Genomic DNA, 54876 nt, shown 5'->3' with positions numbered 1-54876 from the left:
GATGCGCCGGTCCTCGATGACCATACCGTCATTCGGAAGAGAACCGGGCGCAACCAGCTCGATCCGGCCGCGAAGTTTCAGGGTGTCCAGCACCGTTCCTTCATATCTTGCCGCATCTTCGCTGTCGGTTTCCAGTTGCACTGTCATCAAATCCATTTCGCCCGAACGATCGGCGACGATTCTTGCGCGCGAAATCTCGGGATGACGGGCCACCAATGCCGCGACCTGCTCGGGCCGGACGAACATTCCCTTGATTTTCGTGGTCTGGTCCGCGCGCCCCATCCAACCCTTGATACGCATGTTGGTGCGGCCGCAGGGGCTGATACCGGGCAGGACCGCCGACAAATCCCCGGTCGCGAATCGGATCAGCGGATAGTCGGGGTTGAACGTCGTCACGACAACTTCGCCCACCTCTCCCTCGGGCACGGGATCTCCGGTGCCCGGTCGCACGATCTCGACGATGACGCGCTCGTCCACGATCATGCCTTCCATCGCCTGGGATTCGTATGCGATCAGCCCCAGATCAGCGGTGGCATAGCATTGCGTCGTGGCAATTCCGCGATCCGCATAGGATTGCCGCAAGCTTGGAAACAGCGCGCCACCCGATACCGTGGCACGCGACAGCGCGAGCCGCTCGCCCATTTCATCGGCCTTGTCCAGGATCACCTTCAGGTAATCGGGTGTCCCGGCAAAGACGGTCGAGCCGATATCGGCCGCAGCGCGGACCTGCAATTCGGTCTGCCCTGTTCCCGCCGGAAGCACCGCCGCGCGCACGGCGCGTGCCGCGCTTTCGAACATCATCCCCGCAGGTGTCAGGTGATAGCCGAAACAATTCTGGACGATGTCCCCCGACCCCACCCCGGCCGCGAACAGGAAGCGCCCGAGCCGCCACCAGTCATTGCCTCGGCGCCCAGGTTCATAGATCGGGCCCGGGCTCTGGAACACGTTCTCGAATTCATGCGGGGGCCGCGTCGTGAACCCGCCGAAGGGCGGAAACTTTCGCTGAGCCGTCGAAAGTTCGGATTTTCGGATCACGGGCAGCGCGGCCAGAAGATCCAGCGTCATGCCGTCTTGCCCGAATTCCTGAAGGATCGAGGCCATGGCGGGCGTGGTTCGCGCAAGCTTGATCGCCGCCGTCAATTCGCGCGCCTGCCAGGCTGCGCGTTCATCCGCGCTGCGCTGCTCGAACTCATCGTAAAATGTCATGGGATTGCCTTTCTGCCACGCGCCTGCGGACGGATCACGCCAGCCACCGCTTGCGGCGACGATAGGAACGCACGTCGCGAAAGCTCTTGCGGCCTTGCTCGGACATCCCGAGATAGAATTCCTTGACGTCTGGATTTTCGCGAAGCGCCTCGGCGGGGCCATCCATCACGACCCTGCCGCTTTCAAGAATATAGCCGTAATGGGCATAGCGCAGGGCGATGTTGGTATTCTGTTCGGCGAGCAGGAAGGTCACGCCTTCCCCCTCGTTGACGGCCTTCACGATCTCGAAGATCTGCTCGACCAGTTGCGGCGCGAGACCCATCGAGGGCTCGTCCAGCAGAATGGTTTCGGGGCGCGACATCAGGGCACGGCCCATGGCACACATCTGCTGTTCACCACCCGAAGTGTATCCGGCCTGACTTTTGCGCCTTTCCTTGAGCCGCGGGAAATAGGTGTAGACCATCTCGAGATCCCTTGCGATTTCGGCCCGCCCGTCGCTCCGGGTGTAAGCCCCGGTCAAGAGGTTCTCCTCGATCGTGAGGTGCTCGAAGCAATGCCGTCCTTCCATCACCTGGATCACGCCCTTCTTCACGAGGCTTGCCGGGTCCATGTCCTGAACCCGCTCGCCGCGATAGGAGATGGCGCCCTTGGTGACCTCGCCCCGTTCGGAATGCAGAAGGTTCGAGATTGCCTTGAGCGTCGTGGTCTTGCCGGCACCATTCCCGCCAAGCAGGGCCGTGATCCCGCCCTTGGGAACAGAAAGGCTCACGCCCTTCAGCACCAGGATGACGTGGTTGTAGATCACCTCGATATTGTTGACCTCGAGCAGCGTCTCGCGGGTCTCGGTGGCGTCGAGCATGGCTCCCCCCTTCATGGAATGCCCCGGCGGTTTCTTCCGCCGGGGCGCGCGCGCGGGATCAACAGCGGGGCGTGATGCCCGCTTCCTTGGCATAGGCTTCGCTGTCCTCGGCGATCAGCGGGTTCAGGATGTCCTGATCCGGCTCGGTGAACTCGGTGATCAGGCTCCACTTCTTCGCTGCGGCGTCCCATTGCTGAAGTCGCGCCATACCGCTGCCGCCGTGGTTCTCGCAGCTCATCTTGAGCTCGGGCCCGAAGTCGGGAAGGCCGATCTCGGTCAGTCGCTCGGGCGTGATGTCGAGCGCCTCGAAGCCATCACGAAGCTGCTCGGCTGAGATCGCGGATGTGCCTGCAAGTTCCTGGGCCTTCCTGATCGCCTCGGCAATGACGACCGCCGCATACATGCCGCGAGAATAAAGCGCAGAGCCCACGAATTGGCCACCTTGTGACGCCTTGCCGGGCTCGATGACGAATTTCTTCATGTCGTCGTAAAGCGGATAGTCCATCCCCACGCCGTTGAAGGTCAGCGACTTGTAGCCATTGGCCGCTTCGCCCACCGGCAGCACGTCGATCTCGGAGCCGGCCCACCAGATCCCGATGAAGTTTTCCATCGGGAAGCGGATATTCGCAGCCTCCTGGATCGCGGTCTGGTTCATGACGCCCCAGCCCCACATCACGACGTAATCGGGCTTGTCGCGACGGATCTGAAGCCATTGGCTTTTCTGTTCCTGGCCCGGAGGGTCGATCGGCAATTCGCTCAATGTGAAGCCGTGCTTTTTCGACAGTTCCTGCAAGGTGCGGATCGGTTCCTTCCCATAGGCCGAGTTATGATAGACGAGCGCGATCTTCTTGCCGTTCAGATCACCGCCATTCTGATCCAGCAGGTATTTGACGACGACCGACGCGCCATCCCAGTAGTTCGCGGGCGCGTTGAAGACCCATTCGAAGACCTTGCCGTTCTTGGCCGATGTGCGGCCATAACCGGGCGTGTAAAGCGGGATCTTGTCGGCCGACACCTTGGGGATGAGCTGATAGGTAATGCCGGTCGAAAGCGGATTGTAGACGAGCGCGCCAGAACCCTTGGTCGCCTCGTAGCATTCGACGCCCTTTTCGGTGTTGTAGGCCGTCTCGCATTCTGGCGTCTGGACCATTTCGCCGCCGATGCCGCCGTCGCGTTCGTTCAGGAGCGTGAAATAGTCGTTGAACCCGTCCGCATATTGCGTCCCGCTCGCGCCATAGGGTCCGGTGCGGTAGCTCAGGTTCGGCACGACCAGATCGGCCATCGCCGGAGCCGCCGCCATGATCGCGCCAAGCGCGACGCTCGCAAGTCTCAGTCTCATCTTGGTCTCCTCCCCAAGGTTTGCCTTCGCCGGATTGCCGGTCGTTAATGCGGGAACGGCCAGAGCCGCAGCTTCTCCTTCGTCAGCGCCCAAAGCCGGGCAAGCCCATGCGGTTCGACGATCAGGAAGAAGATGATGAGGCCGCCGACGATCATCAGTTCGATATGGGCGGCAAGATCGGTGGGCCAGCCAAGGCGAGCTACCAGCACGTTCTTGAGAAACACCGGCAGCAGGACCAGGAAGGCCGCGCCAGCGAAACTGCCGAAGATGCTGCCGAGGCCGCCGATGATGATCATGAACAGCACAAGGAAGCTCTTGTTGATGCCGAAGGCCTCGCTCGCCTCGGCCGCGCCGAGATAGACCGAGAAAAGCAGCGCCCCCGAGACCCCGACAAAGAAGCTGGACACGGCAAAGGCCGACAGCTTGGCGGTCAGCGGGTTCACCCCGATGATCTCTGCCGCGATGTCCATGTCGCGGATCGCCATCCATTTGCGACCGATCGTGCCACGCGTCAGGTTCCGGGCGACCCATGCCAGACCGACCGCAAAGACCAGACAGGTCAGGTATTTCGCAGAAGCAGAGGTGGCAGGCCCGGTGATCGCCCAGCCGAAAAAGGTGCGTTCGGGCGCGTTGATCTGACCCGAGGCGGAATAGTTGTAAAACCACGGCACCTTGTTGAAGAGCCAGACAAGGAAGAACTGTGCCGCAAGCGTCGCCACGGCAAGGTAGAAACCCTTGATGCGCAGGCTTGGCAAACCGAAGAGCATTCCCACGATCGCGGTCACCCCACCTGCGAGCAGGATATGGATGAAGATCGGCACGCCCGGAAAGGCGGTCATCAGCTTGTAGACCGCATAGGCTCCGACGGCCATGAACCCCCCCGTGCCCAAGCTGACCTGCCCGGCATATCCGGTCAGGATGTTCAGTCCGATCGCCGCGATCGCATAGATCAGGAAGGGCACGAGAACCGCGTTGGCCCAGTAGCTGTCGATGACGAAAGGCACGACCAGGAAGGCGACGGCCAGCAGGGCATAATAGCCCCAGCGGTCGAGCCGGATCGGAAAGGTCTGGCCATCGTCGCGATAGCTTGTCTTGAAATCACCCGCCTCGCGATAGAACATTTTCCGCCTCCCATTCCCCTTCGGTCAGACCCGCTCGATGATCCGCTCGCCAAACAGCCCCTGGGGCCGGAAGACGAGGAAGATCAGCGCCAGCACATAGGCGAACCAGTTTTCGGTCGCGCCGCCGACCAGCGGTCCGACGAAATATTCGAAAAGTTTCTCGCCCATACCGATGATGAGCCCCCCGACAATGGCACCGGGGATTGAAGTAAAACCGCCCAGCATCAGGACCGGCAGCGCCTTCAGCGCGATCAGCGACAGGCTGAACTGCACCCCCGCCTTGGTTCCCCACATGATGCCCGCGACCAGCGCCACGAAACCGGCGATGGACCAGACCATGATCCAGATGAATTGCAGGCTGATCCCCACCGACAGCGCCGCCTGATGGTCATCCGCCACGGCGCGCATTGCGCGGCCTTGCTTGGTGTATTGCGAAAACCCGACCAGTGCCGCCACCAGCAGCGCGGCGATAACCGAGGCCCAGATGTCCAGCCGGTCGATGAAGAAACCATAGCCCAGAAGGTCATTCGTCACCGTTTCGACCGTATCCGAGATGCCCTGCGGCAGGCCCACATCCAGCACCTTGACATCGGCCCCCCACATCACGTCGCCGAGCCCCTCGAGGAACCAGGCAAGACCGATGGTGGCCATGAAAAGGATGATCGGTTCCTGCCCGACGAGGTGCTTCAGGACCAGCTTCTCGATCGCGATGGCCAGGCCCACCATGACAAGCGCCGTCAGAAGGATCGCGAAAGCCGCCGGTACGGTCCAGCCCAATGTGCTGACATGCATTCCGAACACCGCGTTCAGCAGATGCGCGAAGGGCACGCGGCCCTCCATGATGCCGACAAGCGTCATCGCCGCAAACAGGGCCATCACGCCCTGAGCATAGTTGAAGACGCCCGAGGCCTTGTAGATGAGCACGAAGCCCAAGGCGACCAGCGCATACATCACACCGGCCATCAGGCCGTTGATCAGAACCTCGCTTGCGTAGAGGAATTCCATTCCCGCCCCCTTACTCGTGCGCCACGCCCAGATAGGCGCTGATAACTTCAGGATTTCCGCGCACCTCGTCGGGCGTGCCGTCACCGATCTTGCGGCCGTAATCCATCACCACGACACGATCGCTCAGATCCATCACCACGCCCATGTCGTGTTCGATCAGCGCGATCGTTGTGCCGAACTCGTCATTCACATCGAGAATGAAGCGGCACATGTCCTCTTTCTCTTCGACGTTCATTCCGGCCATTGGCTCATCGAGAAGCAGGATGCGTGGCTCGGCCGCGAGCGCTCGGGCCAGCTCAACCCGCTTCTTCAGGCCGTAAGGCAGCCGGCCGACAGGGGTCTTGCGAATGTTCTGGATTTCCAGGAAGTCGATGATCTTTTCGACCTGCTCGCGGTTCTCGTCCTCTTCGCGTTCAGCCCGGCCCCACCACAGGGCCTGGCTCCAGATCGGGGCCTTCATCCGGTTGAGCCGCCCGGTCATGATATTGTCGAGCACGCTCATGCCGTCGAACAGGGCGATGTTCTGGAATGTCCGTGCAAGGCCAAGCCGCGCGACCTCGTAAGGTTTCATCGGGCCGCGCTTCTTGCCCTCGAACCAGATCTCGCCTTCCTGCGGGACATAGAAGCCCGAGATCACGTTCAGCATCGAGGATTTGCCCGCGCCGTTCGGACCGATGATCGCACGGATTTCGCCTTCGCGTATGTCGAAGCTGATATCCTTGATCGCGACCACCCCGCCGAAGCGCAGGGTGATGTTCTTGAGGTCCATCATGACCGGACCGATCCGGCGGTCTTCGGTCGTGAGTTCGGCTGCGGGCGCTGCGTTCATGATGCCAGCCAGACCTTTTCCAGAAGCGAAAGACCGATGTTGTAGGCGATCAATGCGGCCCCCCACATATGCGCCTTGCCAAAAGGCAAGGCCGGCCACAGACGCGAGATCATCAGGACCCCGAAGATGGCGCCGACCGCGCCAGAAAAGACGTGATAGACATTCGGCGGCAGGATCGCCGACAGGATCCATGCCAGGACAAGTCCGGCGATCCCGAATGCGATGGCGGTGACATAGGCAGGTTTTTCGATGGTCATGCTGCGATTCCCTTTGGTTTCACGCTTTCTCGGGCGGGGGGAAGGACCTCGACATCTTCGATCTTCAAGGTCGCCCTGATCCGGCCCTTGCGGCCATCTTCGTAGGTGACTTCCGTTTCGGTAAAGACGTTTTCCGACCCATCGTAGAGAGCCTCGATGAGATCGGCATATTTGTCGGCAATGATGCCCCTGCGCACCTTGCGGGTACGGGTCATTTCACCGTCATCCGGGTCTAGCTCCTTGTGCAGAACAAGGAAGCGGTGGATCTGGCAGCCCGAAAGCATCGGGTCCTGAGCGATGGAGGCGTTCACCTCTGCGACATGCTGCCGGATCATGGCGTAGACTTGGGGATGTCCGGCCAGCTCCTGGTAGCTCGCATAGGCGATGTTGTTGCGTTCAGCCCAGTTGCCCACGGCGGACAGATCGATGTTGATGAACGCGGTGCACATGTCGCGGTCCGCGCCGAACACGACGGCTTCAAGGATGTTGGGATAGAACTTCAGCTTGTTCTCGACATATTTGGGCGCGAACATCCGGCCATCGGCCATCTTGGCCACATCCTTGGCCCGGTCGATGATCCGAAGATGCCCCGAATCTTCGTCGAAGAAGCCCGCGTCGCCCGTCGCCACCCAGCCCTCTGCATCCTTGGTCGAGGCCGTGCTTTCGGGATTGTTGAAATATTCCACGAAGGTGCCGGGTGAGCGGTAATAGACCTCTCCGTTCTCGGCGATCTTCAGTTCGACGCCGGGCGAGGGAACGCCAACCGTATCCGCCCGCACCTCGCCATCCGGCTGCTGGGTGATGAAGACCGATGCCTCGGTCTGGCCATAGAGCTGCTTCAGGTTGATCCCGAGGCTGCGATAGAAATCGAAGATCTCGGGCCCGATCGCCTCACCGGCGGTATATCCGACCCGAATCCGGGAATAACCCAGCGTGTTCTTGAGCGGGCCATAGATCAGCACGTTTCCAAGCGCATAGCGCAGCCGGTCGATCGGGCCGACGGTCTTGCCCTCAAGGATGGCCGGACCGACCCGGCGTGCCAGATCCATGTAATGCCGAAACAGCCAGCGCTTGACGCGACCTGCATCCTCCATGCGGATCATGACGCTGGTCAGTTGCCCCTCGAAGACGCGCGGCGGGGCAAAGAAATAGCTGGGACCGATTTCGCGCAGGTCGGTCATCATCGTATGGGCGCCCTCGGGGCAGTTGACGGTGAAACCCGCCGAATAGGCCTGCCCGACAGAAAAGATGAAATCCCCGACCCATGCCATGGGCAGATAGGCCAGCACCTCTTCTCGCTCGGTCAGGTGATCGAATGCGGCACTGTTCTTGGCCGTCTCGATGATGTTGCGGTTCGACAGGACCACCCCTTTGGGCTTTCCGGTCGTTCCCGAGGTGTAAAGCATGACGCAGGTGTCATCGTATCCCAGAGAGGCGATGCGTGCGTCCAGATCAGGGCCAAGCCGCTGCTCGGCCGCCCTGCCCTCGGCCTGGACGTCGGACAGCGCGTTCATCTGCGAATGGTCGTATTTCCGCATCCCGCGCTTGTCGGTATAGACGATATGGCCGACCGAAGGCGCGCGTTCACCGACCTCAAGCACCTTGTCGACCTGTTCCTGATCGCCACAGACCACGAATTTTGCGCCGCAATTTCCCAGGACATAGGCCATCTCGTCCGCGACGGCGTCCTGATACAGGGGCACGGGCACCGCCCCGCACATCTGCGCCGCAACCATCGCCCAGTAATGCATGGGACGGTTTCGCCCGATGATCGCGACATGGTCGCCGCGTTCGAGCCCAAGCACCCGAAAGCCAAGCGCCAGATCGCGAATCTCGCGCGCGGCTTCGGCCCAGGTCCAGCATTGCCAGATCCCGAATTCCTTTTCCCGATAAGCGGTCCGCTTCGCGTACTGCCGGGCATTTCGCGCCAGCAATGCGGGAATGGACTGCAAACCGGCCTCGGCCGCCTGCGTCTTCTGCATGGTTCCTCCCTTGTCCTCCGGGCTCCCCTCCCATCGGACGTGATCAGATTACGATGGCAATCCTTGCGCCAATTTTTCGGGAATCCTACGAATTGTTACAGGAGCGAGGCAATTCCCGAGGGAGGATCATGTTACCGCAGGATCGGCACGCCGAACTGACCCGGTCGGGATTGAACCTGATTCAACAGGCGATCTCGATATTTGACGCGGATCTGAGGCTGGCTGTATCGAACCGACCCTATCAGGCCATGTTCGGTCTGCCAGACGAGTTGACGCGGATCGGTACAAGCTTCGAGGACACGATCCGCTACCTTGTCGGTCGCGGCGAATACGGCCCGCAGGTCGACACCGAGGCGGCAATTCGCGAACGGGTCGATCAGGCACGAACCTTTCAGCCGCATTACATGGAGAGAAAGCGCGCCGACGGTCGATGGATCTCGGTCGAAGGCGCGCCCTTGTCGCAGGGCGGCTGGGTCGCGGTCTATACCGACATCACCCAGATCAAGCAGCAAGAGGAACTGCTGCGTGCCCGCTCGGAAGAACTATCCGAGCTGGTTCTGGAGAATGCCGAGCGTCTTTCGGCGGCAAACCGCGCCCTTGCCGCGACGAATGCCGCGCTGGAAGAGGCCAAGCGGATCCTGACCGAATCCGAGGCCCGCACCCGGCAAGTCACGGCCATGGTGCCAGCCCATATCGCGCATATGGATCGCGACTACCGCTACACCTTCTCGAACAATCAGATCGCCGCTGTCTTTCCCGGTTCCGAGATCGGGATCATCGGGCGTGACGGGGACGAGGTGCTTGGGCCCGACACCTTCGATCGCATCCGCCCGCATATGGACCGGGCCATTTCGGGCCAGCCCCAGGTCTTCGAAATCACCCACCCACCCTCGGGGCGGCGCATCCGCATCGCGCTTACGCCGGATCAGACGGGGCGCGGCGCCTATATCCTGTCAACCGACGTCACGGCCGAAGTCCAGTCGCGCGAGGCGCTGGCCCATGCTGCAAAGCGCGCGATCGCGGCCCAGGTCACCTCGGGCATGGCGCATGATTTCGGCAATCTGCTGACCATCATCCTGGGGCTGCAGTCGCGATTGGCGCGCTCGGATCTCATGTCCAGCCAGGCCGAGGATGTGCAGGCGACCTTGGCTGCGGCACGGCGCGGCGTGACGCTTCTCGAGGGGATTGCGACCCTGACCGGGCAGCGTGATTACCACCCGAAACCGGTCGATCTGCCGGCCCTACTCGACGACCTCGCCGCGATGACCCGCCCCACGCTGGGCAGCGGCGTCGGGCTTGAGGTCACGGCCGACTTGCCCGACAGGCGACTGATGCTCGACCCCGGCGCCTTGCAGGATGCGCTTCTCAATCTCATCCTGAATGCGCGGGACGCGATGAAAGGCCAGGGTCGGATCTGCATCACCGCCAGGTCAGCGGGACGCTGGCTTGAACTCATGGTCTCGGATACCGGGCCCGGGTTTTCTCCGCAGGCCCTGGAACGTGCGACCGAGCCTTTCTTCACGACGAAAGGCCGTCAGGGCTCCGGGCTCGGACTTTCGATGGTCTATGACCAGATCAAGCTTGCGGGTGGCACCCTGCGCCTTGGCAATGCAGGCGGTGCGCAGATCACGATCCGCCTGCCCTGGCGCTCGGAACGCCCCCAGATGGTGCTTCTGGTCGAAGACGACCCCGATATTCGCGCCACGACCCGCGAGATGCTGACGGCACAGGGCCATTCGGTGATCGAGGCGGAAAGCTTGTCCGAAGCGCGCAACCTGACCGACCTGCCCGGTCTTTCCCTGATCCTGTCCGACCTGCAGCTGGGCGACGGAATGGGAACCGAACTGGCAGGGCCCGGACTGCCCCTTGTCCTGATGACGGCGCTACCGCCCGGAGACCCACGACGACCCAAGATCGGAGTTCCGGTCTTGACCAAGCCCTTCGATGATGCCGAACTGGCCGCCGCAATGATGCAGGTAACGGATGACTGACGCTCCATTGATCGCGATTCTGGACGATGAGGCGGAAATCCGACGTCTGCTGGCCTCCGCGCTTGAAGAAGCGGGCTTTCGCACGCAATGCTTTGCCCGCGCCACCGAGTTCGAGGCGGCGCTGCGGCGGATCCAACCCGATGCCTGCCTCATCGACCTTGGCCTGCCGGATCGCGACGGGCTCGCGCTGGTCCACCGGCTGGCAAGGGAATCGGGCGCCGCGATCATCATCATTTCGGGCCGCGCGCAGGTGCAGGACAGGATCACCGGGCTGGAGCTTGGCGCGGACGACTATATCATCAAGCCGTTCGAGCCGGCCGAGGTCGTGGCCCGCATTCGTGCCCGCTTGCGAAAGCCGCAGCGTGATCCGGGAAATGGCCGCCAGTTGATCAGCTTCGCCGGCTGGTCCGCCGATTTCGACCGCTACATGCTGACCTCGCCCCAGGGCTCGGAAACCCCCCTCAGCCATGCCGAGGCCGAGGTTCTTCGTCTTTTTCTGGACAATCCCAGACGCCTCATCTCGCGCGCGCAAATGCTCGAGACACTTGGCGGCGCGGCAGGGGAAAGCTTCGACCGGGCAATGGATGTGCGGATCTCGCGCCTGCGCACGAAGCTGGGCGAAGACCCCAAGAACCCCCAACTGATCAAGACGATCTACGGCGCAGGCTATATCTTCCTGGCCGAGCCCGCCTGAACGCGCTTGCGGTATGGCGGGTGCGGACTATCCTGCGGCGCAAACCGGCGGGCCCTGCCCCGCCCGCGATACGAGGAAGCCATGCCCACCGTCTATGTCCTGAACGGCCCGAACCTGAACCTGCTGGGCCAGCGCCAACCAGAAATCTATGGCAGCACGACGCTGGCCGATGTCGAACAGGCCTGCATCGAGCTTGGCCGCGACCTGGGCGTCGAGATCAGGTTCTTCCAGTCGAATCACGAAGGCGTCGTCGTCGACACGATCCACGAAGCCCGTCACGAGGCGAATGCGATCATCATCAATCCCGGCGCCCTGACCCATACCTCGGTCGCGATTCTCGATGCGCTGAACACGTTCGACGCGCCCGTGATCGAGGTTCACATCTCGAACATCCACAAGCGCGAAAGCTTCCGGCATCATTCCTATGTCAGCCTCAGGGCCGAGGGCGTCATCGCGGGACTTGGCGTCAACGGCTATCTGATGGCGCTGCGCCATCTCGCTCCGCTGATCGGTGCACGCTGAAACGCAGGCCCCAAGCTGAAAAGCCGCGCGCCCGCCAGGGAGATGGCGGGCGCGCTTCCAGTGCAGCGAAGGGTCATTGAAACATCATACTCGAAAACAGCCGTTAAATCAGCATCGCCGCTCTGCCGCCGGCGAAAATCAAATGTTTTGGTTCTTCAATTGCCCGGTTGCCTTGTCTGCCGCTGGTGCATCTCTGCCTCTCCGGACAAGCTCATATTGCCCCATGAGATGTGATGAGCCCGTGATTGCCGCGTGAAAAAACCTGCCATGGCGGGTAAAAAACCAGCTTTCAGGCAAAAATTCCGCGTCTGGACAGTTCTTCGGCAAGGGAATCGGCATCCGTGAAGCGAATCGCGTCGATCCCAAGCGCCCTTGCCCCAGCCACATTGGCGGCGCTGTCGTCGATAAAGATGCAGTCCTCGGCCACCAGGTTGTTGCGTTCCATCAGCAGCCGGTAGATTTCCGGCTCAGGCTTCAGGCGCGCTACCTCTCCGGACACGACAATGTCGCGAAACACGGTCGAAAGCCTTGGATAAAGCTCGAGCGCCGCAGGCCAGGTCTCTGCGGACCAGTTGGTGATCGCAAAAAGCGGCATGCCGGTCGAGGCCAGCTTCTCGAGAATGTCCCAACTGCCATCTATTGGCTTTTCGATGGTGACCGGGAAGGCGGCCAGATACCCCTCAAGCGGATCGGCGCGGTTGCCGTGCTGGGCGCGCGCCGCAGCAATCCCATCGGCAAAGCTGCGTCCCCCATCCTGGAGCCGGTTCCATGTCGCGAAATCGATCTCACGCAGCCAAGCCTCGGCGGCGTCCCTTGTCGTAAACACATCGGCAAAAGCAAGCGCAGGGTCCCATTCGATCAGCACCGCGCCCAGATCGAAAATAATGTTCTTCTTCGCGTCCATTCCCGTTCTCCGCCAGGGTCTCGACCAAATCGGCCGCGATCGTGGGGCAGGCCCTGATGGGGGTCAAGTCCCCGGGATACGAGGCAGAGGAAAGCCGCGACCCTGCTGGGTCGCGGCTCTTGTTTCAGGGTCGCCGCATCATGCCGCGACCAGTCACGGTCCGATCTCAGCGCAGGTCTTCCGGCAGCAGTTCTTCCGGGAAGTTCTGGTAGCTGACGGGGCGCAGGAAGCGGCGGATGGAGAGGGTTCCGACCGAGGTTGCGCCGAAATTGGTCGAGGCCGGGTAAGGTCCGCCATGGACCATGGAATCGACCACCTCGACGCCGGTCGGGAAGCCGTTGACCAGCACGCGGCCGGCCTTGCGTTCAAGGATCGGGCGCAGCTTCTGGGCATCGGCCAGGTCGCCTTCGTCCATGTGCAGCGTCGCGGTCAGCTGGCCCTCGAAGCCCTTGGCCAGCGTCACCATCTCGTCGACGGATTTCACGCGGACGATCAGGCCGAGCGGGCCGAAGACCTCTTCACCCAGCGCGTGGTCCTGCAGATAGGCCTCGGCGGTGGTCTCGTAGAGGTTCGGGTTGGCCTGGCGGTCGGCCGAGTCGGTCGCATAGACCGGGGTGACCGAGTTGCGGGTCTCAAAACGCTCCTTGCCATCGCGATAGGCTTTCGCGATGCCGTCGGTCAGCATGGTCTGCGGGCCGACTTTTTCCAGCCCGGCCCTGGCGGCGGCGGTGTAGCGGTCGGCATCCGGCCCGTCGATCACCACGGAAATGCCCGGATTGGTGCAGAACTGGCCCGCGCCCATGGTCAGCGACCCGGCCCAGCCTGCGCCCAGCTCATCGGCCCGGGCGGACATGGCCTCGGGCAGCAGGAACATCGGGTTGACCGAGCCCAGCTCGCCGAAGAAGGGGATCGGCTCGGGGCGCTGCGCGCAAAGGTCGAACAGCGCGCGGCCACCGGCAAGGCTGCCGGTGAAGCCCACGGCCTTGATGCGCGGATGCTGGACGAGCGCGGTGCCGACATCGCGGCGGCCGCCCTGGATCAGGCTGAAGACGCCGGGATGGACGCCGCATTTCGCGATCGCGGCGGCGACGGACTCGGCGACGATCTCGCCGGTGCCGGGATGGGCCGAGTGGCCCTTCACGACGACCGGGCAGCCTGCGGCCAGCGCGGCGGCGGTGTCGCCGCCAGCGGTCGAGAAGGCCAGCGGGAAGTTCGAGGCGCCGAACACCGCGACCGGGCCGATCGGACGCTCGACCAGGCGAATCTCGGGACGCGGTGCCGGCTTGCGATCCGGCAGGGCGGCGTCGAAGCGGCGGTCAAGATATTCGCCCTTGCGGATATGCTCGGCAAAGAGACGCAGCTGGCCGGTGGTGCGGCCGCGCTCGCCTTGCAGGCGGGCTTCCGGCAGGCCGGTTTCCTGGCTGCCGATCTGGGTGATGGCCTCGGCGCGGGCCTCGATCTCGTCGGCGATGGCGTCAAGGAAGGCCGCACGCTCTTCGCGCGAGGAATAGCCATAGCTCCAGAACGCATCCTCGGCCGCTTCGCAGGCCCGGTTCACCAGCTCGACCGTGCCGACGCTGAACGAATGCGCCGGGCCGGTCGCCGGTTCGGACTGGAAGCTCTGCTCGGTCGCGACCCATTCGCCAGCGATCAGATGTTTGCCATGAGGGGTGAAGGTCATTGGGGAGGTCCTCTCTCCTTAAGGTCGGCTTCTATTTGGCATCTTGGTATACCAGCTGCAAGGTCATGGCGCGCAAACTGCCTTCTTCAGCCTCCGAGCCTGCTGTGTTAGGTCTGGCCGAAACAATTGTGCGGAAGCCGCGAATGAAAATCACCGTAGCGGGTCTGGGTTACGTCGGCATGTCGATCGCCGTGCTTCTGTCCCAGCACAACAGCGTCATGGCGCTGGATATCAACCGGGGTCGTGTCGACCAGGTCAACGCCCGGCGATCCCCCATCGAAGACGCGGAAATCTCCGACTGGCTGGCGACGAAGCCGCTCGACCTCAGGGCGACCACGGACGCGGCCGAGGCGCTGGAAGGTGCGCGATTTGTCATCATCGCGACGCCCACGAATTACGATACGCGCACCCATCATTTCGACACGTCGAGCGTCGAGCAGGTCATTGCGCTTGCGCGCGAACACGCCCCCGAAGCCACCATCGTCGTGAAATCCACCGTCCCGGTCGGTTTCGCGACCGAGATGCGCGAACGCACGGGTTTCGACGGGATCATCTTTTCACCCGAATTCCTGCGCGAAGGCCGCGCGCTATACGACAACCTGCACCCGTCGCGCATCGTTGTGGGCGCCCATAGCCCCGAGGCGCATGAACTGGCCGAGTTGCTGGTCCAGGGCGCGATCCGCAAGGACATGCCCGTGCAGTTCACCGGCGCGGTCGAGGCCGAGGCGATCAAGCTTTTCTCGAACACCTATCTTGCCCTGCGGGTGGCCTATTTCAACGAACTCGACAGCTATTCGATTTCGCGCGGCCTGAACACGCGCGAGATCATCGAAGGCGTCGGGTTGGATCCGCGCATCGGCAACCATTACAACAATCCCAGCTTCGGTTATGGCGGCTATTGCCTTCCAAAGGACACCAAGCAGCTTCTGGCGAACTATGACCAGGTGCCGCAGCAATTGATCGCGGCGGTGGTGGAATCAAACCGCACCCGCAAGGACTTCATTGCCGACCAGATCATTGCCCGCAAACCGAAACTGGTGGGCGTCTATCGGCTGGTGATGAAGGCCGGATCGGACAATTTCCGCGACAGCTCGATCCAGGGCATCATGAAGCGGATCAAGGCAAAGGGCATCCCTTGCATCGTCTATGAGCCCGTTCTGGATGAGCCGCATTTCTTCCACAGCCCCGTCATCAACGATCTTGCCCAATTCAAGCAGCAATCCGACCTGATCATCGCAAATCGCCTGACGCCGGAACTCTCGGATGTCGGTGACAAGCTTTACACCCGAGACCTCTACGGGGTGGATTGATGCGGGCTCTGGTCACCGGCTCCGCCGGTTTCATCGGATATCATCTGTGCGAGCGGCTGTTGGCCGAGGGCGTTGAGGTCATCGGGCTTGACGCCCATGACGCCTATTACGATCCAGCCCTGAAGCAGGCGCGCGAAAATCTGCTTCTCCGCTCGCCGCGCTTTGTGACGATCAGGGCTCGCGTCGAAGAGCCCGGCTTGCTCGCGTCGCTGTTCGAACAGCACAAGCCGGACATGATCGTGCATCTTGCCGCCCAGGCGGGCGTGCGCAACTCGATCGACAATCCGCGCGCCTATCTGCAATCGAACATCATCGGGACGTTCGAACTGCTGGAGGCGGCCCGGGCCCACCCCCCAAGACATCTGCTGCTGGCCTCGACCAGTTCGGTCTATGGCGCGAATACGCAGATGCCCTACCGCGAGGGTGACAAGGTCGACAGCCAGATGTCCTTCTACGCCGCCAGCAAGAAGTCGACCGAGGCAATGGCGCATAGCTACGCCCATCTGTTCGGCCTGCCGGTGACGATGTTCCGGTTTTTCACCGTCTATGGCCCATGGGGGCGACCCGACATGGCGCCGTGGCTGTTCACCAGTGCGATTCTGGAAGGAAGGCCGATCAAGGTCTTCAACCACGGCGACATGCGGCGCGATTTTACCTATGTGACCGACCTTGTCCGGGCGATCCGGCTGCTCATGGACGCCATCCCCGGTGCCACCCCGGTCGGCGCCGAAGACAGCCTGTCGCCCGTCGCCCCATTCCGCGTGGTCAATATCGGCAATGGCGCACCGGTCGAACTTCTGGACTTCATTGCCGCAATCGAGGCCGCCACCGGCAAGACGGCGATCCGACATTTCATGCCCATGCAGCCGGGCGACGTTCCGGCAACCTGGGCCGACACCACCTTGCTGCGCCAGCTGACCGGTTACGCCCCGCAGACGGCGATCGGGGACGGCGTCGAAGCCTATGTCGAGTGGTTCCGCAGCTACTATCCGTAAGGCCCTTGCGGGCCGACCCCTTCGGCCCTAGTCTGTCATATCGAAATTCTACACTTGGGGAGTCCCGCAACGGGGCTGAGAGGTGCCAGGCATCGACCCATCGAACCTGATCCGGGTCATGCCGGCGTAGGGAAGGGTAGAGCGCCATTGCCGGGCATCCCGGCCATGCGCGCGCATATCCCCCGAACCCCATGACCCGGCCGAAACGAAAGGCGGGCCATGTCATATCCCATCGCCCTGACGATCGCCGGCTCGGATAGCGGCGGCGGCGCGGGCATTCAGGCGGATCTGAAAAGCTTTTCCGCATTGCGGGTCTATGGCGCGTCGGTGATCACCGCGATCACGGCACAGAACACCCGCACCGTCGCGGCGGTCGAGTCGGTCAGCCCCAAGATGATCGCGGCGCAGATTGATGCCGTCTTCGGAGATCTGGACATTCGGGCCGTCAAGATCGGCATGGTCGGCGGCCCCGACGTGATCGCAGCCGTGGCGGACCGTTTGCGCGCCTTTCTCGACACCGATCCGATTCCGGTCGTGCTGGACCCCGTCATGATCGCCAAGTCGGGCGATACCCTGCTTCCCGATGCTGCGGTATCGGCAATGCGCGAGCGGCTTCTGCCGCTGGCCACGGTGCTGACGCCGAACCTGCCCGAAGCCGCGCGGCTGCTGGACAGGACCCCCGCGCAATCCGTCGAGGAAATGGCGGATCAAGGCGGGGCCCTGCGCGCCATGGGCGCGGCCCATGTGCTGATGAAGGGCGGCCATGCCGAAGGGGAAACCTGTACCGATCTGCTGATCGGGCCGGCTCCGCTGATGCTATCGGCGCCGCGCCAGGACACGCGGAATACCCACGGCACCGGCTGTTCGCTTTCCTCGGCCATCGCTGCGGGGCTTGCCCAGGGCATGAGCGTGCCCGATGCGGTGACTCGCGCGCATGGCTGGCTTCAGGGGGCGATCGCTGCGGCGGACGATCTTTCGATCGGACTGGGACATGGGCCGGTCCACCACTTCCATGAACAATGGGGGCGGAAATGAGCCAGATCACCATTCTCGGCGCCGGGGTGATGGGTCTCTCGATCGCGACCGAGCTTGCCTCACGCGGGATACGGCCCCGCATCATCGATCCGGCGGGCGGACCGGGCGCGCATGGATGCAGTTGGCGGGCCGGCGGCATGCTCGCGCCCTGGTGCGAGGCGGAAAGCGCCGAGCCGGTCGTGGTCCGTCACGGGCTGGATGCCGCCGATTGGTGGCAGGCACAGGGCGTCGAGGTCACGCATCGTGGAACGCTGGTTCTTGCACCGTCGCGCGACCGCGCCGAGCTGGACCGCTTTGCCCGGATGACCGAAAGCCATCGCAGCGTCAGTGCCGAAGATATCGTGACACTTGAGCCGGAATTGCAGGGCCGTTTCGCGCGCGGCCTGTTCTTCGACACCGAATCCCATTTGAACCCGCGCGAAGCCCTTGGCCAGCTTCGCGACCGTCTGGCCCAGCAGGGCATCGACATCGAGACCGACGGAACCCCGAACGGCCTGACCGTTGACGCACGGGGCCTTTCTGCCCGGGACCAGCTTTCCGACCTGCGCGGCGTGCGAGGTGAAATGCTGGTGCTGCGCTGCCCGGAGGTCACGCTGACCCGAACGGTCAGGATGCTGCATCCGCGCATTCCGCTTTACATCGTCCCGCGCGGTGAGGGGGTCTACATGGTCGGCGCGACCATGCTGGAAACCGGGGGAAAGCATAATGTCACCGCCCGCTCGGCGGTCGAGATGCTGAGCGCCGCCTATGCCCTGCACCCGGCTTTCGCCGAGGCGGAGGTGCTTGAGCTGGGCGCCGATGCGCGCCCCGCCTTTCCCGACAACCTGCCCCGGCTGCGGCGGCGCGGGAATACGCTTTATGCAAACGGCCTTTATCGCCACGGCTATCTTCTGGCCCCCGCCGTAGCGCGCATGGCCGCCGATTACATCACGACAGGCCAAAGACCGGAGTTCATGGATGAAGATCACCCTTAACGGAGAGCCGCGAGACCTGGACGGACCGACCGTGCAGGACCTGCTTGCCGAAATCGGGCTGGGCGCCGCCAAGGTGGCTACCGCCTTGAACGGCACCTTCCTGCCTGCGGGCCGCCGAGGCTCGACCACGTTGAAAGACGGCGATGCGCTGGAAGTCGTCGCGCCAATGCAAGGGGGCTGAGATGCCACAATTCTATGGGACGCATGTCGATAGCCCGCTGATGCTGGGCACGGCGCAATATCCCTCGCCGACGATCATGGCCGATGCCTTCCGCGCCTCGGGCGCCGGCATCGCTACCGTCTCGTTGCGGCGGGAGGGCGGAGCGGGACAGGCATTCCACGACCTGATCAAGGAACTTGGCGTGCCCGTCCTGCCCAATACCGCCGGCTGCCATTCGGTCCGCGAGGCCGTCACGACCGCCCAGATGGCGCGTGAGCTCTTCGAGACGCCCTGGATCAAGCTTGAGGTGATCCGCGACGACGACACGCTTTGCCCGGACGTCATCGCGCTGGTCGAGGCGGCGCGCATTCTCACAGATGATGGGTTCCAGGTCTTTCCCTATTGCACCGAGGACCTTTCCGTCTGCGGCCGGCTTCTGGATGAAGGCTGCGAGGTGCTGATGCCCTGGGGCGCGCCGATCGGATCGGGCCGGGGGCTGAACAACCCCTATGGCCTGCGCAGCCTGCGCGCCCATTTCCCCGATGTTCCGCTGGTCGTCGATGCCGGGATCGGCCTGCCCAGCCATGCCGCTCAGGCCATGGAACTGGGTTACGATGCCGTGCTCTTGAACACCGCCGTCGCCAAGGCGGGTGATCCGGTCGCCATGGCCCGTGCGATGGCCCTTGCAATCGATGCAGGCAAACTGGCGCATGCGGCGAACCCGATCGAGGCCCGTGACATGGCTGCGCCCTCGACCCCGGTCTTCGGAATGGCGGTGCTGGGATGAGCCTTCCCCGTTTCTATCCGATCTTCGACAGCGCAGAATGGCTTCGCCGCGCCCTGCCTCTTGGCGTGAAGCTGGTGCAGGCGCGTATCAAGGACCTGCCCAAGGACGCGCTGTTGGGGGAACTGGCCCTGTGTCAGGAGCTTTGTCGTGAGCACGGTGCGACGCTGGTCGTGAACGATCACTGGCAAGCCGCGATCGATCTTGGCTGCAGCTTCATTCACCTGGGCCAGGAGGATCTGGACACCGCCGACATCGCGGCAATCCGCAAGGCCGGTCTGCGAATGGGCATCTCGACGCACGACCGTGCCGAACTCGACCGCGCCCTGGCGCTGGCGCCGGATTACATCGCGTTGGGACCGGTCTGGCCCACCATCCTGAAGAAGATGAAGTGGGAACAGCAGGGACTCGAACGCGTCAGCGAATGGCGCAGGCTGATCGGGGATACGCCTCTGGTCGCCATCGGGGGTGTGACGCCCGAACGCGCCGTGCAGGCCTTCGAGGCGGGTGCCGACATCGCCTCGGCCGTTACCGACATCACGCTGAATGCCGACCCCGAAGGCCGCATTCGCGAATGGCTCAGGGTAACCGCATGAACCGCTATGCCCGCCAGATGGTGCTGCCCGAGGTCGCGGCTGAAGGTCAGGCGCGGATTGCCGCGGCCCATGTGCTGATCGTCGGCGCCGGCGGTCTGGGTGTCCCGGCCCTGCAATATCTTGCCGGCGCGGGGATCGAAGCGATCACGCTGATCGACCCGGACAAGGTCGAGGAAACCAATCTTCATCGCCAGCCGATCTATCGCATGAAGGATATCGGCCAGCCCAAGGTCAGGGCGGCGGCTCAGGCCGTGGCGCGTTTGAACCCCTCGGTCGAAGTTCAGGCACTTGTCGATGTCCTGACCCCGGCGAATGCGCCGGGGCTGGTCGCGGGTGCGGATATCGTTCTGGATTGCGCGGACAGCTACGCCGCCAGCTACACCTTGTCCGATGCCTGCCTGGCTGCGGGCAAGCCCCTGATCTCGGCCTCGGCGCTTGGGCTTTCGGGCTATGTCGGCGGCTTCTGCGGGACGGCGCCCAGCCTTCGGGCACTTTTCCCCGAACCGCCCGACAGCGGCCAGACCTGTGCGACCGCTGGCGTGCTGGGGCCGGTGGTCGGCATGCTGGGCTCTCTGCAAGCGCAGATGACGCTTGGCGTCATCCTTGGCCTTGCGCCCTCGCCACTGGGCCAGTTCACGCGGCTCGACAATGGGCGCTTCACCCAGTTCCGTTTCGATGGCGCGGCTGAAGGCGACGGGCCCCGTTTCATCGCGAGAGACGACATCCGCGAAAGCGATCTGGTCATCGACCTGCGCCCCGAAGACGAAGCCCCCCGCAAGGCGACCCCGGATGCGCTGCGCCATCCCGGCTACGGCGCGACCGGCCCCCTGCCCGATCCCGGACAGCGGGTCGTTCTGGCCTGCCGATCCGGATTGCGATCCTGGCGCGCGGCCGACGAACTTTCCCGTCGCTGGAGCGGCGAGATCACCCTGCTTGCCCTTGGAGAAGACATATGAAGCATTTTGCCCTGACCGCCACGCTGGCTTTTCTGGCCCAGCCTGCCCTTGCTGCCGACAAGGTGACGCTGATGCTCGACTGGTTCGTGAACCCCGACCATGCCCCGATCATCGTCGCGCAAGAAAAGGGCTTCTTCGCCGAGGAAGATCTTGATGTCGAAATCGTGGCTCCGGCGGACCCGGCGGACCCGCCGAAACTGGTGGCCGCGGGCAAGGCGGATTACGCGATCAGCTACCAGCCCCAATTGCATCTTCAGGTCCATGAGGGCCTGCCGCTTACGCGGATCGGCACGCTGATCGCGACCCCGCTGAACTGCCTCATGGTGAAGGCCGACGGACCCGTCCAGTCCATCGGTGACCTGAAGGGCAAGAAGATCGGCTATTCGGTTTCCGGCGTCGAGGACGCGCTGGTCGGCCAGATCCTGAAGACCGCGGGCCTTTCCATGAATGACGTCGAGATGGTCAACGTGAACTGGTCGCTGTCACCCGCGCTGATCGCAGGCCAGGTCGATGCCACGATCGGGGCCTATCGCAATTTCGAACTGACCCAGATGCGTCTGGAAGGCGCCGAGGGGCGCTGCTTCTTCGTCGAGGAACAGGGGGTGCCGACCTATGACGAACTGATCTTCGTCGCCAATCCCGAAACGCTCGACGCCGATCGTTCGCGCCGCTTCCTGCACGCGGTCGAACGCGGCGCGCAATACCTGGTGAACCATCCCGATGAGGCATGGGAACTGTTTTCGGGAACCGCGCCGGATCTCAAGGACGAATTGAACAGCGAAGCCTGGAAGGACACGCTGCCCCGCTTCTCGCAAAGCCCGGCGGCGCTTGATCAGGGCCGCTATGCCCGGTTCGAGGTGTTCCTGCACGAGGCCGGGCTGGTTGACAGCGTTCTTCCGGTCTCGGAACTGGCCGTCGATCTGGGTGCGCAATGACCTACGGCAATGCATTCGGACAGTGGCGGCAAGCATCTCGACCCGATTGGGATGCCTATACCCGACATTCCTTCGTCGAGGGGATGAGCGACGGCTCGCTGCCCCGCGCGGATTTCCTGACCTATCTGGTGCAGGATTACCTGTTTCTCATCCACTTCTCGCGCGCATGGGCGCTGGCTGTGGTGAAGGCGGGCGACCTTGAGGAAATGCGCGCCTGCTCGGCCACGGTGCATGCGCTTCTCGACCACGAGATGAGCCTGCATGTCCAGACCTGCGCCGCTGCCGGTATCGACGTCGAGAAGATGACCAGCACCCCCGAGGCGATGACAAATATCGCCTATACGCGCTACGTCATGGATGCGGGGCTTTCGGGGGATTTCCTGGACCTGCTCGCCGCACTCATGCCCTGCGTGCTGGGCTATGGCGAGATCGGTTTGCGGCTTGCGCGTGAATGCGCGCCCGACACGCCCTATCAAGATTGGATCGCGACTTATTCTGGCGAAGACTATCAGCAAGCCTGCCGACAGGCTGGCCAGCTTCTGGACAGCGCGATCCGCAAGAGGTTGGGCGACAGGCCCGAGGAAAGCCCCCGCTGGGCCGAACTTGCGCATCGCTTTGCGACTGCGACGCGCCTTGAGGTCGCCTTCTGGGATCTGGGCCGGGCATGAGCGTGGCACGGGTCCATGGCCGGGCATGGGTCGGCGAGGCAGCGCTTTTTGCCCCGGTCGACCTGCGTCTGGATCAGGGCGGCTGGACCTGCCTTCTGGGTCCGTCGGGGGTGGGCAAGTCAACCATCCTGCGACTTATCGCGGGGCTGGAAACCGGCGCCCGCTTCGAGGGCGAAGTTGCGACCGATCGGCCCGTCGCTCTGATGTCACAGGATCCGGGGCTGATAACCTGGCTTGATGTGACGGGCAATGTGACCCTTGGTGCGCGGCTTCGCGGCGAACATCCGGACCTGTCGCGCGCAGCGGAACTCATCGCCGCGGTGGGGCTGACGGATCGGGCACACCACTTGCCGGAAAATCTCTCGGGCGGCCAGCGCCAGCGCGTTGCGCTGGCCCGAACCCTGTTTGAGGACAGGCCGATCGTCCTGCTGGATGAACCGTTTTCGGCGCTGGATGCCCGGACCCGCGCGCAGATGCAGGATCTGGCGGCCCGACTGCTGGCCGGTCGGACGGTTCTACTGGTCACGCATGACCCGGCGGAGGCTGCGCGACTGGGCGATCGCATTCTGCTTTTGCGCGAAGAGGGGCTCAGCGAATGGCCCGTGCCGACAGCAAGACCGATTGGTGCGGCGCGCCCCTATGACGCGCCCGAAGTGCTGTCGTTTCAAGCCCGGCTCATGCGGGGAATGATGGCATGAGAACCGTCACCGCGTTGATCATCACGGTTCTGGCGATTTGGCAGGGCATAATCTGGCTTGCCGGGATGCCGCATTTCCTGCTCCCCTCACCCGCAGCAGTGGCCGAGGCGCTTTGGCTCAATCGGGTCCAGATTGTCCAGTATGCCGGCTTCACCCTGACCGAAGTGATCCTTGGATTCGTGATCGGATCGGCATTGGGTGCGGCATTGGCGGTCGCGATGGGCTTTTCCCAAAGGCTCACCTCGATCCTTCGGCCGATCCTGACGTTTTCGCAGACAATCCCGGTCTTTGCTCTTGCCCCCATCCTGACGCTTTGGCTGGGATTCGGCATGGCTCCGAAGATTGCGGTGACCGTGCTGATCGTGTTCTTCCCGGTCGCATCGGCATTTCTCGACGGGCTTGCGCGCACCCCGCAGGCCGCGCTGGATCTCGCACAAGTCATGGGCGCGTCCCGCGGTCGGATCATGCGCCACCTGCGCATTCCCGCAGCGCTGCCGCAACTGGCAACCGGCATCAGGCTGGCTGCGGTATATGCGCCCATAGGGGCGGTGATCGGCGAATGGGTCGGGGGCGCGCGCGGTCTGGGGGCGCTGATGATCCACGCGAACGGAAGGATGAAGACCGATCTGGTCTTCGCCGCCCTGCTGGTCCTGTCGGTGATGACGGTCGTCTTTGCGCGGCTGGTCGCCATTGCGCTTGCAAGGCTGTGGCGCCGTTACGGCGTGTAAGTCTGCGCCCCCGGCGGAGGGGGCGCAGGAAGCAGTATCAGAAGAACGCCGACACGCGCGTGTAAAGTTCGTTCGCGGCAAGGGAAACGAACGCGGCGGCACAAAGCAGCAGCATGAGGTTGGTCAGCGGGCGGTTGCGCCATTCGGCAGGCACGCGGTCGGTGTTGAGTATCCACAGCAGCGTGATGGCCAGGAACGGCATGAAGAGCGAACCCAGAACGCCATAGGCGAGGATCAGGTAGACCGGCTTGCCCAGGAACATCATGATCATCGGCGGGAAGGTCAGCCAGAAGATGTAGAACTTGTAGTAACGCCCGCCCGACAGCCGATCCGGGTGATCATGCGCCTTGCCCTGCACATGGCCCAGGAAGTCCGCAAACATCAGGCTGACCCCGTTCCAGACCCCGACCAGCGAGCTCATCGAGGCCGCGAAGAAGCCCAACAGGAACAACTTGCTCATCCACACGCCATAGCGTTCGCCCAGGACACCCGCCAGATCGACCATGCCCTGATCTCCACCGCCGATGGCGATTTTGGCCGAATGCAGAAGCTCGGCCCCGACGATCAGGGTGGCGATCACGAAAATCCCGGTGACGAGATAGGCAATCCCGTTGTCCATCCGCATCACTCGCATGAACCGTGGGGTGGTCCACCCCTTCTCGCGCAGCCAGTAACCATAGGCTGCAAGGGTGATCGTGCCGCCGACACCGCCAGCCACGCTGAGCACGTTGATCAGCGCCCCTTGGGGAATGGCCGGAGCAAGGCCCTTGACGATTTCCCCGAGGTTCGGAACGGTGAAGGCAGCCGCGATGATCATCGTGACGAACATCAGGCCGACCATCACGGTCAGGACCTTCTCGAAGACGTCGTAGCGACCCGACCAGACCAGCGCGAGACCGGCAAGTCCGCACAGGATGCCCCAGACGGCAACGCTGAAGAACGGGAAAAGGGAATAGAGCGCAAGGCCCGTCCCCGCCATCGCCGCTGCACCGTAGACGAAGCCCCAGATCACGATATAGGGGCCGAAATACCAATGGGTCCAGCGGCCGAGGCTGCTCCAGCCTTCAAAGATCGTGTTGCCGGTCGCAAGGCTGTAGCGGCCAGCGCCCTCGACCAGGATCACCTTCATGATGCAACCCGCGATGACAGCCCATAGCAGGGCATAGCCATATTTGCTGCCGGCGACTGTGGTCGCGATCAGGTCTGCGGCGCCGACACCGGTCGCCGCAACAACCAGACCCGGGCCGACGATGCTCCACTTGGCCTCAACGCCCGACGGATGATCGTTTCGGTTCGTCATCCCTGCCTCCTCTCATAACTGTTCCGGTTTGCACCCCTGACAGTTGAACGAAGGTATACCGAGGAATACCGAAAGGGGCGTGGGCACCAGTTACAGCCCCACGCGGGAAGGTTGAAGCCGCAACCCGCTCTTTTGTGCAGCCGTCAGATGTAGCGAGAGGCCAGGGCCAGGTCTTCTGGCGTATTGAGGTTCATGAAGGGATCCACGGGATGGCTGTCAAAGACGGCCCGTCCGGGATCATAGGCAGCGGCGAACTGGCCGATCCGATGCAGCCCCGATTCAAGTGCCGCCCGAAGTTCGTCTGCCAGCGTGACAGGCCATATCGCGCAAGTGGGATGATCGCGAAGCAGGCCGTCATCGCCAGGGCTGGCAGCCAGCGCCAACCCGGACCGCCCCCTCGCCTCGACCAGGCGATGCACGAGGTCCCATGGCAGGAAGGGCGTATCCACGCTGACGCTCACGACCTCGTCCAGATTCTGCGCTGCCGCCCATTCCATCCCCGCCAGAACGCCCGCCAGAGGTCCGGCAAAGCCGGAAAAGCTGTCGGCAATCACGGGCAGGCCATAATCCTCGAACTGTTCGGGCTCGCCATTCGCGTTGATTGCAAGCAGGCCGCATTGCGGGGTCAGGCGTGTGATCACGCGGGCAAGCAGGGTTTCACCGGCCAGCAGGCGCAGCCCCTTGTTTCCCCCACCCATGCGGCTTGAAAGCCCGCCCGCGAGGATCACCGCCGGCGGACCGTTCATTTCAGCCCCGCCTGAATTGCCCGCGCCAAGGCGAACACCCTTTGCTCAAGTATGACGGGGGTTTCGCAGACATAGGTCAATGCCTGCTGTCGGTCCTGAAAAATTCGCATATCCCAATCAAGCTGTTTTTCTTCTGCATCAATGGCATCGAAGTCAGGCGTCTCGACCTTTTCCATCTGGGCCATCTTCGCGCGATGGTCTTCGATCCTTTGGGCAAGGTCCACCTGTTTGTGACCATAGCGCGAAATCCCCGCGATCACCGCCGTCCTGTGAGGCTCAACCCGGTTGAAAATGGCCACCAGAAGGGCGGTAAGCTGGTCGTTGTCGGCTGTCCTGGCGAATTCCGCGATTTCAGCTTCCGCCGCTTCGAGAGGGAGCCTGCGCTGCTCAAGCCGGTCAGCCAGATCCGAAATCGGCTTCGACACGGCCAGCTCCCTGATCGTGTCATTGGGCTCGGGCCCGGACCACATTTGACCCAGCGACAAATGCGGCTGTTTTCGCTGAATGCAGGGCCAATCCGGATCGGTGCTGGATTCTGCCTGGGCAGCCGACGTGACGCCAAATAACGCCAGCGCAAGAGCCAGCCGTTTCATGTTCCCCCCTTTCGCCGGGCCCAAAGCCCCTTTGACGGATCATACATGATCACGGCCCCTGCGAAAAACAGGACGAGACAACCCAGCACCACCGAGAAGGACATCAGATCGAACTTCGCGTAAAGGGCAAAGCGAACCAACTCAACCGCATGGGTGAAGGGATTGACGGCACAGATGTCGTGCAAGAGCGTGGAACTTTCGCGCATCCGCCACAACGGGTAGAGCGCGGTCGAGGCGAAAAACATCGGGAAGATCACGAAGTTCATCACGCCCGCGAAGTTTTCAAGCTGCCGTATCGCCGATGACAGCAGCAGCCCCATCGCGCCCAGCATGAGCCCGGACAGGATCAATGCGGGCAGCACCGTCAGATATCCCAGCCGAGGCGGCTGAACATCCCAGAACCAGGCGATCGCGAGAAAGGTGTAGACCTGGATGATCGACACGATCACCCCTGCGACCAGCTTCGACAACAGCAGGAACCAGCGGGGAAACGGGCTGACAAGCAGCGTGCGCATCGCACCCGTCTCGCGGTCATAGACCATCGAGAGCGAGCTTTGCATGCCGTTGAAAAGCTGGATCATCGCGCAAAGGCCTGGGGTGACGTATACCTCATAAAGGACATAGGTCTGGTAGGGCGGCGTGATCGAAAGCCCCAGCACCGCTCGAAATCCGGCGGCAAAGATGAACAGCCAGACCAGCGGCCTGACCAGCGCCGCCAGGAAGCGTCCGCGCTGGTTGACAAAGCGAAGGGTCTCGCGCCGGGCTATCCCCAGAAACGCGACCAGCCACATGCGCGAGGTCAGACGTTGGCTCATTCCCCTTCTCCGGTCAGATGCAGGAAAGCTTCGGTCAGACTGTCTTTGCCAGCGATCTCTCTGGCCACGCCACTTGCGAGCACCCGACCCCGGTGCAGAATGACAAGCCCGTCCTCGGGGCGGATCTCATCCATCAGATGGGTCGCCCAAAGCGCCGAGACGCCGTGGCGCGTCAATTCGCGGGTCAGGGCCAACACCTCGGCGCGCGACTTCACATCGAGGCCCACGGTCGCTTCGTCGAGCAAGAGTATTTCGGGGTGATGGATAAGCGCGCGGGCGATCTCGGCCCGTCGTTGCTGTCCCCCCGAAAGCGCGGCCACCTTCACGCCCATGCGGTCCGAAAGCCCGACCTGCGTCAGGACTTCATGGGCACGGACCCGCGCCTCGGATCTTCCGATGCCATGCAATGCGGCGTGGTAGTGGAGGTTTTGCGCAACCGTCAGATCCGGGTCCAGCGAGCGGGACTGGAAAACGACCCCAAGCCGCGCAAGCGCAGCACCTGGTTCCCGGCGCAGATCATGCCCCGCGACCTCGATCCGCCCCGATGAATTGTCGTAAAGCCTTGTGATCAGGGAAAAAAGCGTCGTCTTGCCTGCTCCGTTCACCCCAAGAAGGGCGGTGAAGCCTCCTTGGGGCACGGTAAGCGACACATCCTTCAATGCCTCGAAGCGCCCGAAGCTGTGGCTGACATTCTGGATGGAAAGCGCGTCCTGTGTCATCTGCCTCGAAGCCGGGAAATCGTCGCTTGGGGGTTACTGGATGTTGAAGACGGCCTGCTGGGTTTCGCCCTGCGAGCCGGGTATCGACAAGGTATAGCGTCCCGGCATGATCGCGATGAAGCTCAGCGTCGCCGTTCCGGCATCGTCGAATTCAAGCGAATGTACGCCCAAGGGTCGGATCTCGATATCGTTCACCACGATCTCGTTGACCCAGATGGCGCGGAAGAAATCGCCACCGGAAAGTGCCAGTTCCTGGCTGCCGTCGGCGTTGATGTCGATACGGTAATAGCCCCCCGATTTCAGCTTGTATTCTGCTGCGGCAACGGGCTTGCCCGAAGCAAGCGTCAGCGGCGCAAGCTGCATACGATTGTCGCGCGCCAGCATCCCCGAAAAGCCATAATCAAACTTGGCGCCGGCCTCATGCACGCCCTCGGCGGCCGCGCCAGTTTCTTCTTCCCCATCGTCGTCTTCGCCTTCCTCCATTTGCGCAGCCTCGGCCTTGGCCGCCGCATCTGCGGGTTTTTCAGGCGGGGCATCCTGCGCGGCTGCCGGGACAGCTAGGCCCGTCATCAGAATCAGGACGGTCAGCAATCGTGTCATGTGTTTCCTCCTCCGTTATTTTGGGTTCAGTTCGGTGCGACGACCACGCCCCAAGGCTGCTGTCCGACCTGGATCGACTTGATGACCTTGCCTGCAGCCACGTCGATCACCGAGACGTCGTTCGAATTCCCGTTGGTCGTGAAGAGGTATTTCTGGTCGGGCGTGAAGGCCATTTGCCAGACGCGCTGGCCGACAAGCAGATATTCCTCGACCTCATCCGTTTCACCGTTGATGACGGCGACCCGGTTTGCGGGCCCCAGCGCGACGAACACCTTCTTGCCGTCTTTGGTAACGCGCACCCCCACGGGCTGAATCGCTTCAGGAAGCACGCCGGGAATGTCAAAGGTGATCTTCTTCTCGATCGATTGCGTCTCGGGATTGATCACGCTGACAGTGCCGCCGATTTCGGCGCTCACATATAGCTTGGTGCCGGCATCGTTATACTGGGCAAAGCGGGGGCGCGAGTCGACCAGCACGTTGGCAAAGATCTCATAGGATTCGGAATCGATGAAATGCGCCATGTTGGTGGTTTCCGAGGTGTTGATGACAACCTTGCCATCCGGACTGATCCCCATTCCCTCGGGTTCGACTCCAACCGGAATTTCCGCCAGCATCTTGTGTGTCTGCGTGTCCACAACGGTCACGAGGTTGTCGTCCTCATTCGCGATGTAAAGCGGGTTTCCAGATGGGTGCAGCACGAAAAGCTCGGGATCGGGACCCGATGGGAGGGTATGGGTTTCCTCCATCGTCTCGGGATTGAAGACGCGCACAAGATCGTCATCCGATGCGCAGACATAAAGCTCCTTGCCATCGGGGCTGATCGTGATGCCGCGCGGTCGGGCACCGACCGGGAAATGTCCGATGACCTCCAGCGTCTCGCTGTCGAGCACGGTCACGTCATTCCCCTTTTCGTTGCTCACGAAGACGCGGTTCGCCAAAGCGGCGGTTCCCAGCCCCAGGCAGATCGCCGAGGTCAGGATGGCAGTCACGAGTTGGTTCATCTTGAGCCTCAGAATTTGCATTGGGTTTCAGGCCTGTCGATGCCCAGCGTATCCAGCGCCGAGCTTTGATGCAGATACTGATCCTGTGGGCTGACAGATGCCGTCACATCGCCCGTGGTCAGCAGGATCGGCTGGCGCAACTGGTGGTCCCAGTCGCGGATGGTCAGCTTTTGTCCCTTGAAGCCCGCGACCTCGAACCGATCCGATAGCATGAACTCCTTGAGGGTGGCCGCATCGATGCTTTGAGTTCGCGTCGCCGCTTCGCCAATCATCCTCAATGCAAGCCAGGTCTGATAATCTTCGTCCCACATGCGCCGCATCGACAGTTTCTCGAAGCGGTTCTGAAACTGCGTCGCCCCCCAGGCCTCAAGCGCGGGATGCCAGCTTCGCGGCACCAGCCCGGCGGAACCTGCGACCGGGCGTGGGTCCCAGGTCTGATAAGGCAGCCATGGCGCAAAGATCCCGGCCTCATCTGCCGCCAGAACGACATCATGTTCTTTGGCGCGTTGCGTGAAGACCGGCATCTGCTGCTGGACTTGCACATGTCCGCTATCGGTCCTTCGCCCGCCGCCCGTATCTTCATAGATGCGTTCCTCGACGATCTTCGCACCGAATTTGGTGGCCGCGCGGCGATAGGCGTCGGCAAGGGCCGTATCCTCGGCATGGCTGCCTGAAATCAGGAACCAGCGCGTCCATTTCTTCCACATCAGGAACTGGGCAATACCGTCCGCCAGCATGGCGTGACTGGGCGCTGTATGGATGATGTTGAAGCGGCAATCCGCGCCACGCAGATTGTCACCCCTTGCTCGGGCATTGAGCAGCAGCGCCTTGTCGCCAGCCTGATCCGAGAGCTTGAGCGTCTGCTCTTCATCCGCGAGCGTCACGATGAAACCGACATCCTCTGCCAGCAATTTTTCCAATGCGGCCGCGGCAGTTTCGGGCGTGGCGGTGACTTCGAGCGCCTCGAAATCCTGACCCATGAACTGGCCAGTGGTATCGTTGTCCTCGATCGCGAGCCGCGCCCCGGCAAAACCAAGATCAAGCGGAGGCGTGTCCAGACGCGAGATCGGCGGCAAGTCCGGCGTGTCCACGCGAAGCACGGCCGCACGTATGGTCTGCTCCGGCTGCCTGGCGTCGGAAGACTGGCCAAGGGCCGGGCTTGAGCTGCACAACCCCGCCAAAAGTATGATGATTCTGCAATTCATCCCCATCCTCCCCTGCCCATCATGGCGGGCAAGTTCCCATGCGCCAAGCCGGGAAAGCCGCCCGGTTCGATCCGGGGAAAACCACCCGATACATTAGTCGTATGGACGTTTGGCAATTGCAGCGGGCATGGTCGTCGCATCGGGCATTCCCTCCGGCCTGTCCCTGGGCTGTCGGACCGTGCCCCACGGAGGAGAGACTGGATGAAGCGACTTCTGGCCCTGACCTTGGGCGCCACGATTGTGCTTGCGACTGGGGCGCAGGCCCATGGGCCGGTTCGGCTCAAACTGAGCCTGGATCAGAAACTGAATGCGACACCGGACGAGGTATGGTCCGTGATCGGAAAATTCGAAGACATGAGCTGGCATCCCGCGATCGCATCGGTCGAGGTGAGCGGGGATGGCTCGGTCGATCAACCCGAGAAATCCGAACGGATCCTGCATCTCAAATCCGATGGTGGTGATCCGACGATCACCGAGATCCTGTCGAAGTGGCAGCCCGAAAAACGCTGCTATGCCTATCGTATCGAAGCGGTCGAGGTCACGGTTCTGCCGGTGACCAACTACGCCTCCACGATCTGCGTGAAGGATGATGGCGGCAAGGCGTTGGTTGAGTGGAAGGCAGGGTTCTATCGCGGCTATCCCAATAATGAGCCCCCGCCGGAACTGAACGACGAGGCGGCGATGGCAGCCGTGAACGGGGTCTATCAGGCCGGGCTGGACGCGCTGGCCGAAAGGTTTGGCAAGGCCGAATGAAAGGCGGGCTCGCAGCCATCGCGTTTGGGCATCTGATGGCTGGCCCGGCGTCGGCAGCAGATCTGGCATTCGTGACTTCGCAAAACGCGCAGATGCTGAGCGTCGTCGATCTGGACTCGGGGGATGTTCTGGCACGCACCGAATTGCCCGGCGCACCTGCTCCGGTGGCCTATGACCCGTCGCATTCGCGTGCCTATGCCATATCGGCCGAAACCGGGGTGTTGAGCGTCATCGATGAGGCGGGAACGGTTCTGCGCAGCAAGCATCTGCCAACAGGCGCATTCGGCATCGCGACCGCGCCTGATGGCTATCTGTTCGTGACCGAATGGTATCAGGGACGGCTGATGAAACTGGACGCCGAACTGAATGTGCTCTGGTCCGTGCCAACTGGCCATGCGCCAGCCGGCGTGGCGACGGACGGAAAACTGGTGGCGACCGCCGATCGGGACGATGACCGCATCTCGATCTTTGATGCGGTGTCAGGAAAGCTGAAGGCACGGGTCACGGTCGGCAAGCATCCCTATGCGGTCGTCATACATGACGGCAGGATCTGGAGCGCGGACGTGCAAAGCAACACGGTCAGCGTCATCGATCTGGCCGAGGGCAAGCTGATCGGGCAAATCCCGACCGGAAGTCATCCCTACGGGATCGCCTTCGCAAAGGGGCTTGGTTTCGTCACAGACCAATATGCCGGGACGGTGACCGTCTTCGATGCAGGATCGCTCGAGCCGATGAGAACGATCGAAACCGGTGACTACCCGGAAGGCATCGCGCCCTTGCCAGACGGGTCGGGCGTGGTGGTGGCGCATTGGGATTCCAACACCCTTGTCTGGATCGATGCCACGAGCCTTGCCATCACGCGCGAAATCGAGTTGCCCGATGGTCCGCGCGCCTTCGGCAGATTCACGGGACGTCAGCAATGACCAGGTCGCGCCCCGCTTCCTGCCATCCATCGCTGCCGTCAGGGAACCAGATCACGCCCGTATAGCCCAGATCGACGGCGCGCTTGCCGGCATTCCAGCTCATCCAGCAATCCCTGCGACAGAAGATGACAAACTGTGCAGTCTTGTCGCCCTTGGTGGCTGCGGCGAGCCCTTCGGCAAGCCGCTGCTCTTCGATGGGGGATATCCGTTCATATCCCGTGTCGAAAAGCCATGTCGCCCCGGTGATCGTCATATGGGCAGGGGCGGCCCAGATCGTTCCGTCCGGCAAACCCTCGGGCCTTGCCTTGCGCGGCATCACGTCGACAAACGGCACGCCACTGTCATGCAGCTCGATCGCCTCAGCCGTGTCGACAACGCGCGCACCGCTCAGTGTAGCGGGCACTTCGGAACGATACGGCTCGCCATGAAAGTTCTGTGGCTCGGGCACCTGGGCCAGCGCGCCGCCTGCCGTCAAAATCAGGAAAATGACGGCGCCGAACCTCATTGTTTCAAAGCCTTGCCATAATCGTCCAGAATCGGAACGCCCGCGTCACGCAGGATCGCGTCGATCTCGTCCTGATTGCGGCGAATGAGGCTGTTCAGCTCGCGCTTCCAGGCATCCTCGCCCAAGCGGACGCCCATCGTGATGCGGTAGAACATCTTCGGCCCAGTCGTCTCCTTCACGAGCGGCGTGAACTGCAGATCCGGGTCCTGCTTGACCAGAGGGCCTGCAAGTGGTCCCCAAAGCACTGCGGCGGCCAATTCGCCGGACTTGACCTGGGACAGCATATCGCCCACAGGATTCTCGGTCCGCCGGTCCACGAACAGGTCCCAGCCGCGCATGTCCTTGGCAAGACCGGCCCGTGCCAGGTTCGTAGCGGGAGGCGTTCCTGCCACGACGCCTATCGGCTGCCCCTTCAGCGCGGCGTCCTCAAGCATATCCACATCGGCCAGCGGGCTGTCCTTGCGGGTCACGATACCATAGGCCGATGTGTAGTAATGGTTCGTATTCAGAACCATCTCATCGCCTTGGGCATACCCGATCACGACGTCGCAAAGCCCGGCCCTCAGCGTCTTGCGGATGAAACCCGTGCCCTGCGGAAACCAGGCATAGGTCACAGGAAGCCCAAGCTTTTCGCCGAAAAGTTCGGCAAGCCGATTTTCGAAGCCCGAGCCATCCTGCGCGGACATCGGAACGGCCGCCGGATCGGCGCAGACACGAAATTCGGAATGCGAGCGCAGATCGGCAACCTGCGCCAAGACCGGACCGCCAAGGGCAGCAAGCGCCGCGATGGCCAATATGGCGAGGCGGCTGATCATCCGCTCATGCAGGAATCTTCCTGCGCGGCAAATTCATCCGACTTGGCTTCCTTTTTCGCGGGGCGACCGCGCGGCAGTTCGCCGACACCACGCGCGATGAGATAGGCATAGATATCATCGATATAGCACCAGACATTCTTGTTTGTGCCGAATGCCGGCATGACAAGGTTGGCTGCCTTGTTCACATCCTGCTTGCCCGAGGCGACTACTTCCTGGAACTCGTAATAGTCGATGTTCAGCACCGAATTCTTGAGCGCAGGCGCATAGGTCGAGCCTTCGCCATCCGGGCCATGGCAGACGTGGCATTCTGCGGAATAGCGCCGGTATCCGGAAAAGGTTGCGTAATCCAAAGTGCCGTCTTCCGCGATCTTGTAAGTCGGAATGCCGTCGGCCGTATACCAACGCCCGTTCTCCATGTAGTCGGGCGTCATGTCCTGTCCGTTGGGCAATACCGCTTCGGTATTGGCGACTGGCGTAGTTGTCGTGCTTTCCTGTGCAACAGTCGTTTGGGCCGTAACGCCCCCAACGCACGCGATGCAGATCGCCAACAGCCTGGCGGTCGTCCTGTCCGTCATCAATGCTTCCTCCCTAACCCGCACAAAATGACCGGGCCGCCCCAAGTTACCCCTGGAGCGGCCCAATTCGAGTCACAGTTTGTGATCCGGCACCAAAGTATGATGTCAGCCGGGCAGTTCGAACACCGTCAACTGTCCACCGAGTTCGGTATATTGCGACAGCGACGCATATCCGCCCACGGCACCCAGGCCTTCATTGGGATTGGTCAGACCAGCCGCAAGACCGATGCCCGCCCAGCCGCCGACACCTGACAGGATGCCGACATACTGTTTGCCACCATGCTCATAGGTCATGACATTGCCAATGATGCCCGAAGGCGTCTTGAACTTGTAGAGTTCTTCGCCGGTTTCGGCATTCACGGCTTTCAGATAGCCTTCCAGCGTCCCGTAGAAGACGATGTCGCCCGCGGTCGCCAGAGCACCTGACCAGACCGAGAACTGCTCGGGCAGAGACCACTTGATCTCACCCTTTGTATTGTCCCAGGCGATGAAGTTCCCCATGCCGCCATGGCTGTCCGGCGCGGGATACATCGAGAGTGTCGCACCGACATAGGGCTGCCCCGCAGTATAGGCCACGCGGAACGGCTCGTAATCCATGCAGACATGGTTCGTCGGGACGTAGAACAGGTTCGTCTTGGGCGAGAAGGAGGCAGGCTGCTGGTCCTTGGAGCCAAGCGCGGCCGGGCAGATGCCGGTCGAGTTGGTGTCTTCGCCGTTCTGTTCGGTCGAATATTCAGCAACCACGGCCGGACGGCCATAGGTTTCCGAATTGGCGTCCATGTCTACGCCGGTGGTCCAGTTCACCGACGGGTCGTATTTCTCGGCCACGAGCAGCTCGCCGGTTTCACGATCCAGCGTATAGCCAAGGCCGTTGCGGTCGAAATGGGTCAGCAGCTTGCGCTCGGTCCCATCGATGGTCTGGTTCGTCAGGATCATCTCGTTGACCCCGTCGAAGTCCCATTCGTCATGCGGCGTCATCTGGTAGAACCACTTGGCCATGCCGGTATCGGCATCGCGGGCCATGATGGTCATCGACCATTTGTTGTCGCCCGGCCGCTGCGCAGGGTTCCAGGTCGATGGGTTGCCGGTGCCGTAATAGACCAGGTTGAGTTCCGGATCATATGAGTACCAGCCCCAGGTGGTGCCGCCACCGATCTTCCACTGATCGCCTTCCCAGGTGCTCAGCGAGCTGTCCTTGCCGATTGGCTTGCCCAAATGCATCGTCGCTTCGGGGTCGACCAGCATTTCCTCGTCTGGGCCGGTCGAATAGGCTTTCCAGACCTCGGACCCATCGGCCAGGCTATATGCAGTCACGCGGCCACGGACGCCATATTCACCGCCCGAAACACCAACGATGACCTTGTCCTTGACCGGAAGCACGGTCGCGGTGTTGGTTTCCCCGATCGCGGGATCGCCGGTCTGGACCGACCATTTGAGCTCGCCGGTCTTGGCATCCAGCGCAATCAGTGTCGTATCGGCCTGATGGAACAGGATCATCCCGTCGGCATAGGCAGGGCCACGGCTGACCGTATCGCAGCACATGACGGCAATGACATTCGGATCCTGCTGTGGTTCGTAACGCCACAGGATCTTTCCATTGTCGTTGAGGTCAAGTGCGAAGATGTTGTTGGGGAAAGGTGTATGGACATACATCACATCCCCGATGACCAGCGGCGAACCTTCATGGCCGCGCAGAACGCCGGTCGAGAACGTCCAGGCCACCCGCAGGTCCTTGACGTTGTCCTTGTTGATCTTGTCGAGCGTCGAATAGCGGGTATTGGCATAGTCGCCGGTCTGGATCGCCCACTGTTCCGGCTTGGCGATCTCGGCCATCACACTGTCGTTGGCCAGCGCAGAAGAGCCGGACAACAGCAGCGCCAAAGTGGCGCCCTTCATCAGTCTTTTCATTAATTTCCCTCCGCTTGCTGGCCAGCGCGACTCCTCTTCGCGGGTTGGCCATCCTCAACAAGTGTTTGTACTGTCACACCCATCCGTCAACGAACGCGGCGGGTCCGTAGCACCAAAGTCTTAGGGAAACTTGGCAGATTTCACGGGATATCCCCCCACCCCCGTCGGTGGGAGGAACCTCGCGCAAGACAGATTGTCAGCCCAGGCGTTCCGCGTGCCAGCGAACATGCTCGGCCATGAATGTCTGGACGAAGAAATAGCTGTGGTCATAGCCCTGCTGCATGCGGAACTCGCCGGGTTGTCGACGTTCCGCCATGGCATGGGCCAGGGCCTCGGGTTTCAGCAGTTCCAGGAACTGATCGGCCGCACCCTGATCGATCAGGATTTCGCCCGGATAGCCCTTGTCGCGCATCAAGAGCGTCGCATCATGCTTGGCCCAAGCGGACTTGTCATTCCCGAGATAGGCAGTGAGCTGCTTGCGACCCCAATCCGATTCACTGGGATGGGCGATGGGAGAAAAGGCGGAAACCGACTTGTAACGCTCGGGCAATGTCATGGCGATCGTCAGTGCGCCATGGCCGCCCATCGAATGCCCGGTGATGCCCTGTGCATCGCGATCAAGGGGAAAGTTCGTGAACACCAGTTCAGGAAGCTCATGGGTCACATAGTGCCACATCTTGAAATGCGGGGCCCACGGCTCCTGCGTCGCATCGACATAGAAACCGGCGCCCTGCCCAAGATCATAGGCTTCGTCATTGGCAACGCCCTCACCACGCGGGCTGGTATCGGGAAAGATCAGCGCAATGCCATATTCAGATGCCCATTCCTGGGCGCCCGCCTTGGTCATGGCGTTCTCATGTGTGCAGGTCAGCCCCGAGAGATACCAAAGCACGGGAACCTTGCCGTATCGCGCGGCAGGAGGAAGATAGACTGCAAAGGTCATGTCCGTTCCCGTAGCCTCGGACTTGTGGCGATAGACGCCCTGCGTACCTCCAAAACTGCGATTTTCTGAGATCGTCTCGAAGTTCATCCGATTTTCCTTTCCGGGGAATCCTTGCGCGCCCAATCCAATTCATGGCCCGGGAACGGGCAACCTGAAATCCGCATCTCTGCACCAAATTTCCGGTGGCGCCGCGCCTTCCGCGTGACCGTGGCACCGATGTCACGCGAAAGGGAAATGACCAGCAGGCCGATGGCAGCGTCCGAATCGTGTTATCGTCGCGCAGTTTACATTGAGGGGATCATGTCATGTCCATCGTCCGGGGACTTGCCTGCTTCACCATCGCTTCCATTGCGCTCATTTCCGAACTGACATTCGCAGCGCCGGCAAAGGCGTTCGATTTCTCGATCTTTGTCGATCCGGAAGACAATTACATCGACGCATCGGCGTTTCTGGCCCGCGGCGGGTTCGTGCCGGTACCCGTCATCATTACGGAGCCCGCGGTCGACGGCGGCTTCGGCGTCATTGGCCAGTTTGTCGGGACGCCCCAGGGTCCAGGCGACCAACCGCCCAGAACCATGATCGGGCTTGCACGCACCGGCAACGGCTCGACCGCAGGTGGCATCATGCGCAGCGGCAATCTCAGGGAAGGGGATGTCCGTTACAAGATGGGGCTGGGCAAGGCCAACATGACCGTTCCGATCTTTCCCTTTGGCCTAGATCAGTCGATCGATTATTCGAACAAGAACCTTGCCACATTTGCGAGTGCGAGAATGCGGCTGGGGGATTCCGACTTCTGGGCCGGGCCAAGGCTGGTCTATCGACGGACGGACCTGTCTCTGGGCGCGGATGCCGAGTTGGGACCGATTGCCTCACGCGTGCGCGACGTGATCAACGACCTTTTCGATTCCAAGCAATATGTGGCTCTTGGGGCATCACTTCATTACGACACCCGCAACAACCCGATCTCACCAACGAATGGCATCAACGCGGTCTTCAAATACGACCTTTACGACGATGCTTTCGGCAGTGACGCCGATTTCGGGATCGGCCAGTTCGCCGTCGCCAGCTTCACAGAATTCGGCGACGAATGGAGCTTTGGCGTACTCAGCAAGTACAAATGGACCTCCGGCGACAATCCATTCTTCACTTCGCCCTCGGTCGACCTGCGCGGCGTGCAATCGGGGCGTTACGCAGGCGACGCCGCCTATTCCACCGAGATCCAGCTGAGAAAACAGATCACCGATCGCTGGGCTGCCGTCGCCTTCGGAGGCTATGGCGAGACGCGCGTGACGGATTCGCGTCTTTACGAAGCCGAAGACGATATCTGGACCTATGGCGCAGGTGTTCGCTACCGTCTTGCGCGCCAGATCGGCCTGGATGTCGGCTTGGACCTGGCCATGGGACCAGAAGATTCGATCTTCTACATTCAGTTCGGCCACGCTTGGGGTCGGGAAATGGACTGACCGAAGATCACGCTGCAGTCAGGTCGTTGAACATCACCAATGCGTCGACATATCCCTGCTGCGGATGCAGGAACGCGCCCGGCAGCCGTCCGACGATGCTGAAACCTGCCTTTTGCCAGGAATGGACAGCGTCTGCATTCGTAGAGACGACAAAGTTGAACTGCATCGCCCTGAACCCCTGCTGACGCGCCCAATCCTTGGCGTGGATAACAAGAGCCCTTGCAATGCCACGCCCCCTTGCCTCGGCATGGGTCGCAAAGCTTGCATTGGCGACATGACTGGCCGGACCGGGACGATTCCGGCCGACATGACTGGTCCCAAGCACCTTGCCATCCAGTTCAGCGACGAATGCCGTGAAAGGCGCGGCAAACCAGTCCGCCAGAGCATCGTCCCGCGTGATGTCGGTCGGAATACAATAGGTTTCACCCGCCCGATAGACCGGCTCCAGGATCGTCCAGATCGCGTCCCGGTCATCTGGCGTGGCGGGACGGATGAAGATCTCTGTCCCGCCTGTGGTCATTTCAGTTCGTCTGCCGAACGGATTACCTTGCCCAGCAGGCCGTAATCCAGTGCTTCCTGCGTGTTCAGCCAGAAGTCGCGCTGGGTGTCCTGCTCGATCTTCTCGATCGGCTGGCCGGTCGCATCGGCAAAGATCTGGTTCAGGCGGTCACGCATCAGGCGCACCTGCTCGGCCTGGATCATCATGTCCGACGAAGTCCCACCGATTCCGCCCGAGGGCTGGTGGATCAGGAAACGGGTGTTCGGCAGGCAGAAGCGGTTTTCCTTCTTCGCCGCGACGAAGATCAACGCGCCGGCCGAAGCCACCCAGCCCGAACCGATGGTGCGCACGGTCGGCCGGATGAACTTGATCACGTCATGGATCATGTCCCCCGATTCGACATGCCCACCGGGCGAGGAAATCAGCATGTTGATCGGCTTGTCGCTGTCCTCGGCCAAGGCCAGAAGATGTGCCACCGTACGCTGGGCCAGCTTGTCATTGATCGGCCCGGCAACGATGACCGTCCGAGACTTGAAATAGAGCTTTCCGATCTTGTCGCCTTCGGGCAGGCCCAGGCCTTCGTCCTTGTCGCCTTTCTGCGGGCGATCGTCGTCATCATCGTCGTCGTCGTCATTGTCCAGCCACTGGTGACGCATCGGCCTGCTCCTTCTTTTCTCATGGCGACGGCGGGACCAGCGGCCCCGCCGTCCTTTTAACTAAGCAGCCCTTACCGATCAGTAAAGGACGACCGAGCGAATGGACTCACCCGAATGCATCAGGTCGAAGCCCTTGTTGATGTCGTCAAGCGGCATGGTGTGGGTGATCATCGGGTCGATTTCGATCTTGCCGTCCATGTACCAGTCGACGATCTTGGGCACATCGGTCCGGCCGCGCGCGCCGCCAAAGGCCGTGCCCTTCCAGACCCGGCCGGTGACCAGCTGGAACGGCCGGGTGCTGATTTCCGCACCTGCAGCTGCCACGCCGATGATGACCGACTGGCCCCAGCCTCGATGGGTGCATTCCAGTGCATCGCGCATGACCTTGGTGCTGCCCGTTGCGTCGAAGCTGTAATCGGCGCCGCCGATCTGGTCGAACGGGGTCTTCGTCATGTTGACGATTTCCTGCACGACGTTTTCGACGTTCTTGGGGTTGATGAAATGGGTCATGCCGAAATGTTCGGCCATGCCTTTCTTTTCATCATTCAGATCGACCCCGATGATCATGTCAGCGCCGGCCAGGCGCAGGCCCTGGATCACGTTCAACCCGATGCCGCCGAGGCCGAAGACCACGGCCTTGGCGCCGATCTCGACCTTGGCGGTGTTGATCACGGCGCCGATGCCGGTGGTGACGCCGCAGCCGATATAGCAGATCTTGTCGAAAGGCGCGTCTTCGCGGACTTTCGCCACGGCGATTTCCGGCAGAACCGTGTAATTCGAGAAGGTCGAGCAGCCCATGTAATGGTGGATCGGCGTGCCGTCGAGCATGGAGAAGCGCGAGGTGCCATCGGGCATCAGCCCCTGCCCCTGCGTTGCGCGGATCGCGGTGCAGAGGTTGGTCTTGCCCGAGAGGCACGACGCGCATTGGCGGCATTCGGGGGTGTAAAGCGGAATGACATGGTCGCCCGGTTTTACGCTTGTTACACCCGGGCCGACCTCGACCACGACGCCCGCGCCCTCATGGCCCAGAATCGCCGGAAAGATCCCTTCGGGATCGGCGCCCGAGCGGGTGAATTCGTCGGTGTGGCAGATGCCGGTCGCCTTGATCTCGACCATGACCTCGCCGGCCTTGGGACCTTCGAGGTTGACCTCCATGACTTCCAGCGGCTTGCCGGCCTCCAATGCGACGGCTGCTCTTGTTCTCATCGGTATTCTCCTTCCGTGTCGGCCAGTTGGCCTGCTGAATGTCTTGTCTTGGGCAGTTCCGTCCAAAAGCGTTTCATTGCTTCGGGGGCCGGCACGACCGACCCCCTGCTCGCGGTCAAAAAGAGAATCGTCAAGACGGTCCTGCGCCAGTTTCCTTGGCAATATGCGTCGCCATGGCCTCTATCAGGGATGGCGAATGTGCATCATGAGATTGAACCCCGAATTCGCTGAGCCGAGCCCATATACCGACCAACCTGCCAGAAACGATCCCGGATTTGTCAATTTCAATCTGCGATCCGATCTCGCCTACCGGATCCCGGAATTTGGCAAGGCCGCAGAGATTCTTGACTGGTTGGGGACATGCACCGGGCTTGTCGAGCATTTGCAATGGATCTCATCCCCGGAAACCCGAAATGGATATTTACCCGGGAACTGTCGCTCATGGTCCCTCCTTCCCGATAGACGCCGGGACTTCCAGATTCCAGTGCGCAAAGTTTGCGCCCCATCGCCTCGCAGGCAAGTGGGCAAAAGGTTGTAATCTTTGCGATCAGCGTTCCGGTCGCGTGACAAGCCAAACTGCGATTGCACTGCATGTCAGGGCCTGAACGGCCACAATTTTCGGATCAAGCCCAAGCCAGAGCGACCAGGCTACGCCGCAGGTCATGGCAGTTGTTGCCCAGATCTTCGCGTTCCGCCCGACAACGCCGCGCTTTCTCCATGCCCGGATCGGAGGACCAAATCTGGGGTGACGCATGATCCGCGCGCCGATCCGCGGAGAGGATCGGGCAAAGGCCCAGACTGCGACAAGCAGAAAGGGAACCGTGGGCATGACCGGAAGGAGAATGCCGATCAACCCGACGGTCAGAGCGAGCCAGCCGAAGGCAAGCCATAGATATCGCATGCTATTCCGCAAGCTCCCGCAGAATTCCATTCAGAACTGGCCGCCCTGCCTCGGTTGCCGCAAGGCGATCGTCACGCCTGACCACAAGGCCAAGCGCCGTCAGATCCGCGAGACGGGCCTCGGAGAGTTTCGCGCCATGTGACAGGTATCGCGAAACTTCCATGCCTTCGGTCAGGCGCAGTGACATCAGCAGATATTCCACGGCGCGATCGGAAAGGCTCAGCAACTCGCGCTGACTGTCACCATTTCCGCCATTCTCTACGGCCTCAAGCCATGCGCCAGGGGCGCGATGGGCCTCGGTCGCCCATCGACCATCCGTCAAGGTCAGCCGTCCATGCGCTCCGGGCCCTACGGCCGCCCAATCGCCCTGACGCCAGTAGACCAGATTGTGCAGGCTTTCCGCGCCGGGCCGGGCATGGTTCGATATCTCGTATGTGGGCATGCCGGCAGCGGCGCAGATTTCTTGCGTGTCCTGATACATGTCCGCCGATAGATCGTCGTCCGGCAACCCTTTGAGGCCCCCTTTGGCGTGACGGGCTCCGAAGGCGGTGCCGGGCTCGATCGTAAGCTGGTAGGCCGAGAGATGATCCACCGCCATCGAAAGCGCCTCGTTCAGTTCGCGCCGCCAATGGGCGCGGTCCTGATCCTGCCGGGCATAGATCAGATCAAAGCTGACCCGCGAGAAACAGTCCCGAGCGATATCGAAAGCCGCCCGCGCCTCGGCAACGGAATGCATCCGACCAAGGCGGCGAAGATCGGCATCGTTCAGCGCCTGAACCCCCATCGACACACGGTTCACCCCTCCATCGGCATAGGCCCTGAAGCGGCCCATCTCGACGCTCGTGGGATTTGCCTCGAGGGTGATTTCGATGTCATTGGCGAAGGCCCATTGCGCCCGCGCAGCCTCGATGACGCCGTTTACGGTTTCGGGTGCCATGAGGCTTGGCGTTCCACCGCCGAAGAAGATGCTGTTGAGCACCCTCCCCGGAGCGTCAGTGCCCAGCCGTGCAATCTCGGCGCGATAAGCGTCGAGCCAGCGCGCTTGATCGATCCCTGAGGTGACATGGCTGTTGAAGTCACAATAGGGGCATTTCGCTGCGCAGAACGGCCAATGGACGTAAAGTGCGAATCCGCCGGCCCGCCAATCATCGGCAAGCTGGCTGTTATCAAGGGCTGGGGTGCTGGCGGTCATTCCCGAAACGCGGTCACTTCAATCTCGATCTTCATTTCGGGTCTGATTAGTCCCGCGACAACCATCGTGGCGGCAGGTAACGCATCCTTCATCGCGTCACCGAGAACCGGAGCAATCTCGTCCAGCAGAGCTGCGTCGGCGATGGTGTATTGCACGCGCACGATATCGGCAGCGGAAAAGCCCGCCTCATCAAGCACTGCAAAGATCGTCGCGAAGGCATTGCGCGCCTGCTCGGCAGGGCTTTCAGGCATCTGCATCGCTGCGTAGTCGTAACCGGTCGTCCCGGACACGAAGCACCAAGGTCCCTTCACGACGGCCCGGCTATAGCCTAGTGCCGTCTCGAAGGGCGAGCCGCTGGAGATTCTACGCAAGGGACGCCTCCAGCTTGCGGAAGGCATCGGCGCGATGGCTGATCCGGTTCTTTTCCTCGGGTGCCATTTCCGCGAAGGTCATATCATGGCCATTCGGAACGAAGATCGGGTCGTAGCCGTGGCCTTGTTCACCCCGCGGTGGCCAGACAAGCCTACCCGGCGCGATCCCTTCAAAGATCTCTTCATGCCCGTCCGGCCACATGAGGATCAGGGTCGCGCGGAACTGTGCCGTTCGCGGCTCGGGAACGTTGAGGTCGTCCAGTTCTCTCCATGTCCGGGTCATGGCCTGAAGGAAATCGCGTCCATTCGGTGTTTCCGCCCAATCTGCCGTATAGACCCCCGGCGCGCCATCAAGACCATCGACGGTAATTCCGCTGTCATCGGCCAGGACGGGAAGACCTGTTGCCTCGACAGCGGCACGCGCCTTGATCCGGGCATTGCCAATGAAGCTGCTTTCGGTCTCGGCCGGCTCCGCAAGGCCCATTTCGCCCGCCGAAGTGACCTCGATGCCATGTGGTGCCATCATGGCGCGGATTTCCTCGAGTTTCCCTGCATTATGCGTGGCAAGAAGAAGCTTCCGCTCGGTCAGCTTTCTCATACGAGCGCCTCGTTCTGCGCCCGGACCAGTTCGGCGATCCCGGATTCGGCCAAATCAAGAAGCTGGTTCATTTCCGGGCGGGAGAAAGTCGCACCTTCGGCGGACATCTGAATTTCGATCAGTCGGCCCGCGCCGGTCATGATGAAATTGCCGTCTGTGCCGGCCTCGCTGTCCTCAGCGTAATCAAGATCCAGCACGGGCTGACCGGCATAAATCCCGCAGGAAACGGCGGCGACATGGTCCATGATCGGATCGGTGGTCAGAAGACCCGCCTTGAGCAGCTTGTTGACGGCCAGTCGCAGCGCGACCCATCCGCCGGTAATGGAGGCACAACGCGTCCCGCCATCCGCCTGGATGACATCACAGTCGATGACGATCTGACGCTCGCCAAGCGCACGGCGATCGACGCCGGCACGTAGCGCGCGCCCGATCAGGCGTTGGATTTCCTGCGTGCGACCGGACTGCTTGCCTGATGCAGCCTCACGGCGGTTGCGGGAATTCGTCGCACGCGGCAGCATGCCATATTCCGCCGTGACCCAGCCCTGCCCCGAACCCTTCAGGAAAGGCGGAGCCTTCTCCTCGATGGTGGCCGAACAAAGCACGCGCGTATCGCCGCAGGAAATCAGGCAAGAGCCCTCAGCGTGGCGCATCACACCCGTTTCGATTGAAATCGGACGCATATCACTTAAATTCCGGCCAGAGGGTCGCATCAGTCATTCCTTTCGGGGGTTTTGCTGTTCAAATACAGGTCGCCTGCCCCAGACCGCAACCCGTGAACGATCAAGCCCAACAGACCATGCCTGATACCACATTGCTTACAGATCTGAACGACCGTTCACGCGAGGTTTTTCGTCGCGTGGTAGAAGCCTATCTGGCGACCGGAGAGCCCGTCGGATCCCGTACCCTTACCCGTGACATGACCGAAAAGGTGAGCGCGGCGACGATCCGCAATGTCATGCAGGATCTGGAACATCTCGGACTGCTCGATCATCCTCATGTGTCGGCCGGGCGCATGCCCACCCATCTGGGCCTGAGGCTTTTCGTGGATGGCCTTATGGAGGCCGGCCCCGTTTCCCCGACCGATCGCGAGATGATCGAAGAGACACTGGGGGACGAAAGCGGCGATACGGGCATAATGCTGGATCGTGTGAGCATGGCACTTTCGACCCTGACGCATGGAGCCTCACTGGTGCTCATGCCGAAACAGGAAGCGCCCTTACGACATATCGAATTCGTTAGCCTCGCCCCCGACCGCGCCCTGGTGGTGCTGGTTTTTGCCGACGGACGGGTCGAAAACCGTGTTTTCTCGCCGCCCAAGGGCCACACGGCGAGTTCCATGCGCGAGGCCGCGAACTTTCTCAATGCCGTAGCAGAAGACCGCACACTTGCAGATCTGCGGCAGGGCATTTCGAAAGACATCGAGTCCGGTCGCCAGCAACTTGACCAGATCGCGGCAGAATTGATTTCGGCCGGACTGGCAATGTGGGATGGGGACAGCACGGACCCACGGTTGATCGTGCGTGGCCGCGCAAACCTTCTTGCACAGGAAGAAGCCGATCTTGACCGGATTCGTACGCTTTTTGACGACCTGGAACGCAAGCGCGACATTGCCGAATTCCTGGAACTCGCGGAGCATGGCGAAGGTGTGCGCATTTTCATCGGCTCGGAGAACAAGCTTTTTTCACTTTCCGGTTCATCTCTGGTGGTTTCACCCTATATGAATGCCGACCGAAGAATTGTTGGCGCGGTCGGGGTAATCGGTCCCACGAGACTGAATTACGGCCGGATCGTGCCAATCGTCGACTACACTGCGCAGCTCGTCGGACGGATGATCTCCGGCCGGAAAGGATAAGGACATGACGAACGACTACCCGAACGGAAATCCCCTCGATGACGAGGATCTTGTCGATCCGCTGGCCGAGGAAGCCGCTGGGGATTCGGAGATCGAAGCGCTGATCGCCGAGCGTGACGAGTTCCGCGACAAGTTCATGCGCGCCCTGGCTGACGCTGAAAATGCGCGGAAGCGGGCGGACAAGGAGCGTCGTGAGGCCGAGCAATACGGCGGCTCGCGCCTGGCAAGAGATTTGCTGCCCGTCCACGACGCGCTGACGCGTGCGCTGGAAGCTGCAAATGAAGAACAGAAGGCTGCAGCCGGAGCACTGATCGAAGGCGTCGAGTTGACGCTTCGCGAATTGAACAATGTCTTCGCCAAGCACGGGATCAACGTCATCATTCCCGAGATCGGAGAGAAGTTCGACCCGCAGCACCATGAAGCGATGTTCGAGGCCCCCGTCCCGGGAACCATTTCCGGAAATATCATTCAGGTCATGGGCAACGGCTTCATGCTGCACGATCGCTTGCTGCGGCCAGCGAAAGTGGGTGTCAGTTCGACCCCGGCAAGCTGAACCCCCTGGGATGTAAGCAAGATGGCGTTACGAGAAACCCCCGGATAATCCGGGGGTTTTTATCAACATATAGTTGATACTTTTTTTTGACGACACAATATCTATGATTTATTCGGAGGCCAGGATTTGGCATAGCCGATCGAGCTGGTCAAGATCCTTGTAATTGATGACAAGGTTCCCTCCATTCGGCCCTGAATGGTTGATGACGACCTTCATCTTGAGATGCGCGGTCAGATCGCCCTCCAGGGCGCGCGTATCGGCATCCTTTTCGGCCTTTGAGCGCGACTTCTGCCGCGCACCTTCGGCCTGGCGCCGGACAAGCTCTTCGGTATCGCGCACAGACAGGTTCTTCTCGATCACCTTCCGGGCAAGTTCGACAGCGTTGGGGGCAGTAATCAACGCGCGTGCGTGACCTGCGGTGAGCTTACCTTCCTTCAGCCACGCCTGAACCTGTTCGGGCAGATTGAGAAGGCGAAGAAGGTTCGCGATATGGCTTCTGCTTTTGTTCAGAGCCTCCGCCACTTTTTCCTGGGTATGGCCAAAGCGATCCATGAGTTGCCGGTACGAGGCAGCTTCTTCGATCGCATTCAAGTCGGCTCGCTGAATATTCTCGACGATCGCGACTTCAAGAACTTCGGTATCTGTCAAGTCTCTCACGATTACCGGAACTTCGTGCAACTGCGCGATCTGGGCAGCGCGCCACCGCCGCTCACCTGCCACGATCTGGTAAAGGCCGCGGTCGCTCGGGTGAGGCCGCACGATCAGGGGCTGCAACATTCCCCTTCCCTTGAGCGAATCTGCAAGTTCCTGCAAGGCTTCCGGCGCAAAGCTGCGACGCGGCTGATCGGGATTCGGCGTGATCTGCTCAACCGGCATGACCTGGCGTGGCGCAGGCCGGTCATTTGGAATAAGATCGACATCCGCCATAAGTGCTGACAAACCGCGTCCCAACCCCCTTTTTTCAAGCTTGTTGTCAGACATGAATATTCTCCTCAGGCGTTAATCAGTTGTCTGGCAAGAAACTCCTGCGCAAGTTCGCGATAGGCCAAGCTGCCCTTGGAGTTCGTATCGTAATGCAAGACAGGCAGCGCGTGGGAGGGCGCCTCTGAAAGCCGAACATTGCGCGGAATTACCGTTTGGTAGACCAAGCCGGACAACGTGTTCCGCGCATCAGCCTCGACCTGCTGCGAAAGATTGTTTCGATTATCCGACATCGTCAGGAGAACCCCTTCAATGCGCAGATCCGAATTGGCAGTCTGTCGAACCTCACGCACAGTCATCAGAAGTTGCGACAAACCTTCAAGGGCATAGAATTCTGCCTGGAGAGGGACAAGAACGCTATCAGAAGCAACCATCGCATTGACCGTCAGGATGCCCAATGCAGGTGGGCAATCGATAAGGACAAAATCGAAAGACGAATCTCGGTTCAGCTTCCTTCGCAGCAATTGTGCCCGTCCGGTGCGCTGCGCCACGTCCAGGTCTACCGAGGCGAGATCGCGACTCGCAGGGACCAATGACAGGTTTTCGATCTGCGTCGGAACAAGGCAGTCCTCGAGCTGCTCTTCCTCTGCAAGTAGATCGTAGGACGTCAAAGATCGGTCCTCGACACCTACCCCAAGTCCAGTGGACGCATTGCCCTGCGGGTCAAGATCTATGATCGCGACCTTGCGCCCGGCCTCAGCCAATGCGGCGGCCAGGTTGATGGCCGTGGTGGTTTTTCCAACCCCACCTTTCTGGTTTGCGACAGCAATTATTCGAGTTTCAGGCATGCCGAATATCCGTCATTTCCAAAATCGCAGAATCTGGATCGGTAGCACTTCGATGGGCGGTCAGATTGAAACTCCAATCTTTGCGCGCCTCATCGACTTCGTTCCGCCAATTCCTGCCCTTCATGAGCCAAGCGCGTCCCCCGGAGGCGAGGTGCCTGTCGACATAAGACAACAGCAGAGGCAGAGGGGCAAGCGCTCTCGCACTAATATTTTGAGCGCTTAACGGCTCTACCATCTCAATGCGTTCATTGAGGATTGCTACATTCATCAGCCCGACTTCGCGGCAGACATTTCGAAGGAAACTGCACTTTCGCTTGTCACTCTCGACTAGGGAAATGTTTCTATCGGGCTGGTTGATTGCCAAGACAAGGCCGGGAAGGCCACCGCCGCTTCCCAGGTCAACCCAGTCGCCCACGGTTGCTTTTGATAGCTCTGCCAATTTTCTACTATCAGAAATATGGCGTTCCTCTAAGGCGTCCAGTGTGGATGGGGCTACCAAGTTAATCGCCTTGTTCCACTTTCTCATGAGCCCAGCATACTGGTTTAGACGCTCTGTTTCACGTGAAACAGTCATGACACACTTCGCCGGCTAGCTGTTCGGATTACCGCGAGAAGCAGCGTTAATGCCGCAGGTGTCATCCCCTCGATTGCAGATGCTGCTGCGAGGGTCGATGGACTGTGCAACTTCAGCTTCGCCTTCAACTCGTTCGAAAGCCCGGAAAGCGAATCATAATCGAAACCGTTCGGAATCAAGACGGATTCCTCCTTCTGCAGAAGTTCCGCATCCTTCCCTTGTCTCTCCGTATACTGATGGTAGAGCGCGTCGATCGCGATTTGCCGAATTGTATCACTATCCGTCGCCATAAAGTCGGGATCCAGCGCAATGACGAGCTCGCGATCGACATCCTGTTGACCAAGAAGCGCAAATATACTGCGTCGATTCCCATCCTGGCGGACAGGAATTCCAAGCTGGCTCAAGCTAGAAGGTGTGAAGCTAACCTCCTCTGCGCGTTTTCGCGCATGGTTGTATCGCCTTACCTTCTCTTCGAAATGATTCCGGCGCTCATCCTTGACGACGCCTAACTCGATGCCCAAGGGCGTCAATCGCTGATCGGCGTTGTCCGCACGCAGCGAAAGGCGGAATTCGGCCCTCGATGTGAACATACGGTAGGGCTCGCTGACACCACGTGTGATCAGATCATCGATCATCACGCCAATATAACTGCCCGAGCGAGTAAAATGATGGAGGGCTCTGCCTTGAGATCTCAAAGCAGCGTTTAATCCGGCAACCATACCTTGTGCGGCTGCTTCCTCATAACCAGTCGTCCCATTGATCTGCCCGGCCAAGAACAATCCAGACACACTTTTCAGTTCAAGCGATGCGGTCAATGCGCGTGGATCGACATAATCATATTCAACCGCATAGCCTGGCTGCGCGATCTCCGCGACCTCCAGGCCCTTTATCGATCGGACGTATTCGATCTGCACCTCGAGGGGGAGCGAAGTCGAGATCCCATTGGGATAAACCAGTTCCGAATCGATGCCCTCAGGTTCGAGGAAGATCTGGTGACTGGCCTTATCCGAAAAACGAACAATTTTGTCTTCGATCGAAGGACAATAGCGCGGCCCAACACCGTCAATCCTTCCGCCATACATGGCAGATCGTGCCAGATTATCCCGGATCACCTTGTGAGTGCGTTCATTCGTATGTGTAATCGCGCAACAGATTTGGGGCGCGACAACGCTGCGGTTCAAATAGGAAAAAAGGACCGGCTCCTCATCGCCCGGCTGTTTCTCCAAGCGCTCCCAGTCGATGCTGTTGCCCAGAATGCGCGGAGGGGTGCCCGTTTTCAGCCGCCCGAGGGGGAGGTTGAACGGTCTTAGCGAGTCTGCAAGACTGAGAGAGGCCGCCCCGTTCCAACGCCCGGCGCGACGGGTTTCCTCTCCGATATGGATCAATCCGTTAAGGAATGTGCCAGTGGTAAGAATAACCTGCTTCGACTGTAGTTCGGTGCCGTCTTGGAGACGCAGGCCGCAAATCTCCTTTCCTGACGTCACGACTTCGGACACTTCGCCGATAACCACAGACAAGAGATCCTGTCCCGATACCGCCAGTTTAGCCGCTTCGCGATAAAGCGATCGATCAGCTTGAGCCCTCGGACCTTGGACTGCAGGGCCCTTTCTACGGTTCAATAGGCGGAATTGAATGCCAGCTGCATCCGCAAGTTTGCCCATCACGCCATCAAGCGCGTCGACCTCTCTCACCAGATGCCCTTTTCCAAGTCCTCCGATCGCCGGATTGCAGGACATGGTGCCAATGTCATCGACATGAAGCGTCACCAGGGCGGTCTCGGCGCCCATTCGCGCCGAAGCCATGGCAGCTTCCACCCCCGCGTGGCCACCTCCAACAACAATCACATCATACTGTTTCACGTGAAACACCTACTTCCCGATGCAGAACGAGGAAAAAATCTCGTCCAGATAATCTTCTGCCCCTACCCGCCCGACCATTGTGGCCAGTTCCTGCGCCGCCTGTCTGATCGCTTCAGCCAGAAATTCAGGGGATAGCGAAGAATCTATATCTAGAGCAGATCGTGCGCGTTCCAAGGCTTCCGCTTGTCGACGATGGGCAACAAGACCTGAATTTGCTGCCCTAACCCTCAGTTTGTCGTAGACTTGGTCAAGCAGTGCCTCGATGCCTGATCCTGTAAGCGCCGAAATTGCCAGGCCGTCGCCCGTTCCAAGATCGGATTTGGATCGGACAATCAGATCACCGTCAAAAAACGGTTCCATCCGCACACCTTGATCCGAAAGATGGATGCGGAGATCAGCGTTTCTCGCCCTGTCCATGGCTCTTTGCACGCCCATTGTTTCGATCGGGTCGGCACTGTCACGCAACCCGGCAGTATCGAGGAAAACCACCGGCAACCCGCGCAGATCAGCTCGGAGCTCAAGAATATCTCTCGTTGTCCCTGCTATATCGGAAACGAGGGCAATCTCTCGTTGTCCGATTTTGTTGAGAAGTGTGGACTTTCCGGCGTTTGGAGGGCCAATGATCGCGACTTCATAACCTTGTCGCAATCTTTCCGTTGCCGGATAGGTTCTGAGCATGGCTTCCACTTCCGATCGGACAAGATCGAGAAGATTGAATACCTCAAGCGGAACATCCTCGGGCACTTCTTCATCGGCAAAGTCAATAGAGGCTTCGACCAAGGCGCCCGCACGGACGAGATTGGCACGCAATGCCTCTACCTTCCGGCCAAGTTCACCGTCGGCCGTCCGCATGGCCAGTTTACGTTGGGCTTCTGTTTCGGATGAAAGAAGGTCGGCCAGCCCTTCAGCTTCAGCCAGATCGATACGGCCATTGAGAAAGGCCCGCCGGGTGAATTCGCCAGCCTCCGCTCTGCGAAGCCCTCGGACGAGAAGCGCCTGGGCTAGTCTGTTTGCGATGACCGGTGCCCCATGCAGATGAAGTTCGGCTACTTCCTCCCCCGTAAAGCTCTGCCCCTGCTCAAACCAAATGACGAGCGCCTGATCTATCAGGTCCTGGCCATCCCGAAGTGAACGAAGATATGAGCGTCTGGGAGTAGAGAGCGAACCGGCGAGCGATTCCAACGCCTCGCGCGCCATCGGTCCGCTCAAGCGGACAACGGTTACACCCCCACGACCGGGGGGTGTTGCCTCGGCAAAGATCGTTTCCACCTCATCCTCCGCGGCGTCAGGCGTTCATGGATTCGAAGAATTCGCCGTTCGTCTTGGTTTGCTTGAGTTTCGAGATCAGGAACTCGATGGCATCGGTTGTTCCCATGGGGTTCAGAATGCGACGCAGCAGATAGGTTTTCTGCAGGTCCTTCGCATCCACCAGAAGCTCTTCCTTGCGAGTGCCTGACTTCAGGATGTCCATCGCTGGGAAGACGCGTTTGTCGGCGACCTTGCGATCAAGCACGATTTCGCTGTTGCCGGTCCCTTTGAACTCTTCAAAGATCACCTCGTCCATCCGCGACCCTGTATCGATCAGTGCCGTGGCGATAATGGTAAGCGACCCGCCCTCTTCGATATTTCGAGCTGCACCGAAGAAGCGCTTCGGGCGCTGCAATGCATTGGCGTCAACACCACCAGTAAGCACCTTGCCCGAGCTGGGCACAACAGTATTGAACGCCCTACCAAGTCTTGTGATTGAATCGAGAAGAATAACTACATCTCGCTTATGCTCGACCAAGCGTTTCGCCTTTTCGATCACCATTTCGGAAACCGCAACGTGACGGCTTGCTGGTTCGTCAAAGGTCGAGGAAATCACCTCTCCTTTGACCGAACGTTGCATATCGGTCACCTCTTCGGGACGCTCATCGATAAGCAGAACGATCAGGTAGCACTCCGGGTGATTCTTCTCGATCGAATGCGCGATGTTCTGCAGCAAAACCGTCTTACCCGTGCGCGGCGGAGCCACGATCAGCGAACGCTGGCCCTTCCCGATCGGCGCAACGAGGTCGATAATCCGCGCCGACCGATCCTTGATGGTCGGATCCTCTATCTCCATCTTCAGCCGCTCATTGGGATAGAGCGGCGTCAAGTTGTCGAAGGCAACCTTGTGGCGGGCCTTGTCGGGATCTTCGAAATTGATCTTCTCGACCTTGGTCAGCGCGAAATAGCGTTCATTTTCCCCCGGAGCACGGATGACGCCCTCGACCGTGTCGCCGGTGCGTAGGGAGTGCTGACGGATCATGTCGGGACTGACATAGATATCGTCCGGGCCGGGCAGATAGTTCGCTTCGGTCGACCGCAGAAAGCCGAATCCGTCCTGGACAACTTCCAGTACACCATCACCGCCGATATCGTAACCTTCCTCGGCATGCTCCTTCAGGATCGAGAACATCATCTCGCCCTTGCGCATGGTGGAAGCGTTCTCGATTTCCCACTCTTCGGCCATCGAGAGCAGGTCTGCGGGGCTTTTCGCCTTCAGATCGGACAGGTTCAGACGTTCTTCGTTCATCTCGGGCCTATAGACGCGACGCATCGCGAGATCGCGCCACAATGGAACTGTGCATGGAAAGAATCTGCCGGACGGCAGCTAGGCGCTGAGATAGGAAGATTCCCCTCCCGAGTCAATTCTCAGAACTTCAAGATCACCGAAAGAACGATGACGACCATGAGCAACGTCGGCAATTCGTTCATCATCCTGTAGCTGCGACCACTCAATCCTCGGCCAGTCGCAAGCTGTCTCCTTTGTCCGCCAAGCCAGACGTGGAACCACGTCATCGCGACGACTGCAAAGGCTTTTGTCCAGGGCCAGACCATTGACCAATCGACGATTCCCGGCGTCGTCGCCAGGATCAGGCCTGCGCACCAGCTCACGATCATCGCCGGCGTCATGATCAGGCGGAAAAGTTTGTCTTCCATGATCTCCAAGGAATCTGCCGGCTCGGGACTCGCATTCCGCCCACGTTCTGCGTGATAGACGAATAGCCTCGGCAGGTAAAAAAGGCCGGCCGTCCAGGACAAGACAGCCATGACGTGAAGTGCCTTTATCCAAAGGTAGGATTGGGCAAGCAGATCGAACATGGGATCACCTCCGGCTCTGCTCCTCTATCAAATGAAAGATAAAGATAAAGAAGGATTATGATGTAGTTGGCCCTGTGGATTACTGAAAAGCGATGTTTCACGGAAGAAATCCACACCTTTCCGATATGGGGAAAAAATTAACATGCTGCAGGTGAAGGTCAAAAAAAGACGTGAAAACAACCTTCTAATTAATCGCTGCATGTGGATAAGTTTGTGAAAAGTTTGTATATCCACACGCTGTGGAAGACCGAGCCGGAATTCTCAACATGTGGAGAAAGTGCTCTCGTTCGGCAAATGTTCATAAGGTTGCTCCACAGGGTCCAATCGTGCCCGGTGATTCCCACAGATTCGCCCCTGTGAGTCGCCCCCGATTCCTCCACAGGGTTATTCAGACTCGCATTTCCACAGCCGAGAAACCGTCAGCGAAGTGTTTCCGTCATGGGACCGAACTGCGGAATGATGATTGCCGGGGCCCGGGGTGCGGCTGTTGGGATCAAGGCGGTGACGATCCGTTTTCGTCTTGCGAATGTCGCATTTGGTCGATGCAGAAACGCTGCGGAGTGCGATGGTCTGCAAAAATAGCCATCCCATCCGGAATCAAGCCATGCTCAACACTGCAGAAATCCT

At 60.9% G+C, this 54876-nt stretch carries 59 protein-coding genes and 1 riboswitch (2 of these 60 only partly in view); of the genes, 21 read left to right on the top strand and 38 right to left on the bottom strand.

Features of this window, described 5'->3' with window-relative positions:
* The 8 genes in view from RGQ15_RS04645 to RGQ15_RS04610 are tightly spaced (at most 58 nt apart) and all read right to left on the bottom strand, a layout consistent with a single transcriptional unit that may run on beyond the window.
* Positions 1-1206: the 5' portion of a phenylacetate--CoA ligase family protein gene (locus tag RGQ15_RS04645; RefSeq protein WP_311159064.1), read on the bottom strand. 9 nt of this gene lie to the left of the window's left edge; the window shows 1206 of its 1215 coding nt (coding positions 1-1206); its start codon is at positions 1204-1206; its stop codon lies beyond the left edge, outside the window.
* A 34-nt stretch (positions 1207-1240) separates the two neighbouring features.
* Positions 1241-2065, bottom strand: a complete 825-nt coding sequence (locus RGQ15_RS04640) for an ABC transporter ATP-binding protein (protein ID WP_311159063.1) — start codon at positions 2063-2065, stop codon at positions 1241-1243.
* A gap of 58 nt (positions 2066-2123) precedes the next feature.
* Positions 2124-3404, bottom strand: a complete 1281-nt coding sequence (locus RGQ15_RS04635; RefSeq protein WP_311159062.1) for an ABC transporter substrate-binding protein — start codon at positions 3402-3404, stop codon at positions 2124-2126.
* A gap of 44 nt (positions 3405-3448) precedes the next feature.
* Positions 3449-4525 carry a branched-chain amino acid ABC transporter permease gene (locus tag RGQ15_RS04630; protein ID WP_311159061.1) on the bottom strand — a complete coding sequence of 359 codons (1077 nt, stop codon included), beginning with the start codon at positions 4523-4525 and terminating at the stop codon, positions 3449-3451.
* 24 nt (positions 4526-4549) lie between these two features.
* Positions 4550-5530 (bottom strand): branched-chain amino acid ABC transporter permease, encoded by a 981-nt coding sequence (locus RGQ15_RS04625; protein WP_311159060.1) that lies wholly within the window; start codon positions 5528-5530, stop codon positions 4550-4552.
* 10 nt (positions 5531-5540) lie between these two features.
* Positions 5541-6359 carry an ABC transporter ATP-binding protein gene (locus tag RGQ15_RS04620; RefSeq protein ID WP_311159059.1) on the bottom strand — a complete coding sequence of 273 codons (819 nt, stop codon included), beginning with the start codon at positions 6357-6359 and terminating at the stop codon, positions 5541-5543.
* Positions 6356-6616, bottom strand: a complete 261-nt coding sequence (locus tag RGQ15_RS04615; RefSeq protein ID WP_311159058.1) for a hypothetical protein — start codon at positions 6614-6616, stop codon at positions 6356-6358. Before RGQ15_RS04615 ends, RGQ15_RS04620 begins: the two co-directional genes overlap by 4 nt.
* Positions 6613-8598: an AMP-binding protein gene (locus tag RGQ15_RS04610; RefSeq protein WP_311159057.1), complete on the bottom strand. Its 1986-nt coding sequence runs from the start codon at positions 8596-8598 to the stop codon at positions 6613-6615. The genes RGQ15_RS04615 and RGQ15_RS04610 overlap by 4 nt, the downstream gene beginning before the upstream one ends.
* A gap of 128 nt (positions 8599-8726) precedes the next feature.
* Between RGQ15_RS04610 and RGQ15_RS04605 the strand changes: the two genes are divergently transcribed.
* The 3 genes from RGQ15_RS04605 (at position 8727) to aroQ (ending at position 11805) form a co-directional block, all read left to right on the top strand.
* Positions 8727-10589, top strand: a complete 1863-nt coding sequence (locus tag RGQ15_RS04605) for a PAS-domain containing protein (RefSeq protein WP_311159056.1) — start codon at positions 8727-8729, stop codon at positions 10587-10589.
* Complete coding sequence (locus RGQ15_RS04600; protein WP_311159055.1) at positions 10582-11283, top strand: response regulator transcription factor; 702 nt, start codon at positions 10582-10584, stop codon at positions 11281-11283. Before RGQ15_RS04605 ends, RGQ15_RS04600 begins: the two co-directional genes overlap by 8 nt.
* A gap of 81 nt (positions 11284-11364) precedes the next feature.
* On the top strand, positions 11365-11805 hold the full coding sequence (gene aroQ / locus RGQ15_RS04595) for a type II 3-dehydroquinate dehydratase (protein ID WP_311159054.1): 441 nt from the start codon (positions 11365-11367) through the stop codon (positions 11803-11805).
* A 289-nt stretch (positions 11806-12094) separates the two neighbouring features.
* Here the strand turns inward: aroQ and RGQ15_RS04590 are convergent, their stop codons facing one another.
* Together RGQ15_RS04590 and RGQ15_RS04585 are read right to left on the bottom strand one after the other, a co-directional pair.
* Entirely contained in the window at positions 12095-12709 is a 615-nt protein-coding gene (locus RGQ15_RS04590) for an HAD family hydrolase (protein ID WP_311159053.1), read from the bottom strand.
* Positions 12710-12875: 166 nt separating this feature from the next.
* Positions 12876-14390: an aldehyde dehydrogenase (NADP(+)) gene (locus RGQ15_RS04585; RefSeq protein WP_311159052.1), complete on the bottom strand. Its 1515-nt coding sequence runs from the start codon at positions 14388-14390 to the stop codon at positions 12876-12878.
* Positions 14391-14533: 143 nt separating this feature from the next.
* Here RGQ15_RS04585 and RGQ15_RS04580 point away from each other — a divergent pair, with 143 nt between their 5' ends.
* The 12 genes from RGQ15_RS04580 (at position 14534) to RGQ15_RS04525 (ending at position 24229) form a co-directional block, all read left to right on the top strand.
* The gene (locus RGQ15_RS04580) at positions 14534-15700 is read left to right on the top strand and encodes a nucleotide sugar dehydrogenase (protein ID WP_311159051.1); all 1167 of its coding nucleotides are present in this window, start codon (positions 14534-14536) and stop codon (positions 15698-15700) included.
* Positions 15697-16695, top strand: coding sequence for an SDR family NAD(P)-dependent oxidoreductase (locus RGQ15_RS04575; protein ID WP_311159050.1), 999 nt, complete (start codon positions 15697-15699; stop codon positions 16693-16695). Before RGQ15_RS04580 ends, RGQ15_RS04575 begins: the two co-directional genes overlap by 4 nt.
* Positions 16696-16740: 45 nt before the next feature.
* A riboswitch (TPP riboswitch) is annotated at positions 16741-16845 on the top strand.
* A 69-nt stretch (positions 16846-16914) separates the two neighbouring features.
* Positions 16915-17730: a bifunctional hydroxymethylpyrimidine kinase/phosphomethylpyrimidine kinase gene (gene thiD, locus RGQ15_RS04570; protein ID WP_311159049.1), complete on the top strand. Its 816-nt coding sequence runs from the start codon at positions 16915-16917 to the stop codon at positions 17728-17730.
* Positions 17727-18704, top strand: a complete 978-nt coding sequence (locus RGQ15_RS04565; RefSeq protein ID WP_311159048.1) for an FAD-dependent oxidoreductase — start codon at positions 17727-17729, stop codon at positions 18702-18704. The genes thiD and RGQ15_RS04565 overlap by 4 nt, the downstream gene beginning before the upstream one ends.
* Positions 18688-18885: a sulfur carrier protein ThiS gene (thiS, locus tag RGQ15_RS04560; RefSeq protein ID WP_311159047.1), complete on the top strand. Its 198-nt coding sequence runs from the start codon at positions 18688-18690 to the stop codon at positions 18883-18885. The genes RGQ15_RS04565 and thiS overlap by 17 nt, the downstream gene beginning before the upstream one ends.
* Before the next feature lies 1 nt (position 18886).
* Positions 18887-19651, top strand: coding sequence for a thiazole synthase (locus RGQ15_RS04555; protein WP_311159046.1), 765 nt, complete (start codon positions 18887-18889; stop codon positions 19649-19651).
* Positions 19648-20244 (top strand): thiamine phosphate synthase, encoded by a 597-nt coding sequence (locus tag RGQ15_RS04550; protein ID WP_311159045.1) that lies wholly within the window; start codon positions 19648-19650, stop codon positions 20242-20244. The genes RGQ15_RS04555 and RGQ15_RS04550 overlap by 4 nt, the downstream gene beginning before the upstream one ends.
* Positions 20241-21200, top strand: coding sequence for a HesA/MoeB/ThiF family protein (locus RGQ15_RS04545; protein ID WP_311159043.1), 960 nt, complete (start codon positions 20241-20243; stop codon positions 21198-21200). Before RGQ15_RS04550 ends, RGQ15_RS04545 begins: the two co-directional genes overlap by 4 nt.
* Positions 21197-22135, top strand: coding sequence for an ABC transporter substrate-binding protein (locus RGQ15_RS04540; RefSeq protein WP_311159042.1), 939 nt, complete (start codon positions 21197-21199; stop codon positions 22133-22135). The genes RGQ15_RS04545 and RGQ15_RS04540 overlap by 4 nt, the downstream gene beginning before the upstream one ends.
* The gene (gene tenA / locus RGQ15_RS04535; protein ID WP_311159041.1) at positions 22132-22803 is read left to right on the top strand and encodes a thiaminase II; all 672 of its coding nucleotides are present in this window, start codon (positions 22132-22134) and stop codon (positions 22801-22803) included. Before RGQ15_RS04540 ends, tenA begins: the two co-directional genes overlap by 4 nt.
* A complete protein-coding gene (locus tag RGQ15_RS04530) occupies positions 22800-23501 on the top strand; it encodes an ABC transporter ATP-binding protein (protein ID WP_311159040.1) in 702 nt (233 codons plus the stop codon). Before tenA ends, RGQ15_RS04530 begins: the two co-directional genes overlap by 4 nt.
* Positions 23498-24229, top strand: coding sequence for an ABC transporter permease (locus RGQ15_RS04525; RefSeq protein ID WP_311159039.1), 732 nt, complete (start codon positions 23498-23500; stop codon positions 24227-24229). The genes RGQ15_RS04530 and RGQ15_RS04525 overlap by 4 nt, the downstream gene beginning before the upstream one ends.
* Positions 24230-24266: 37 nt before the next feature.
* On the opposite strand, the gene RGQ15_RS04520 is transcribed toward RGQ15_RS04525, so the two are convergent.
* From RGQ15_RS04520 to RGQ15_RS04485, 8 genes are all read right to left on the bottom strand, one after another.
* Positions 24267-25529, bottom strand: coding sequence for an Nramp family divalent metal transporter (locus tag RGQ15_RS04520; protein WP_311159038.1), 1263 nt, complete (start codon positions 25527-25529; stop codon positions 24267-24269).
* Between the two features lie 143 nt (positions 25530-25672).
* Positions 25673-26275, bottom strand: a complete 603-nt coding sequence (mobA, locus tag RGQ15_RS04515; RefSeq protein WP_311159037.1) for a molybdenum cofactor guanylyltransferase MobA — start codon at positions 26273-26275, stop codon at positions 25673-25675.
* Entirely contained in the window at positions 26272-26868 is a 597-nt protein-coding gene (locus RGQ15_RS04510; RefSeq protein ID WP_311159036.1) for a hypothetical protein, read from the bottom strand. Before RGQ15_RS04510 ends, mobA begins: the two co-directional genes overlap by 4 nt.
* Positions 26865-27683, bottom strand: coding sequence for an ABC transporter permease (locus RGQ15_RS04505; RefSeq protein ID WP_311159035.1), 819 nt, complete (start codon positions 27681-27683; stop codon positions 26865-26867). The genes RGQ15_RS04510 and RGQ15_RS04505 overlap by 4 nt, the downstream gene beginning before the upstream one ends.
* Positions 27680-28402 carry an ABC transporter ATP-binding protein gene (locus RGQ15_RS04500; protein ID WP_311159034.1) on the bottom strand — a complete coding sequence of 241 codons (723 nt, stop codon included), beginning with the start codon at positions 28400-28402 and terminating at the stop codon, positions 27680-27682. The genes RGQ15_RS04505 and RGQ15_RS04500 overlap by 4 nt, the downstream gene beginning before the upstream one ends.
* 33 nt (positions 28403-28435) lie before the next feature.
* Positions 28436-29002 (bottom strand): cupredoxin domain-containing protein, encoded by a 567-nt coding sequence (locus RGQ15_RS04495; protein ID WP_311159033.1) that lies wholly within the window; start codon positions 29000-29002, stop codon positions 28436-28438.
* A 26-nt stretch (positions 29003-29028) separates the two neighbouring features.
* Positions 29029-30003, bottom strand: coding sequence for a YVTN family beta-propeller repeat protein (locus RGQ15_RS04490; RefSeq protein ID WP_311159032.1), 975 nt, complete (start codon positions 30001-30003; stop codon positions 29029-29031).
* Between the two features lie 8 nt (positions 30004-30011).
* The gene (locus tag RGQ15_RS04485) at positions 30012-31208 is read right to left on the bottom strand and encodes an ABC transporter substrate-binding protein (protein WP_311159031.1); all 1197 of its coding nucleotides are present in this window, start codon (positions 31206-31208) and stop codon (positions 30012-30014) included.
* A 201-nt stretch (positions 31209-31409) separates the two neighbouring features.
* On the opposite strand from RGQ15_RS04485, the gene RGQ15_RS04480 reads away from it, so the two are divergent.
* Together RGQ15_RS04480 and RGQ15_RS04475 are read left to right on the top strand one after the other, a co-directional pair.
* The gene (locus RGQ15_RS04480; RefSeq protein WP_311159030.1) at positions 31410-31961 is read left to right on the top strand and encodes an SRPBCC family protein; all 552 of its coding nucleotides are present in this window, start codon (positions 31410-31412) and stop codon (positions 31959-31961) included.
* 35 nt (positions 31962-31996) lie between these two features.
* Positions 31997-32884 (top strand): YncE family protein, encoded by an 888-nt coding sequence (locus RGQ15_RS04475; protein ID WP_311159029.1) that lies wholly within the window; start codon positions 31997-31999, stop codon positions 32882-32884.
* Here the strand turns inward: RGQ15_RS04475 and RGQ15_RS04470 are convergent.
* From RGQ15_RS04470 to fghA, 5 genes are all read right to left on the bottom strand, one after another.
* Positions 32865-33389 (bottom strand): PQQ-dependent catabolism-associated CXXCW motif protein, encoded by a 525-nt coding sequence (locus RGQ15_RS04470; protein ID WP_311159028.1) that lies wholly within the window; start codon positions 33387-33389, stop codon positions 32865-32867. The two genes, RGQ15_RS04475 and RGQ15_RS04470, sit on opposite strands and share 20 nt — an antisense overlap.
* The gene (locus RGQ15_RS04465; RefSeq protein WP_311159027.1) at positions 33386-34204 is read right to left on the bottom strand and encodes a substrate-binding domain-containing protein; all 819 of its coding nucleotides are present in this window, start codon (positions 34202-34204) and stop codon (positions 33386-33388) included. The genes RGQ15_RS04470 and RGQ15_RS04465 overlap by 4 nt, the downstream gene beginning before the upstream one ends.
* Positions 34201-34779 (bottom strand): c-type cytochrome, methanol metabolism-related, encoded by a 579-nt coding sequence (locus RGQ15_RS04460; protein ID WP_311159026.1) that lies wholly within the window; start codon positions 34777-34779, stop codon positions 34201-34203. The genes RGQ15_RS04465 and RGQ15_RS04460 overlap by 4 nt, the downstream gene beginning before the upstream one ends.
* Positions 34780-34884: 105 nt before the next feature.
* Positions 34885-36687 (bottom strand): methanol/ethanol family PQQ-dependent dehydrogenase, encoded by a 1803-nt coding sequence (locus tag RGQ15_RS04455; protein ID WP_311159025.1) that lies wholly within the window; start codon positions 36685-36687, stop codon positions 34885-34887.
* A 196-nt stretch (positions 36688-36883) separates the two neighbouring features.
* A complete protein-coding gene (gene fghA, locus RGQ15_RS04450; protein ID WP_311159024.1) occupies positions 36884-37717 on the bottom strand; it encodes an S-formylglutathione hydrolase in 834 nt (277 codons plus the stop codon).
* A 218-nt stretch (positions 37718-37935) separates the two neighbouring features.
* Here fghA and RGQ15_RS04445 point away from each other — a divergent pair, with 218 nt between their 5' ends.
* Positions 37936-39093: a BamA/TamA family outer membrane protein gene (locus RGQ15_RS04445; RefSeq protein ID WP_311159023.1), complete on the top strand. Its 1158-nt coding sequence runs from the start codon at positions 37936-37938 to the stop codon at positions 39091-39093.
* A 7-nt stretch (positions 39094-39100) separates the two neighbouring features.
* Here the strand turns inward: RGQ15_RS04445 and RGQ15_RS04440 are convergent, their stop codons facing one another.
* The 8 genes from RGQ15_RS04440 to rph form a co-directional block, all read right to left on the bottom strand.
* A complete protein-coding gene (locus RGQ15_RS04440) occupies positions 39101-39613 on the bottom strand; it encodes a GNAT family N-acetyltransferase (RefSeq protein WP_311159022.1) in 513 nt (170 codons plus the stop codon).
* Positions 39610-40248, bottom strand: a complete 639-nt coding sequence (locus RGQ15_RS04435) for an ATP-dependent Clp protease proteolytic subunit (RefSeq protein ID WP_311159021.1) — start codon at positions 40246-40248, stop codon at positions 39610-39612. The genes RGQ15_RS04440 and RGQ15_RS04435 overlap by 4 nt, the downstream gene beginning before the upstream one ends.
* 78 nt (positions 40249-40326) lie before the next feature.
* A complete protein-coding gene (locus tag RGQ15_RS04430; RefSeq protein WP_311159020.1) occupies positions 40327-41454 on the bottom strand; it encodes an S-(hydroxymethyl)glutathione dehydrogenase/class III alcohol dehydrogenase in 1128 nt (375 codons plus the stop codon).
* Between the two features lie 547 nt (positions 41455-42001).
* On the bottom strand, positions 42002-42355 hold the full coding sequence (locus RGQ15_RS04425; RefSeq protein WP_311159019.1) for a YbaN family protein: 354 nt from the start codon (positions 42353-42355) through the stop codon (positions 42002-42004).
* Between the two features lies 1 nt (position 42356).
* Positions 42357-43547 carry a radical SAM family heme chaperone HemW gene (gene hemW, locus RGQ15_RS04420; RefSeq protein WP_311159018.1) on the bottom strand — a complete coding sequence of 397 codons (1191 nt, stop codon included), beginning with the start codon at positions 43545-43547 and terminating at the stop codon, positions 42357-42359.
* Positions 43544-43918 (bottom strand): RidA family protein, encoded by a 375-nt coding sequence (locus RGQ15_RS04415; protein ID WP_311159017.1) that lies wholly within the window; start codon positions 43916-43918, stop codon positions 43544-43546. The genes hemW and RGQ15_RS04415 overlap by 4 nt, the downstream gene beginning before the upstream one ends.
* The gene (gene rdgB / locus RGQ15_RS04410) at positions 43911-44516 is read right to left on the bottom strand and encodes an RdgB/HAM1 family non-canonical purine NTP pyrophosphatase (RefSeq protein WP_311159016.1); all 606 of its coding nucleotides are present in this window, start codon (positions 44514-44516) and stop codon (positions 43911-43913) included. Before rdgB ends, RGQ15_RS04415 begins: the two co-directional genes overlap by 8 nt.
* Complete coding sequence (gene rph / locus RGQ15_RS04405) at positions 44513-45226, bottom strand: ribonuclease PH (protein WP_311159015.1); 714 nt, start codon at positions 45224-45226, stop codon at positions 44513-44515. Before rph ends, rdgB begins: the two co-directional genes overlap by 4 nt.
* An 86-nt stretch (positions 45227-45312) precedes the next feature.
* Between rph and hrcA the strand changes: the two genes are divergently transcribed.
* Positions 45313-46368, top strand: coding sequence for a heat-inducible transcriptional repressor HrcA (gene hrcA / locus RGQ15_RS04400; RefSeq protein ID WP_311159014.1), 1056 nt, complete (start codon positions 45313-45315; stop codon positions 46366-46368).
* Positions 46369-46372: 4 nt separating this feature from the next.
* Positions 46373-46921: a nucleotide exchange factor GrpE gene (locus tag RGQ15_RS04395; protein WP_311159013.1), complete on the top strand. Its 549-nt coding sequence runs from the start codon at positions 46373-46375 to the stop codon at positions 46919-46921.
* Positions 46922-47029: 108 nt separating this feature from the next.
* Here the strand turns inward: RGQ15_RS04395 and RGQ15_RS04390 are convergent, their stop codons facing one another.
* The 7 genes from RGQ15_RS04390 to RGQ15_RS04360 all read right to left on the bottom strand — a co-directional run bounded on the left by RGQ15_RS04390 (position 47030) and on the right by RGQ15_RS04360 (position 54249).
* On the bottom strand, positions 47030-47902 hold the full coding sequence (locus RGQ15_RS04390; RefSeq protein WP_311159012.1) for a ParB/RepB/Spo0J family partition protein: 873 nt from the start codon (positions 47900-47902) through the stop codon (positions 47030-47032).
* 11 nt (positions 47903-47913) lie between these two features.
* Positions 47914-48690, bottom strand: a complete 777-nt coding sequence (locus RGQ15_RS04385; protein WP_311159011.1) for a ParA family protein — start codon at positions 48688-48690, stop codon at positions 47914-47916.
* A complete protein-coding gene (gene rsmG, locus RGQ15_RS04380) occupies positions 48683-49264 on the bottom strand; it encodes a 16S rRNA (guanine(527)-N(7))-methyltransferase RsmG (protein WP_311159010.1) in 582 nt (193 codons plus the stop codon). The genes RGQ15_RS04385 and rsmG overlap by 8 nt, the downstream gene beginning before the upstream one ends.
* A complete protein-coding gene (gene mnmG / locus RGQ15_RS04375) occupies positions 49261-51123 on the bottom strand; it encodes a tRNA uridine-5-carboxymethylaminomethyl(34) synthesis enzyme MnmG (protein ID WP_311159008.1) in 1863 nt (620 codons plus the stop codon). The genes rsmG and mnmG overlap by 4 nt, the downstream gene beginning before the upstream one ends.
* 9 nt (positions 51124-51132) lie before the next feature.
* The gene (gene mnmE / locus RGQ15_RS04370) at positions 51133-52392 is read right to left on the bottom strand and encodes a tRNA uridine-5-carboxymethylaminomethyl(34) synthesis GTPase MnmE (RefSeq protein WP_311159007.1); all 1260 of its coding nucleotides are present in this window, start codon (positions 52390-52392) and stop codon (positions 51133-51135) included.
* 16 nt (positions 52393-52408) lie between these two features.
* A complete protein-coding gene (gene rho / locus RGQ15_RS04365; protein WP_311161029.1) occupies positions 52409-53680 on the bottom strand; it encodes a transcription termination factor Rho in 1272 nt (423 codons plus the stop codon).
* Positions 53681-53799: 119 nt separating this feature from the next.
* The gene (locus tag RGQ15_RS04360) at positions 53800-54249 is read right to left on the bottom strand and encodes a CopD family protein (protein ID WP_311159006.1); all 450 of its coding nucleotides are present in this window, start codon (positions 54247-54249) and stop codon (positions 53800-53802) included.
* Positions 54250-54853: 604 nt separating this feature from the next.
* Between RGQ15_RS04360 and RGQ15_RS04355 the strand changes: the two genes are divergently transcribed.
* Positions 54854-54876 carry the beginning of an aromatic ring-hydroxylating oxygenase subunit alpha gene (locus RGQ15_RS04355; protein ID WP_311159005.1) on the top strand. 1216 nt of this gene lie beyond the right edge of the window, so the window shows 23 of its 1239 coding nt (coding positions 1-23); it begins with the start codon at positions 54854-54856; its stop codon lies off the right edge, out of view.

It is taken from the genome of Paracoccus sp. MBLB3053 (assembly GCF_031822435.1).
Lineage (GTDB): Bacteria > Pseudomonadota > Alphaproteobacteria > Rhodobacterales > Rhodobacteraceae > Paracoccus > Paracoccus aurantius.
This window is presented reverse-complemented; position numbering and strand designations above follow the sequence as displayed.

Bases quoted from the DNA above. Each gene is read 5' to 3' on its own strand.
- RGQ15_RS04640 (WP_311159063.1), bottom strand. From the start codon at position 2,065: ATGCTCGACGCCACCGAGACCCGCGAGACGCTGCTCGAGGTCAACAAT.
- RGQ15_RS04635 (WP_311159062.1), bottom strand. From the start codon at position 3,404: ATGAGACTGAGACTTGCGAGCGTCGCGCTTGGCGCGATCATGGCGGCG.
- RGQ15_RS04630 (WP_311159061.1), bottom strand. From the start codon at position 4,525: ATGTTCTATCGCGAGGCGGGTGATTTCAAGACAAGCTATCGCGACGAT.
- RGQ15_RS04625 (WP_311159060.1), bottom strand. From the start codon at position 5,530: ATGGAATTCCTCTACGCAAGCGAGGTTCTGATCAACGGCCTGATGGCC.
- RGQ15_RS04620 (WP_311159059.1), bottom strand. From the start codon at position 6,359: ATGAACGCAGCGCCCGCAGCCGAACTCACGACCGAAGACCGCCGGATC.
- RGQ15_RS04615 (WP_311159058.1), bottom strand. From the start codon at position 6,616: ATGACCATCGAAAAACCTGCCTATGTCACCGCCATCGCATTCGGGATC.
- RGQ15_RS04610 (WP_311159057.1), bottom strand. From the start codon at position 8,598: ATGCAGAAGACGCAGGCGGCCGAGGCCGGTTTGCAGTCCATTCCCGCA.
- RGQ15_RS04605 (WP_311159056.1), top strand. From the start codon at position 8,727: ATGTTACCGCAGGATCGGCACGCCGAACTGACCCGGTCGGGATTGAAC.
- RGQ15_RS04600 (WP_311159055.1), top strand. From the start codon at position 10,582: ATGACTGACGCTCCATTGATCGCGATTCTGGACGATGAGGCGGAAATC.
- aroQ (WP_311159054.1), top strand. From the start codon at position 11,365: ATGCCCACCGTCTATGTCCTGAACGGCCCGAACCTGAACCTGCTGGGC.
- RGQ15_RS04590 (WP_311159053.1), bottom strand. From the start codon at position 12,709: ATGGACGCGAAGAAGAACATTATTTTCGATCTGGGCGCGGTGCTGATC.
- RGQ15_RS04585 (WP_311159052.1), bottom strand. From the start codon at position 14,390: ATGACCTTCACCCCTCATGGCAAACATCTGATCGCTGGCGAATGGGTC.
- RGQ15_RS04580 (WP_311159051.1), top strand. From the start codon at position 14,534: ATGAAAATCACCGTAGCGGGTCTGGGTTACGTCGGCATGTCGATCGCC.
- thiD (WP_311159049.1), top strand. From the start codon at position 16,915: ATGTCATATCCCATCGCCCTGACGATCGCCGGCTCGGATAGCGGCGGC.
- RGQ15_RS04565 (WP_311159048.1), top strand. From the start codon at position 17,727: ATGAGCCAGATCACCATTCTCGGCGCCGGGGTGATGGGTCTCTCGATC.
- thiS (WP_311159047.1), top strand. From the start codon at position 18,688: ATGAAGATCACCCTTAACGGAGAGCCGCGAGACCTGGACGGACCGACC.
- RGQ15_RS04555 (WP_311159046.1), top strand. From the start codon at position 18,887: ATGCCACAATTCTATGGGACGCATGTCGATAGCCCGCTGATGCTGGGC.
- RGQ15_RS04550 (WP_311159045.1), top strand. From the start codon at position 19,648: ATGAGCCTTCCCCGTTTCTATCCGATCTTCGACAGCGCAGAATGGCTT.
- RGQ15_RS04545 (WP_311159043.1), top strand. From the start codon at position 20,241: ATGAACCGCTATGCCCGCCAGATGGTGCTGCCCGAGGTCGCGGCTGAA.
- RGQ15_RS04540 (WP_311159042.1), top strand. From the start codon at position 21,197: ATGAAGCATTTTGCCCTGACCGCCACGCTGGCTTTTCTGGCCCAGCCT.
- tenA (WP_311159041.1), top strand. From the start codon at position 22,132: ATGACCTACGGCAATGCATTCGGACAGTGGCGGCAAGCATCTCGACCC.
- RGQ15_RS04530 (WP_311159040.1), top strand. From the start codon at position 22,800: ATGAGCGTGGCACGGGTCCATGGCCGGGCATGGGTCGGCGAGGCAGCG.
- RGQ15_RS04525 (WP_311159039.1), top strand. From the start codon at position 23,498: ATGAGAACCGTCACCGCGTTGATCATCACGGTTCTGGCGATTTGGCAG.
- RGQ15_RS04520 (WP_311159038.1), bottom strand. From the start codon at position 25,529: ATGACGAACCGAAACGATCATCCGTCGGGCGTTGAGGCCAAGTGGAGC.
- mobA (WP_311159037.1), bottom strand. From the start codon at position 26,275: ATGAACGGTCCGCCGGCGGTGATCCTCGCGGGCGGGCTTTCAAGCCGC.
- RGQ15_RS04510 (WP_311159036.1), bottom strand. From the start codon at position 26,868: ATGAAACGGCTGGCTCTTGCGCTGGCGTTATTTGGCGTCACGTCGGCT.
- RGQ15_RS04505 (WP_311159035.1), bottom strand. From the start codon at position 27,683: ATGAGCCAACGTCTGACCTCGCGCATGTGGCTGGTCGCGTTTCTGGGG.
- RGQ15_RS04500 (WP_311159034.1), bottom strand. From the start codon at position 28,402: ATGACACAGGACGCGCTTTCCATCCAGAATGTCAGCCACAGCTTCGGG.
- RGQ15_RS04495 (WP_311159033.1), bottom strand. From the start codon at position 29,002: ATGACACGATTGCTGACCGTCCTGATTCTGATGACGGGCCTAGCTGTC.
- RGQ15_RS04490 (WP_311159032.1), bottom strand. From the start codon at position 30,003: ATGAACCAACTCGTGACTGCCATCCTGACCTCGGCGATCTGCCTGGGG.
- RGQ15_RS04485 (WP_311159031.1), bottom strand. From the start codon at position 31,208: ATGAATTGCAGAATCATCATACTTTTGGCGGGGTTGTGCAGCTCAAGC.
- RGQ15_RS04480 (WP_311159030.1), top strand. From the start codon at position 31,410: ATGAAGCGACTTCTGGCCCTGACCTTGGGCGCCACGATTGTGCTTGCG.
- RGQ15_RS04475 (WP_311159029.1), top strand. From the start codon at position 31,997: ATGGCTGGCCCGGCGTCGGCAGCAGATCTGGCATTCGTGACTTCGCAA.
- RGQ15_RS04470 (WP_311159028.1), bottom strand. From the start codon at position 33,389: ATGAGGTTCGGCGCCGTCATTTTCCTGATTTTGACGGCAGGCGGCGCG.
- RGQ15_RS04465 (WP_311159027.1), bottom strand. From the start codon at position 34,204: ATGATCAGCCGCCTCGCCATATTGGCCATCGCGGCGCTTGCTGCCCTT.
- RGQ15_RS04460 (WP_311159026.1), bottom strand. From the start codon at position 34,779: ATGACGGACAGGACGACCGCCAGGCTGTTGGCGATCTGCATCGCGTGC.
- RGQ15_RS04455 (WP_311159025.1), bottom strand. From the start codon at position 36,687: ATGAAAAGACTGATGAAGGGCGCCACTTTGGCGCTGCTGTTGTCCGGC.
- fghA (WP_311159024.1), bottom strand. From the start codon at position 37,717: ATGAACTTCGAGACGATCTCAGAAAATCGCAGTTTTGGAGGTACGCAG.
- RGQ15_RS04445 (WP_311159023.1), top strand. From the start codon at position 37,936: ATGTCCATCGTCCGGGGACTTGCCTGCTTCACCATCGCTTCCATTGCG.
- RGQ15_RS04440 (WP_311159022.1), bottom strand. From the start codon at position 39,613: ATGACCACAGGCGGGACAGAGATCTTCATCCGTCCCGCCACGCCAGAT.
- RGQ15_RS04435 (WP_311159021.1), bottom strand. From the start codon at position 40,248: ATGCGTCACCAGTGGCTGGACAATGACGACGACGACGATGATGACGAC.
- RGQ15_RS04430 (WP_311159020.1), bottom strand. From the start codon at position 41,454: ATGAGAACAAGAGCAGCCGTCGCATTGGAGGCCGGCAAGCCGCTGGAA.
- RGQ15_RS04425 (WP_311159019.1), bottom strand. From the start codon at position 42,355: ATGCGATATCTATGGCTTGCCTTCGGCTGGCTCGCTCTGACCGTCGGG.
- hemW (WP_311159018.1), bottom strand. From the start codon at position 43,547: ATGACCGCCAGCACCCCAGCCCTTGATAACAGCCAGCTTGCCGATGAT.
- rdgB (WP_311159016.1), bottom strand. From the start codon at position 44,516: ATGAGAAAGCTGACCGAGCGGAAGCTTCTTCTTGCCACGCATAATGCA.
- rph (WP_311159015.1), bottom strand. From the start codon at position 45,226: ATGCGACCCTCTGGCCGGAATTTAAGTGATATGCGTCCGATTTCAATC.
- hrcA (WP_311159014.1), top strand. From the start codon at position 45,313: ATGCCTGATACCACATTGCTTACAGATCTGAACGACCGTTCACGCGAG.
- RGQ15_RS04395 (WP_311159013.1), top strand. From the start codon at position 46,373: ATGACGAACGACTACCCGAACGGAAATCCCCTCGATGACGAGGATCTT.
- RGQ15_RS04390 (WP_311159012.1), bottom strand. From the start codon at position 47,902: ATGTCTGACAACAAGCTTGAAAAAAGGGGGTTGGGACGCGGTTTGTCA.
- RGQ15_RS04385 (WP_311159011.1), bottom strand. From the start codon at position 48,690: ATGCCTGAAACTCGAATAATTGCTGTCGCAAACCAGAAAGGTGGGGTT.
- rsmG (WP_311159010.1), bottom strand. From the start codon at position 49,264: ATGACTGTTTCACGTGAAACAGAGCGTCTAAACCAGTATGCTGGGCTC.
- rho (WP_311161029.1), bottom strand. From the start codon at position 53,680: ATGAACGAAGAACGTCTGAACCTGTCCGATCTGAAGGCGAAAAGCCCC.
- RGQ15_RS04360 (WP_311159006.1), bottom strand. From the start codon at position 54,249: ATGTTCGATCTGCTTGCCCAATCCTACCTTTGGATAAAGGCACTTCAC.